The sequence below is a fragment of the Brevibacillus sp. NRS-1366 genome, from assembly GCF_050467985.1.
Window position 1 is genome coordinate 1 of record NZ_JBITPN010000066.1, and the last position, 56055, is coordinate 56055.

Here is a 56055-nt window from a genome sequence, read left to right on the forward strand (position 1 = left end):
GCTGGGTTTGACGCTTACCATTTAACTGCATTTCTACATCTTTAACCTCAATGAAATTTCTCGAAAATCTTGCTGGATCAACCGCCAGTACCTTTTTAATTAAACCTGTTTTTCCTGATTCAATTAGAGCCTTTAATCCTTCTCTGTCTGACTCTAGACCTGATGTACCATTATCAGAAAAGAATACAACTTCTTGACCGTTTATCAATGACAAGCACTTCTGTACTTGTTGAGCAATAGATTCATTGTTTTTTGCAGCACTTCTGGAGTAAATGGCAATCATTAATCATCATCCTTTCAAATCTTCATTTTATTCCAATTCCTCATAGATTACTGTCTGACTTTTTAGACCAGCATCGTACATTCTTTCGAATAGACCAGACCAACTACATGCACTACATATGAACAGTTTAAACTTTGCAAGAAAATAATTAGGGAGCGTATCCTCGGGATCTCGTGTCTTAAGTTCAACTTCCTCCTGCGTGAACTCCATTTCATTGCAGATCGGGCAAACTAAATACCTGTCCTTTTTTACTAGCTTTACCCTTCCCATGTTTGAATCTCCCTTTCTGTTTTAAAACCATCTTTTATGGTAAACACTTGCTACATCTCTGCATCTTATGAAATTTATCTAGCGCTTCAAAATAATCTTCTACAAAATAATACTTGCCATTTTTTCGTCCACTTTCTATGACCTTTTTATGAAAATGCTTCACTGACACATCTCCACATAAAACTTCATGGACTCGATTAACTGGTAAAATATGATCCGTTATGGCGATATATCCGATGCCTTTTTGTTTTATTTCATTGAAGTGTTCAACAGACAGAATTTCTTCCATCGCTCAATTCCCTCTTTCGTTGAAAATCTTCTTTTATCGGATTACTTGTATTCCATGAAACTTGATTGCTTCAATGTTATTGACTTCATTAATTTCAAGAAATTCATCTAGTTCTTCCTCGGTTTCGAACCAAGCAAATGTTCCATGGGGGTGCTTCTCGTCATGGTAAGTCAATAGGATTGTTTTATTCATTTATTCTCTTCACCTTTCCGAATGAATATCTGCTTATATTCAGCGATTTCGTATTTTGCTTCTTACTTAAGACGATCTATTACTTGCTTTCTATACACCTTCAGTTCATCCTCAATTTTTTCATAAGTCAGCTTATTTTCAATTGTAGGTAGCTCCATAATTTTCATGAATGCATCGTGAGATTTATCCATCAAATCTTTCTCAACTGGATCTGTAATTATTCTCTGAGGTCGATAGATATTAAAAAGTTCCTCACCATTATCGATATCGTCGTCTCTCATTGAAATTCTCCTTTTATCGTCTTTCGACAAACGTAACATTCTTTACTCTTGTGAATGGCTTACCTAGTACACTTGCTTTCCCGATTATCGTCATACGTACTAACCACTTCTGTCCATTTCGTACTTGTTCTGGATCAACTGTAGTGTTCCATTCATACTCATTTCCGTCATCATCTTCGAAGTCAAATCTCCATCCGACATTCGGTTTGATGTCAGAAGGTTCTCTGTCACGTATGACTGTAACAACCTTCTCAATTCTCATTAATGACACTCCTCAATTCCAATCAAATATTGATTTTAACTAAAAACCTTGTCTCAGAAACTTGATCTTTAGAATCTTCCCTTCAATCATTGCTGAAAAGTATCCTTCATTTTCATTAGAGTGTTGATATTTGACCAATTCTTCAGCAATTTCTTCAGTGACGATGCCTTTAAAATACGGGATGTTTATTTCTTCACCAATAATTAAATCAGCATCTTTTCTGTTGATGTCCACTCGTTCAAGGATTGTTTTTACCGGATCACTCAACTTTCCCCATTCAGTTTCTTTGATTTGTTTTTCCATTACATCTATTCTCCTTTCCCCATAAAATTAGACTTTGATTGCATGTAGCAAATTCTTACAAGTCATCTTCTGTTGCATCTAGAAACTCCTCATCAAATACTTCGTTACATTTTAAGCACTTCCATTTACCAAGGCTAGATTCAATCAAAGTATCTTCTTCACATATTGGGCATTCTCTATCTCCCACAATTACTCGCTCCTTTTTATACTGAATTGTTAGCTACTTACTGTTATGCTCCTCAATCATCTTCTGAATCTCAGCTAGCAATTTTGGATCATCTGGCAACTCAATCTTATGTAACTTCTTAATTACAATTTCCTTATCCCCATTTACTTCAACTGATAATGTATCCCCATACTCCGCGCCAATCAGCTTTAACTGTTCAGTGATGGATACTCCTAAGCTTGTTCCAATCTTGATGACTTTTCTTTGCAATTGGTTCACCTCACCTTACGCTTCCTTATATATCCATTATAGCGACTACTATATAATAGCGCAATACTAAACTTTGTTTTATTTTATATTTTTATTTTCAACATAAGACAAAAACCCACCAACTGGCAGGCTCTTCTTATACCATTTCTACAATACATTCAGGTAAGTCATTCTTAACATTACCAACCAATGCAGGAACAGGATAAGCCATCATTTGATCCTTATCATATGAACTTAATAATGATTCGAGTAAGTCGCCATCTTGAACGTTTCTATCTAACCAAACTGATTCATCTTCTCTTTTAAGTATCGCTGGCATTCTATCATGAATTTCAGCCACTAATTCATTTGGTTTTGTTGTAATAATAGTGCACGTATGTACTTTATCGCCTACAGGATTAATCCATGTATCATAGAGACCAGCAAATGAAAATATCTCACCTGACTTCATCATAATTCTCATGGGCTGCTTTCTATTGTCGAGCTTCATCCATTCGTAGAAACCATCAGCGGGTATCAAGCAACGTTTTCTTGTCAGAAGCCCTTTAAATGCTGGTTTTTCTCGCAATGTCTCCGATTTGGCGTTTATCATATTGAAGGCCATCTTTTCGTCTTTCGCCCAAGAGGGAATTAGTCCCCACTTTATCTTGCCAATCCGGTTTTTCCCGTTAACATTAATGATTGCACTTAGAAACTGACTTGGTGCAGCGTTGTATCTTGGAATAATATCAAATGGAATCCCATCGATGAGTTCAAAACGATCAATAAGGTCTTCAGGACTGGCTATCAAAGTGAATCTGCCACACATGGATTTCACCTCAACTAATTAGTGTACAGTTCTTTTTTGATAGGTCTTTATCTCTGATAATGGAATTAGATATCTAGCATCATTAGGATGAGCCTTATAAGGTACAATGACTCCAATTCGAACCAAGTCCTTAACTTCTTCTTTACTCATATTTAAGTGTTGGGCTGCTTCAGTTACAGTTAAATATATCTCAATATCTGAAGGATTCATAGCATTTAATCTCCCTCAATAAAGTCAATTCGAACATCGGATTCTTCTACCCAGTATGGCTCACCTGTCAAATCTTCAACCAGAATTTTAGTCCCATTTATTCTTTCTTCTTCTGGAATGTCCACGACTACTAAAACTTTTTCATAAGTTTTCAACCCATCATATGATTTTAACATAACTCCAAATGTAGGTTTAGCTTCTTGCATACATTTCAGCTCCATTTCTCATAAAATCACATATTTATTCAGATTCAATAATTGTACTAATCTTTTTCAACTGTTCGAGGGTTAACGTGTTAATCTTCTTTTCAATATCCCATTTCAATTTTTGAGTTTCTGCTTCATCTAAAATATCTTGCTTATTAAAATATAATTTCCAGTCTGCTGCATAATCAGTAACTTCGTTATACTCTTTTAGGTCGAACTTAATTACCCATCGCTCATTACTACCATCCCATACTTCGAAATATTTCCTTCCGATCTTTTTAATTAACATCTCTTTAATATCCTCAGTATGTCTAGCCATATTTCCATCTGGTTTAAGGTATACTTTCATCCCAACTTCTAGTTTATTCATAATGCCATTCCTTTCCCAATCATATAAGTCTTTGATTCAAAATTCTCTTATGACCTATACTTGTCATATTTGCTGTCTTCCCAATCCGATTGTGGTACTTGCAATTCCATAATCCAGCCATTACGATATGGGCAATTTTTAAAAACACGTATATAATTTCCCCAAGTCAGTATTTTCTTATCATCTGTGCATGTAATAATCATTAACATTCTCTCCTTTTTTCCTATAAAATCAAAGTTTGATCTGAATGTTCACTACGTATACAATTCTTTGCGTTAGTATGTAATCCTTCTGTCATTTACTTAGATTAATATACTGTTTAATGAGAATATCTTTTACGATTCCAGTAATTCCTTCTCGCTCTAGTTTCTGCTCAAATGCTCTCAATTTCACCTTAGTCACCCTTGTTTAATGTTTTTTTGTATTTCAAAATCAATAATAAAAATTATAATTTCGACTTTAAATAGCTACACAACTAACTTTTTTTACTTGAAATTTGTTATTTTTAATCGTTAAAAAATCGTTTGGGCTAATCATTCCTAAGCTTACTTGCAAAGCCAAATTAACATTTTCCATTGTGTCCCTATCCAATGTTCCTACTTTTTCAGATAAGCGCTGTTTGTCAATAGTCCTGATCTGTTCGCACAATATTACGCTGTCTTTTTCAATATCATACTCCAATGAACTAATCCCAATATGCGTTGGTAATTTTGCCTTCGAAATCTTGGACGTTATAGCAGCAACAATCACTGTTGGGCCAAATTTATTACCGATGTCATTCTGAATTACCAAGACAGGACGAAATCCTCCTTGCTCACTACCCACTACTGGAGACAAATCAGCCAAGTAAATCTCCCCTCGATATACTGGTTTCAAATTATCCCCTCCCTTTTCCTAGATTATAGTTTATGATATGATTACGTTTTATTTTTATGTCTTAATCTTACCATGACGAAATACCTAAAGCAAGCAAAAATAACCAATATCATAACAAAAAACCCGTCAAATTACGACAGGTTAAATGTCTTATTAAAGTCTTTTAACATTAATCTATATCTTGCTGAGGTATTTTCTTTTGAAGCAGCCTTGTTGCTTGCAAATTCTCTATATGACTCATCTTTGTACCTTTCAACCAAGAAGGATATCAGCCAATTCGCAAAGTCTTCTGGTGCAATTGTTGCTTGAGCATGTTTTGCTACCATACAAAGCATAGGAATATGCGTCTTCTTAAATGTTTCTTTGTAGTGTTTATTGTCAATATGATCTACAACTAAATTAAGATACTGCACAGATTCAGCAAAAGCCCTTTTTGCTTCAGTGGGCACACCTGTATCTATAACCCATTTTGTATAATCCGCAGATCCTATTCCTGTTTCCCCATCTTTATCAATGAAAAGCATTGATTGTACAATAACCTCACGATCACCTTTCCTATTTCTTAGGTTACCAGATATACTCACGTTTTGTATTAATGGATTGTTAGTCATCGTGGATAGGTAATCAATAGTTGCATTGTCCATGTGAGCTTCCAGTTTTTCAATGGCATTAAGGGACTCGTTGTTATTTAAGCGCTGGAAGACTAAATTCTTAATCTCATCATCCATTTCAAGTAACTCAAATACTAAAGTAAGACCAAGTATTCGGTTCTGGAACTCTTCAGGCAATGCAGTAAACATATGATTTGCAATTGGATATTCGTGAACATTGCCTTCCTCATCCGTTATTGTCACTGGAGGAGTATCTTTATGAAGTGGCATTTTGTTTTCTACAAACTTTATAGTTTTTGTTAGTCTCTGTTTACCATCAATAACGTTATATTTGCCGTTTACAAGCTGCACATAGATGTTAGGTACTGGAATGCCCATGATATACGAATGCATCAACATTGACCCTTTTAAATCGTCCCATGCGTCTGCATTTCGTTGAACTGGATCATTATATATAAATCGATCCTGTTGTCTCATAAATTCTTTAATGTTCATTTCCTGTTTCAACTTGTTAATGCCGAAATCTTTGATCTTTATACCCTGTAATGTCTTCAGGAAAATTAGTTTATTTGATTCTTGCTCATTAAATTGCAATGCATTAGAACCTAGAGTCTTCTTTCTGCCCATTTTACCCACTCCTTTTATTAGATCATTGTAGGCAAACTAAATGGTATTTATCCCTGATAAATCTTATGTATAAAAACAGAAAAAAGACCCTGTAATCAAGGTCTTTTGAAGGTTACTTTGTCACGCTAACTAGGCTTTCTATCTTGATCCACTCTGAATTCCAGTCGCTGACTAATTTGAATTGCTTACGGTTTACGTCTATTTCCTTCACGACTCCCCAAGTCTCTTCCAGTGTACCAAGATTCCCTTTTACAGACTGAAGCCACTTTACATTGATTGCATAGTCATATTGCGTACTATCATAAATCCTGAAACACATCTCTCCGAAATCGTCTTCATCTACGTCTGGTTTTTTCTCTAGTCTGCTTTCTTCACCATGGCTAATTATTGCTGACCTATGTTCTGGAAGTAATATACGCATGCTACCAAACAGATCATTGATTTTCTTCGACATTCCATTCCACCCCTACACAAGAACATTTGTTCGTATCTATATTATGCTCCGAGTTACACTCTTATGCAAGTACAAAAAAAGACTTTGCTTATGGCAAAGCCTCCCAAGAATTGATTATTAATTTGTCTTAGCCGTTAACTCATTAGGGTGATACCATTTGTTATTAAGGCTGTCAACATAAGCTACTGTGGATACAAACTCATCTGGCTGCATTTCAATTAACTTCGAGACGGCAGATTCTTTCTTGGTTACTTTCTTACCTACAATAAATACAGCATTGTCTTTTCTATTTTGTACTGCTTCAACTTTAATCTGTTTTCGATCCAAGTTAATGATATCTCCAGCAACTAGATATTTAGCCATAATATCCAGCGTAACTTTTTTCATAATTCACACTCCTTTAATTCAAGATATCATAATATACAAAATACAAACAATTAAAATGCGTATTTTATAAGGAATCCCATAAATCAATTGCTGCTGTAGATTCTTTTTCTCTTTGAATCTTATTTATATCTGATTGAATTCTTTTCGCATTGTTAATATAGTCCTTATATTCAGAAACATAATTTATGATATCAGGTGTACACTCTAATCTGTTTGGATAACTTGGTCGCCCATTGTGTTTATGACTTCGAGTGTACTCATCTCGTTCAATCCATACATCATAGTCGTTTTGCCCAGTAGGTTTTATTTTGATAAGATCGTATTTTGAAAACAACTCTCCGAACTTTCCAATTACAAGTCGAAGAGCTTTATTTAGATGATCTGGTAAATATTTGCCACTACAAAAATAAAGGTGCTCATTCTCTTTCAAGTCCCACCACAACTGTTCTTCATCAAAAAATTCGTTAATAATATCGGGTGCATTTGCAGATAAAATAGCCAATTCATCTTTTAACTCTTTTAATTTTTCTATCCCCAACTCTTTCACTAATTCAGGGTTACGCTTAATTACTTTTTCTGCTTCGGTCTTGAATTGTTGCTGAACAAATGGGATGAGTGCAGCTTTGAATTGATTTCTCGTGTTACTCAATTGATGTTTAACTTCTTCAAATTCATTTCTTTTTGCTTCTATCTCCTGATCGAAATTTCGCATTAGTTCTTCCTCCTTTGTTTATTTTTACCATAAATTGTACCATAAATTTCAATCAATTGTCTCTTTTATTGAAAGTACTCATCGAATAACACATGAAACTCACTTGGTAATTCGATATCAGACACGATCCTTGCCTCTACTTCATCAACCACGAACGCCACTCTCCCGTTCTCGTAATGCTTTTGCTTTATAATACCAATGGGAGTTACCTCAAGTATTTCAATTGCTGAGACACCACCTTCATCGAGTATTTCTTTCACCCAAATGAAGAGTTCTTCCAATGTCGAACAAATATATATACCTTCAAGAAATTCTTTATCTTCTCTGCCTCTTGTACAACTAAGTTCTTTATGATGGATTGGCTGATTTAGGTTGATCTTTTCAATGTACACTTCGGCGTTTTCTTCTCCAATATCCCAAGTTATGTACTTATATCCTTTAGTTATCATTGAAAGACCCCCTTCTTTTTCCATTATATCACTCTGGATAAAGGAACGAATTTATCGGGTTTTATTTTTGTTGTTTTCACAGTAACAACAGTCGCGTATATTCGCAAACTTGTAGCCGTCAATATCACTTTTATAAACAAACTCTTCCCCAAATCTTTCTGTATCTCTTTCAAAACACCTGATTACCATATCGAATGTTCCACATTGTTTACAATCCTTCATTTTACAGACCTCCTGACCCATTGAATTCAAACTTTGATTAAATTATCTGTTGTACCATACAACTTGCAAGTCACCTACCATACCTTGGAGCTTCAACAAATCTTTTTTGTACTTATTGAGCAATTCTGAAGGATAGATTGTCTGGATGCAGATGACTTTTTTGTTCAATAAAACTTCTGATACATATCCATCGTAATCAATAAATGATTCATCTTCACAGAAATGAATAAACTCATTTAGTGACATAACATCTCCAAAATTATTATTAAAAACCTCTTGGCTATTTACATTGAATTGTAATGCCATGTTAATCTCTCCTTTTCAATCAAACTATGCTTTTATTCAATTTATTTTTAAATGCTTATACTTGCCATTCCCTAACCTCATCACTTCGAACGTCAATTGATCAATGTTATACCTATATCTCCCTTTACCATCTACCCTACACATACCTTCTGCAAGTTGAGAAATGTAGTATATGTTTTGTGATACACATACCTCATCCCAGTTATATACCATGTCATCAACTACAGGAATGTATTTATAAAGTTTGTACATGGCAACTCCTTATTAGAGGTCTTCTTGAAAATGCGCCATTAGGAAATTATGATACCGTTCCTTAACGGGTTCAAATTGCTGCTCCAGATGAACAAAAGATAAGGCACAATGTTCTACATAAAAACCTATCGCCTCTTCTATCATTTTATAATCTTGCTTAATTGATTTTGGCGTAATTTCCACTATTCCTTCATCATGCAAACTCATCGTTGATTTCAAGGATTCAATTCTTCTTGATATTCCTGTATATAAACAGATTGACACACCTAAAGGAACAATCATCATGCAATCACTCTCCATTTTTATTTTATTTCACAAAGTTGCTTTGATATTGTGTATTTCTTAATTGATAGGTACCTTGATGATTCGTGCTTAATGACCTGCGATCCACCATCATTTTATGCAATATATCTTTGTCATTCACAGCACTTGGAGGTTTTGCATCTATTGTAATTTGACGAACTGACCCCACTCGGTTATAAATCACAGTATATTCAACTCATTTCTAATCAAATTTTACATTCATTTAGTTTCGCTTATTCGCCTTGTTTCTCTCTTCAATCCTTCGTGCTTCTGCTGCCAATTGTAATGCTTTTGATCTGAGTCTCCCTGCCCTGCCATAATCACCTTTTAAAGCAGCTTGCTTTGATCTTGTCTCCCAAAGTCCTGCCCTGTTCAGTAGTCTTTCTACTTCCTTACCCACCTTTTGTCCTCCATATTCATAATAAAGTTCCACATTTATTGGGTTATTTATCATCTTCATTTCTAATTCCACAATATTGTTTAGCTTCTTTAATTAGACTTCCGATAGACATTGAAAAAATATCTGGTAACTCCTTATAGTCCCAAATTGGCGCTTGGACTGGATAGCATTGTTCATCAACTATCAGTTTGTCATCGAGCATAATTCCAACTTCCCATTTAGCTTCTTCTACTCTTTGAAAACGAACCATCTTAATTGTGTACATGATCTATACTCCTCCTTGTTATCTTTCAATCAAATCTCAATTTGATTTAGTCTTCAACAGTTGCTTGCAATTTACAATACGGGCATACAGTTTGAAATGCAGAGAATAATGCCTTACATTCCACATTGGCACATCTTTGGACTAAATAACTTTCACTCTCATACTGAACTCGTTTAGCCATTATAATCATCTCCCATTCCTTCTAGTAATTCCACAATTTCCGATGTCTATCTTTCATTTCTGCCTGATCACGTTCCACCTTTTCAGTCAAATCGGCAATTTTCTTATCTAGCAACTGTTTATAGTTTTCAATTGCTTGTTCTCTGGTTGTTCCAATTGCAGAATCTCCCTTGCTATCTTGAACAATCCAACCTGTCTTGTGCTGCCATATGTAGTATTTGATTTCGTCCCTTTTGGGATTAAGTAAATCGGCAATATTACCAAAGAACAATATCAATCAACTCCTTTTTAGAAATAGTTACTCATTTACAATTTCAAAGTAATAACTAAACCATTTATCCCTATTCCAGTTCTCGTTACTGTCAAACGCGATTGCTTCATAACCGATAGGATATGGCTGCTTCTTTTCTGTTTGCGCTGATAAGATTCCTTTATATACTGATGTTGGATATGTGCAGCCACTTTTAAAAAGAACCTCACCATATCCATAAACATCACTAAGGCATTTTACCTCCATACACATTCCCCATTTCTAATCAAAGAATCCTTTTATCGATTTACTTACACTATTTTCTGTAATATCGCTTATTAATAATTCCCACACAAATACTTATCAAAAATACAACAAATAGAATTATAAAGTGATCCGTAGTTAGAAAGTTAAACAACTCCTTTATATGCTGAAATATTCATTTCATTATTTTCTCTATCCTTGTTTCCGATCGATCATTTTACTGTAGCAGTATGTAATTACGCATGTAGATTCTTCATCATCACCTTGACACACATATTCTCTGCCGAATTTATAATGAACTTCATTTTTAGTGTCGATCTTCCTTTCACAAACCACACATTTTGCCATTGTTATCAACTCCTGATATTAGGATCATTTAATTGGAAACTTGCTATACAATAACTCTCTAAATTCATCATTTTCAATTAGAAAAAACTCCTCTTCTACGCTTTCCCCTTCGTGATCAAAGATAAGCACTTTCCAATCATTCATTATTATTACTATTCTTCCGTCAAACTTTTTCAGTGTTTTGAGAGTAAAAGTTCCTTCACTATATTGGGTGCCATTTTCCATTACATCTAAGAAACAGAATTCGAGCACTTCAATGCCAAAAAGAGATAGAGTTTCGTATTCCATGTTTTCTCCCCTTTATGTGGAAATACATTTTATTTACCGAGTCCAGCTCCAAAGACATACTTTACACATGTGCTGCCAAAAACCCACGCTTCCTGTCCTTCAGTGTCCTCAGTGAAGTAATAAGCCTGTTTCCCAGTTAATCTTTCACCACATCGGTCACAATGTTGATTTAAACCCTTGTCGATGTGAGTAAATATCAACGAGACATACTGGTTTGCACCATTACTGTTATTAAAATATCCAAAGTTACACATCAGATATTTTTCAAATTTCTTTCCCATAAACGACAACTCCCAAAAGGATTATCTGTGTGATCTAATCTCTCACATAAAACAACATATTTTCCAGCTGCTGAATTTCTGCTTCAAGTTTTGCTATTGCGGTTGCATATCTAACCGATACGGTAGAAATGTTTTCAAAATCTGTTGAATTAAAAGCTCTATTGATGTTACTTCCTAACGACTTTTTGTATTCAGTCAACTTCTCTTCTAATCGGACTTTCTTCTCATTAATCATTGAGTTTATGTTATCTCTGTTCATTTTCTAATCCTTTCTTGTCTGAAATTGAAATTATGTATATTCCAACACTAAACATCGTTTATATTTATTATTTTAACTTATAAAAATCCTATTTGCAATCATTTTTTACTTCTTATTCAAATATGAAGAGCAATGAATATTAGAACAACCAAAGCCGCTGGCATAACTCGCTCGCCCATTATAAAGTTCACTCGGTCTTGACTAATCATAAGATCTCCCTCCTTTTGATTCTAGTCTATTAATGGTCATCCTTATCTATTCCTACTCCTTCTACTTTCTCGACCATCACAAGGCCATCCACAACGTTCTTAGGATCAAAGTATGCTATCACAACATCATCAACATTGATTTCCTCGCCTTGCGGGATAAACTCTTGAGTAAAATACACTCTACTTTCGTCATAAACTCCAGTTCCCCAGTATTCTCCGTTTTCAGCCTTTGTCACTTTATAGATGAACACTGTATACTCTCCGCATGCGAAAGCACTTGCTGCGTTAAACGTGATGACACATACTAAAACCAACATCATAATCAGCTTCACTGTCATTTTAATCATCATATACACTCCTTAATTTTATTTACTTAATCTTCTACAATGTCACCTGTAATTGGGTCATAGATATTAATTGTTCCACTTTCTTTGTGTTCATATATCTCAAAGCCGCTTCCTGTTTGTCCCTTGTAATACCATTTCACTGGACTGAAGAATGTAAAATCAGCTTCTTGCATTAAGACTCCCCCTTGTAATGTTCTATGCGTCTTACATATCCTTTCTTAATCCACGCTTGATAAGGGTAATACTCACCGTATCCCTCAAACAAGAAACCTGTAGGAACAGTTTCACCAGCTTTTCGATCTGGCTTTTTACTTTCTGCTAATTCCGTCCAAACCCATGGATTGAGTTTCTCATTGTCTCTTGTGTTTATCATCAATTGCACCCCGCTTTCAGAAGCATAAAATTTACTTTATGTTTTTCTCTGAGTTCTTCGGTTAAATCTGTTTTTGGGTTCCATACAGGATAAAGATCCAGAAAATCATTTGGTGTTTCTTTCATACCCATTTCTTTTGCTCTAAATAAAAACTCTTTCGGCTTCTCATAACCCATTTTGTATGTATTATTTAGAAATTGAGTAAATACGAGTTTTTTACCATTGATGATTTCAACATTAAACCCCTTGAATTCTCCTGTTTCAAGGTTAACGACTCTTACCTCAGTCCATCCTTGTTGCCGTTCCTTAGTGAATGTTTTAATCATTTGCACACTCCCCTTTCCTGTAAGATGTTGTATTCATAGACCATTGTCGTTCCCGAATATCCATCAACCTGTACAAGTAAAGAGTCTTCCATGGCAAGCAAAACAGTTGCTTTTACATTTGATTGTCCATGCATTCTTTTTAAAGTTATTCGCTGTTCCTTTGTATAAGTGTTTAGTAAGTTAATCAAATTAGCCACTCTCCTTTTTATATTTCAACTAATTTTATTTATAATTTTTATTTGCAAATCCATTCATAAGATGTATACGTTGGGTATTTAACTTCTACACACTCCATCATGTGATCAAGTGCTGATTTTGCTTCTTGATAGTAAGGAACTTTATCATAATCAATTCCCCAGATTTTACAAAAGAACATATCCAACGTTTTATAACTTGCTGCTTCAAGTTGGTTAGAAAGTTCAATGATATCTGTAGCACTCAAGATGGATTGTTTCATTATTGATCCGCTCCTTAATATGTATTCTTTAACTGTCTTTATTTTATCATTTATTTTTAGTTAATACAATACCCTTCTCTCATATATTTTAGTTATTTTCTTATGAAATGCAGATTTAATTACAAAAAAAAGAGGCTTTTACCAAAAGTCTCTAGGGTTTGAATCATATTCTATTTTCAAAGGTTTACACCATCCATACAAGAATTTACGTGTCTTCAAAACAGTCTGCGCAGCATCCTCTGATGGCATATCTGCATATAAAGTATACTCTCCGTTTGAGCCAACTGGTATCAAATCAAGAGTTGCATTGTAATCTTTAAGACCTTCAACCATTCTAGACATTTGTTGACTAGATAATTCTCTGACAACCATTAAAAATTTTCTGCTCAAATAAAACACCTCGCTTATTTTTATTTTATTATAACATAGTATATTGCATTATGTATGAAAACATTCTTTCAATGGGAAAAGAAAAACCAGCAGTATGATTCTGACTGCTGGTTTAAGGTCTTGGGCCATTCTCTCGGTTTCTTGGTCTAGGCCCATTATCTCTACCTTTATCCTGAACTGGTCTTGTTCCATTGTCTCTCATGGTCGATCACCACTGTCGTACAATAAAACAGATCTGTCATAAAAATCTATGAACATACTTCCACCACTTTCCATTTGTGAGCTCATATCACAGTATAAATCACGCTTTCTTTTTGTTCAATATCCAGTAAACCAATAAAAAACCGATTTTATCAAAATATAAAGAGCAAGTTTCCCAGTTAGTTTAGGGTATTGAATTTTCGAGGTGAAAACAGTGGGGTTAGCCACTAAGATTCGCTATCTAAAATTTAAAGAAGTTTGGTTAAATATCGAAATGTACGTTAAGTTCTTTCTAAAATTCCTTCGACTTCGGTAGCAAAATCAAGTCCGTCAATTTCACCATTGTACACACGTTGTTGCACTGCATTAATTTGCTCCAATGCTGTAGCCATACGGATTAAATAGCTAAAGTCCATTCGAGAAATAACAACATTATCTTTATCATCCAATAATTTAGCACTCATGTAAATTTCATTTACTTTAGCCATTTTTAGTCTCCCTTTCTTATTACGTAATATTTGTCTTTTCTTCACCTTGAAAGTTCAAGAAGGCTATATATTCATACTCTATCAATAGAGACATATTTCACCCTGAAATTTGCATATCCCTAGTTTATTCATCCTTGACAATCTTGATTTTCAATCCAAGACCATGAAGGATATTCAATAACGTGTCCATGTTGTAGTTGTCTCCTCTTGTCACCCTGACAATTTGAGGATGTTTTACGCCAATTTTTTCACCTAAAGATCGAGTTGAAACCCCCTGCTCTCTCATTGCTGCTTTTATCGCTTCAATGATTTCAGTTTTTGTTATGTAAGTTTCATCAATCTTATGGCTCATAAATACTCTTCACCCTTATCTCAGATAGTAAGTACATCTTAACTTTTTGGGCATTGTAATATCAAGATTGATTTATTATTTTCTGTGTTTATCACACAAACTAAAAATAATATCATCGGTCTTATTAGTACATTTATCATAAGCACAAGGAAATTCTTGCTTCTCATTGTCTACTATCCACAAAACGTCATTAGCAATTTTACTTGCAGGTGGTTCATGTTTGCTCCCGATTACTTCTAAGGCTTTTTTGTATTTTTGGATGACAGATTTCATTGTTTCAATTTCAGATCTTAATTTTGCGTTCTCTTGTCTTTCCATTTTCACATTAACAACTAGTTCAGCTATTACTTCCCTTTTTTCATGTAATTGTTTATCTACTTGTGTCTGAAGTCGATTGATTCCATTATTCAAACTTTCAAGTTCACAACCTACACATTGATTATATATTTTAATTGGAGTATGTAAATGTTTATCGCATACATTACTATTAATCGAATCTGCCATTTGCTTTCTGGTGTTCATACAATATCTTCATTCCTCTCTATTGGCTCATGAAACCATGTTTTCCACTTGTCACAATACTTTTGAAGGCTTTCTAGTTCCTCAAGTAAATCAGACACATCGGCATAATAATACTCCTGTATTGCTGCTTGCTCTCGTATGATTTTATCCGCTTGTGCATTCCCTGCTGTCATTAATGCGTCTTCTAATTCTTGTAACTGTTCTATACGTTTTTTAATTTCTTCTATTCGACTCATTGGTTATCATCTCCAATTTCGATGAGTAAAACATTTTGGAATCCATCTAGCCTAGTAATTTCTAGTGTGTGTCCATTGTTGTGATCGTACACGGAAACAGTCTGATCACCGTGCATTTCCATGTAATTTTGCAAATTCTTTATCAATGTTGATACTTTCATTATTGCACCTCTCTTTCTTTATCTAAAATAATCGTGATCAATTGTTCTAAATCAATTTCAAAAAAATTGGTTCTTGAAAAATGTTTGCACGTAGGGAATACAATTATTTTATTATTTTTCACCCTGAAGCTAAGCAATGTTTCTCCATTCAGTTGTACATGACTATAATTTTTAATTACATTATTTTTATCTACTTTTGCATTTGTGTCGTATTCAATTTGTTCAATTACATCTTCTGTAGTCATTTCGATTTCAGTTGAGTAAGTGAATGACTTCCCATCAAAATAATCTTCAATATCCATTTCAACTTCAAACTTCTCACCTGCAATAGATCCAGTTAGAGTAACTTTGTCTTCTGTTGTAACTTCTTGGCAATCTTCTGCATAAATGAAGTTTGTTGTTGTCCAATCACTGAACATTTGAAAGTCGTCTTCTTTTACCATTTCGTTTGTTACTGGATGAATGAGCATTTTACCAATGTAATCGGTAGTGATTTGCATATGTATCATCTCCGTTTCGTTTATTTTATATCTTTATTATACAGATTTTCTTTATTGTTGTCAAAGTTTTTCATTATTTTTATTTTATATAATCGGATAAAACTGCAATTTGATCAAAAGAAAAAACATCTTATGTACTTAGTAAATCAGACAACCAACTTTCTTGTCAAAAAGCAAAAAGTCCAGAGTCACTGGACTTTTCTAACACCTAGTTCAATCAATAAAAGGTTCCTTTACCGGAAGTGTAAAATTCTATATATGCGTTATAGGGGAAATATGACATAATACCATTACCGTTTTTAACACCAATCAAAGCACTAGCACTTACAGCCAATGTCCTATTGTTATCCAATTTTTCGTATTCATGGTATACATTTCCAGCCGAAGAATCACTATCTAGACCATACATATGAAAGCCATGGATAGTTCCAAATCTATCATTTACCTTATCATAGTCAACATATGCACCTATATAAGCATAAAATTTCGTATCACCCCATTTTATTCTCGTAGATGCGGTACTGGTCGCCAAAGCAAAAGGAGATATCTGGTTTTCATCTATATTCTCTATATTTTCTGTCTCGTTGTTAGACTCTGCTAATGCCGCCTCCCACAATTCCTGGGCTTTTTTATTGTGAGTATCAAGCTCTGCCAAGAATTCATTTAACTCTTCCTCTGAGTTAACTTCCACTGTGAAAAGAACATCTTTTTCACTTACTACTTGTTTCTCGGTAGACACTGATGCTGCATTAGCAGCAAAAGGTATTACCAAGCAAAAAGTGAGAGCCAAGACACTTGAAACAACTTTTTTTAACGCCTTTTTCATTCGTAGAACCTCCTATTTATCTTTTTTATTATTGGTTATTGCTTGATAACCAATAATAAGTGAAACCACATTAATAGAAATGACACATGATAATAGTGCAGTTTCTGCACTCCCATAAGGGGGCAAAACATAAAAATACAGAAAACGCAATAATACTGCCAGTGGGAAAGACAATAAGCTCAAAAGTATGCTTGGCAATATTGTTTTCATAATTTTTCCACCTCCTTACTAAAATTACCATTATATATTAATCCTGTCAATGTTAATTCTGAAAATTTGTAATAGAATACACAACCATACCAATACATAGCCTTTAGAAATAGCAAAAATGACCAGCTAAAATAACTGGTCATTAAGGTATAAACTCTTCATTCTCAAATGAAAGACCGCTTTTATAGACAATCCGCATATTTTTTCTCAGATAGATTCTCCTTAAAATCAGATAATGCCTTACCACCTGTTAATAATTCATTGAACACCTTTTTTGTTTCTTCTTCTGACTTGAAATTAAATGAAAATCTATAACTTTGATTTCCCTTTGGTGCACATGTTCCTTCATGACTTACTTTTGATTTTGGATAACTTGCAATTGTGCTTCCGTATGGCATAAAGCTATAGTTTTCGCTCCATTCTTCAATCTGGATTGACGTTCCATTTGGCATAATTCCTTTTTCTAATACTCTCATTTTCGATTCCTCCATTATTTTAGTTTGAATAAAATAGTCATTTGATTAGGATACATTCAACTTCACAATCAAATTTCCGTTGATGCTGTTAATAGCATCCTGTATGAATTGTTTATCAAAAGATCTGTATTTCGATTGTTTCACTATTACATGTTGATCTTGTCTAACTATGGTGCTGGTAAGGCTATCAGTGTTGATATCTAACCAACCCTCATATACCAACATGGACTCTTTGGGTAGAATTCTATTGCTGAACAATGAGCGTTTACGTTTTGGCTTATGTATGATCTTCAATGATTCCCTATGCTGTGCATATGGCTCCACTACTACCCTATCAATAACTGTATTGATTACTACAGGAAATCCAAAATCGGAGAATTTAACAATGGTCACTTTGCGGCCTTCTGTAAGTTGTTCAGAGGCTTTTTGGAATTCTCCCTGAGTGTAGTATTTGTATTCTCTGAGCATAGAGGGCATAGGAGACTGGATGAATGCTTTCTCGGCTGCGTCAATCATTTCGTTAGTGACTTCGATTTGATTAGACTTCAGTTCAGAGAAAAAAGTATCTTTCACTTGTGTTTTTTGTTCATCGGTCATATTTTGATAACTAACACAATCAACTACTGTAAAGCAAGCTTCCCCTAACATGTCAGACAGTTTGTCAATTTGCTGAATGAGATTCATTTCTTCAAAAGCAATTGTGTTGATCATAAGTATACAGTCCTTTTTATATATTATTTTTATTTACTTAATTTTTGATGTCACAGCCACTGCTAGATCCTTGAGAGCCAACAACCTTTGCATTTTTGACTTTGCAATTACTAATTGTGATTGAGACATTGTTCATTACCCCGTTTCATTTGTTTTGTTACTTATAGTATAAGCGATGGCAACTAAATTATCAACTGTTATTTCGTATTTTTAGTTATTATTTTTTATTGAATTCAGATATTCCATTCCCTTTAGATATTGTTCATACGTGATGAGATTTAATGAGTAATCAGAGTATAAACGTTGCATTGGATAGGTGAGTTGCATTGTGTGGCCTTCTACGCTACACATTATGCCGATTCCTCTTCACATAGCATTAATACGTATCGTTTAGCAGTTTCAAGCGTGTCTTTGGTTTTTAATGTTGTATTGATCTCTTTTCCATTCTTGAAGATCCTAAACATTCCCCACGACTTAGCAATTGAATACCCCTTGTAGTTATAAGTTCTAACTGTCTCTGTATACCCTGCAACTGTGACAGGTTTCTTCGCAATTGTGAATACATCTTTTAAGTCAGTACTACTAAGGCTTGTTTTAACTTTCTCTTTCCATTTCTTCTGTTTCATATCTTGAATTGTCCTTTTGAAGGATTGTATTTTACAATTGTATTCTTTTGTCAGCGTAACAGATTCCCCTAGATATTTATCATATCGTTCTTGCATCTTATTATATCTTCTTGCGTTCAGGCCACCTCGACCAGTGACCACCCAAGACGGATTGTTGGCCTTATGATTTAGGATTTTTATGTATTGCTTATAGTATCGTTTCTTGAATGACTGCAAGTATTTCTTAATGTGGTAAGTCATTCGTGGATCATCTGTAATAGATAACACTTCTATTGCTTCATTTTGGAACTGTTGAAATGTTAATGTGCAATCATTCTTATAATCCACTTCGAACATAGATGAAGAGTGCAAACGTCTTTGTAGCTCCTCTGATACTGTGTATTGGTCTAGGTCATCAATATCGATTTCTGGGTATTCAAAGGCTTGATGTGTGCTTTCAATTTGATCTGTTGGCGTTGTATTTCCTGTTAGGGATTGAGCAAAAGACAAAGTTTTCTCTGATTGTTTGGCATACCAAAAACCACGCTTCGACCAACGAAAGCCATTCGCGCTTAGATTCTCAATTACTTCTTGTGCTGGCTTATCTGTGAATCGGATCTCAATTCCGTTCAAATCATCGTTGAGTTTGACAGCTACAGAACCAACTTTTTGAGTTTCTTGATCATCAACAGTTACTACCACCTCTTGTTGTTCCTCTGTTGCATTATCTTGTGAAGCACTCGCTTTTTCTTCTGGTTGTTTGGTATCTGTTTCTTTTCGTGTCTGTTGCGCCTGATCAACAATCACTATATATCCTTCCACAAGTAATTTTTCAATCGTTTTAGCAGAAAAGCTAATGATATTAAAAGTTCCAGAGTTACCGCTCAAAACTTGACCTTTCTTACCAATGCGCTTTAATACATATTTATTAGCGCTTTGACCTTCACAAGCAGATATAGTGTAAATTGTCTCAGGCTGTATTGCATAAATGCTGTTCATTGTACGGATAGGTTTTACCACTTTGATAAAGTCGCCTTTTTGCAGTTCTTTTCTTTCTGATTCCTGATACATATAAACCGTTTCATTTTCTTTAGTTATTTTCAGTGATTTGTTGACTTCAGATACAGCAGAAGATAATTCTTCTTTGGATATGATTGTGCCGTACTTATCCATATGTGATAGTTTGAAAATATTCAAGCTGTTCTTTACTCCTTTTACTCTTTCCCCGTTCTTTTTGAGTTTGTATACAAATGCAGAATTGTTAGGATTGTCATTGCTGTCCCAGAGACGGTCAATCTCAAATACACCATTTTCCTTTTTAATTGGGCAACCTTCCATTTTTACAAATACTCCTGATTGGTATTTCATATGTATTACCTCCCGTTTCTTAACTCTTAAATATAGTATAACACGGATTGGGATATTTGTATATTTTATTTATTATTTTTATTTAATAAAATGAAAAAAGACCAGTTTATTGTACTGGTCAAAAGGAAAAGATATATTTCGGAAGAATAACGCCTTAGCGTTATGCGGACGGTCGAGGAATACCGCGTTCTTTGCGGTATGGGCTGACAAGCCTTGTTTTTGGGTTTAAAAGTTGTCACTTTGGTGCTCCGTATGGAGACTCAAAAGTTGAACAAGATTGATATCTCCATTATTATATCTATTTATAAATACGGATATTTCAATTATGTTCAACTTTGTTATTTTTATGTTTATTGCGCTTTATGTCATCAATAATGTTCTTATGCTGCATGCCAATGAATGTATCGATTAATGACATGTTGTCTTCCAGATACTTATCACTTGTTCGCATTTTAGTGTATTGATTATAAACACCATTTACTAGTTCTTGAATTGCCTTTTCGCTTCTCTTAATTGTATTAGATATGATTTGTCCTTGTACATCATTATTTAAACAAATCATTTCAATTGCATATTCTATCTCGTCTTTTATCCATCCTTCTAGATTGTTTGCAACTTCTCTTGAAAGCCTTTCTTCATTTTTAATTATTTTATATGAATCATAGTAGTACAGTATATTAGCCCTTTTGGTCAACGTATCATTGACTGTATTAATAAACTCTTTCCATTTTCTTTTTTGTACTACCTCTTGCTTGCTTATACATTTTAATTCGTCTAACACTTCCCCTTCTACCTTTAGTATCAGTTCTATTTCTTCTTTGTTTGCTGCTCTAAAGCTGATACTAGTTCGTTCTTCAGCAGATACTTTTAGTGTTTCATTATCGTACTGATCTACTACTTTATTAACTTTTGCCTTTAATTGTCCTAGTTCATTTTGGGATATATGTATATTGGCAATGCAAACAGTAATAATTTTACTCCAGAAAATTAGTGATTTATTCCTCAATCTGTCTAACATAGATTCAATATTATTCTTAAATGTTCGTCTAGAGTAGTCGAAAAACTCTTCGACAGTTGCCTCTTCTATTTTTAGATATTTACTGACCTTCTTAATATGACGTTTACCAAAGTTGTAATTTTGGTTAATCATATTCATTTCTTTGAGTAAGGAACTGATAGGAAGAAAGATTTCTCCTTTGTTTTCTATAAGGTTTAATTGGTACATTAAAATTCGATCCATTCTAACTGCATGAGGTAATAACTTGCGTACTCCTCCATTGCTATTACGTTCATCTTGTCTCTGCAATGGTTCAGTATAAACATCGACAATAACAAACTTGTTTCCGTCTTTATAGAACGAAAAGTATCTTTCCCATTCCTTCAATTGGGCTTTCTTTGAGTTACCTGCCAATACTGGTTCATATAGCAAGTTGCACATTTCCTTGTAATTCTTGACTATCTGGCCTTTTGATATATTGGATAGATCCATGTAATTTCTCCTCTTTTCTAATTATGATACTATTCCCTTTTCCCGTGTCTAAAGAATCCTATAACAGAAATGATAATGGTCAGGATACTGATTAATATTACTGCTTTGATAAACAGACCAGTTAGCGTGATTAAGTTAATGAGGATTAATGAAGCTACAATGATGAGGAAAAGATAGGTAAGTTTAGCGCCCATGTAACATTCTCCTTTCTAACTCATATCATGATTCTTTCTTATATTGTAATACCTGTTTAATAATGCTTAGTACAGCTCCGACAATAAATGCTGTATCACTAATCCATATCCATGATGGTGTTGTTTCAGCAGAGAAGCGAACAAGAATGTAAATAATAGTTAATGTGTTGAACGTTGCATCTAAATTGAATCGCATTATATACACCTCTTTTCATTAAATGAATAATATGTTATGTTCTATGATATACTTTATAAAAGAAGGGAAGGCTTTACCACCTTCCCTATGTAATTAGTGGACTTAGGAGCGTTTACCTGTCGTGGTGGGCTGTTTACGCTTCTGAGTCTTTTTGTTGTTCTTCTCTTCCTCCTTTCGTTTCTTTCTCTCATGTAGCAGTTTTTCAATCTCCAGCACTGTCTTGTACCCTATTAGGATAACTGAGATTGTGCTGATGATATAGAAAGTTTGTGCGTCCATTGGTCACCTCCTTTCTATATGAATATTATACCATATCACAATTGTGTTGTGTTAATTATTTTTAGTTATTATGGGAATTGATTGTAGATGATACTTGCGTTAATGTTGGATGGAAGTGTTGATAGTGAGAGGATTAGCGAGGATACGAAGGTAATAGTAAACTGACCAGTTGTATATGATTATCTGAATGAGTAGAGTATAAAGATAATAAGTGTTAGGTGTAGTGTTGTACATATGTGTTCAATGTAGGGTGATGATGAGTGGAATGATTGAACATAAGTGTTCAAGCCAATTCTGCATGTTACCCCAACGATTGTTAGGACGCTAACTACTTGTGTTCACAGCAGCTCACCAGTTGAAAAATTTTTAATGAACAATGGATCATGATAATGTTGACTCTATTATGCTAGTCTTAGTATGTGTAGAATATAAAGATATATGAGTGAGAAGGTGAAATTGCTTATAACCTATCTTATAGGCAAGTCAAAAAGCCTTATGTGGCAAGGGGTGGGGGGGATATTTTACATTAATTTAGTGGCCTGTTGGTATGAAAATTGCTGTAGCACATCCATCCACACACTGAGGTTATTTTTGATTTTCACCCTATTACTCTACTCTTTTCATTCACCTCCAACTCATCTATTATTTTAAATATAACTAAAATTTAATTTCACTATCACTATACAAACAATCGTAATCTCAATCGTGGAAGCCTTATGTATCAACACTTTTTCACTCCTCTAATTTTCAACTTTTCTCCTCTTTTGCCTCAAATTCACCTTCTCTACTCCTAAAATCCTTGATATGTCTATCTTTTTACGATACACGATTAAATTCTGATCATAGAGGGGGTGCATTTTACATCATATAACCCGTAAATCCCTTGTCTCACATGGAATCTATCGATATTCGATTAATCGCTCACGATGAGTGCTTATCGTGCAGACATTTATCTCCCCATAATTACCTATTGTTTTTTCGCCCCATACATTTTATGGTAATACATAGAGTTTCTTTTTACATTTTGGAATAATGGACATTAAGGGGAATCAGCAATTGGAAAAGGGTAAATTGTACCTTATTGGTGGTATTTTTGGATTATGTTTGTCAGCAATATTAAGTGTTATTTCAAGTTTTGTCTTAACTTTCGTGCTTGGAGGATGGGACCCCAGAATATCTATTTGGTTTTTTCTCACTTCTTTTATACCATTCACTGTTATCTACAGTATTTTAGCTGTCAGAATTACAGCTTTAAACACAAAGAAGCGTTCGATTATTGCAGCTATTACTGCACTTTTGATACTTCTCTATTCAGGATCTATAGGTGCTTCATTAGTAGCATCTTATACATTTGGTTACCAAAACGTTAATATTATGGGATATTTTCAATATGCACCAATCTATGCTTTCAGTTTACTTCCTGTTACTTGGCCTATAACATATTTCTCCTTCATAATATTGGAAAGTGTTGTGGAGTGGAAAACTCAACCAAAAGTTTAGTTCATTTATTAACAATTTGACAATAAACACAAAAGAAGCCCCAATCTCCATTTTTTGCAAACCATATCCATAATCGTATGAACGCAAAGAAGAAGCTGAGGTGTGTAATCCCTTTACCTCAGCTTCTCACATTTGTTTGGGTCAGTTAAACATCCCCACTAACTTTCTTATTCAATTTTCTCTTTTCGTTTCTTATTCTAATTCGTTCTTCTTCTTTCTCTTGAGCAAACAGATAGTACCTTCCTTGGCCCTGATCAAACTTTTTTCTATCTGAATTATAATATACATCATTCTCATAATAAAACAGAATCCCTATATTACACATATTGTTGACTACCTTCTCAGCAGTTGTATCCCCCTTACTCAGTAATACTCCCCAATTCTTCTTGTTCCTAAAGAATGGTTTAGCATATTCTCCTTTCTCACACATCTTGGCAACATTATGTATAGCTATCAATACATATAGCTCATCTGGATCATCCGTTCTATCCAAGATAAATTCAGGAACTGGTTGAAAGCTCGTTCTGTCATCACTCTCCACATATTTCACTGGTTCAATGGAGACTGTAATTGGTTCGTTGGAGTCTTTTGGTTCATCATATTCAATAATTCCTTTAGCCCTTAAATTCAGCATCATTTCTTTTGCAACAGCAGCATTCTTTTTCTTCTCTGATACATTGGTAAACGGAAGCAGATGTCCCATCAGATTATATGTAGTGATAATCACGCCTTTAAACTGAGAGGTAAACATCTTCAAGATAATCAACGTATGTAATTCTTTTGGTGTTAACTGTTGAGGATCGTTCTCTGTGTAGTACTTGTTATTGAACAAAATGAATTTCCCATCATGATATGTATCATTACCAGTATTATACTCAGACATTTCTCACCACCTCATGAAGTAATCTTCCCAAAAGGAGCGCATTGCGCGACTAAATAGATATGGTCATTATTTATTATTTAATTTATATTAATTACTTAATTATTATGTTGTCCAACTTTGAACCCCTTTCGGGTAGTGTTTTTTATTAACTTGTAAATTTACTACCCGTTTCGGGTACCATTTTTTCAAAATCACTACCCGTTTGGGGTAGTAAATTGTAGATCAGGCATTTTGAGATATTAATAAGTCTTTCAAAAACGTATTCCGTTGCATGTTTGCGACCTTCTTAATTGCTCTATTTATCACATTAGCCTGACATAGCATAAAAACATGCTCTCTTGCTCGTGTGATTGCCGTATAGATCAAGTTGGCATTTAACTGATAAGTATGCGACTTATCAAACACTACTACAACTGCTTTAGCAGCACTACCTTGACTCTTATGGATCGTAATACAATATGAGTGTAGAATGGTGTCTAAATCATTGAATCCAACTGGTACCTTTGCGAATCCATAATCAATAACCATTTTCTTATTTTCTGTATCTATTTCAATAATTTTACCTAAATCACCATTTACCACAGTTGTTTTCTCTTCATCGACAGTCTCAGTATCGTATAGATTCTTAGTGTTAATGATACTATCCCCTACTCGATAGAAAATCCCTGTTCCGTATTCATGCTCACTCTTGCTATCTGCTTTTGGATTTACTATCTCCTGTAGAACGTTGTTAATGGATATTGTCCCAAGACTACCCTTCTTTGTAGATGACAACACCATTACATCATCGGGACTATATCTCTCCAATTGCTTATTGAAACCATACTTATACCCTCCAATCATCTTTTCTTGTGGAACTGAGTAAAAATCTAAATCAGATCCAAACAATACATGACCAGCAAAGTCATTTTCAATGAACTGCTTACCTTCACGTATCTTAGTTGCGATATCCAAGATACCTCCCTCTTCTTGACGGAAGACCTGATTCAATTCAGTTACAGGTATCTGATTGCTGCTAATGATGTCATGCAATAGGCATCCTGCATCAACGCTCGGCAACTGAAAAGGATCGCCTACAAATAAAATTCTAAGATTAGTGTGTTTGCAATTTCGCAATAGTCGGCTTGCCAATACAACTCCTAACATACTTGCCTCATCAACAATTACAAACTGCTCTTCAATAGTACCCTTCATATCGAATCCAATAGCCCTATGGATCGTTGTAGCCTCTTCACCAACATAACTACTCAGTATCTTAGCAGCTTTACCTGTAGGAGATAGGAATCGGTATGTGATTTTTAACTCTCTAAGTAAATTGATTAGCAACTTCTGCATTTGTGACTTGCCAGTTCCCGCATAGCCAATAAGCAAGTTAACATTGTTTTTCTTGATGTTATGTATGAAACTCATTTGTTTATCGGTTAATTTTATCTTTAAATGTTCTTCCTGACCTCTGATAAACTGATCAACATCAAATTCAAGTTCCTTTGACCTACAATTCAGTTCAAATAGCCTAGTGCTCACATACTTTTCTGCATCATACGTCCGTTTCAAAGCAATCTTATTATCAATTATCATAAGGTTTTCATGTTGTTTAACCTGTTCAATAATCAGATCTTGTGATAAGTTAAGTAGTTCCACAGTTGTTTCAATGAGTTGTGATGCCACTATGTATGTATGACCATTGAATTGCTCTTGTTCGATGACATATTCGATACCTGCTCGAATTCTAAATGGACTATTCCTGTCAAAATTCATGCTTTGAGCAATAGAATCGGCCTTTAAGAATCCAATTCCAGAGACATCTGTTAACGAATAAGGATTCTCCTCAACCTTTTGAATAGCCAGTTCAGCAGATTCAAAATGACGAATTAACTTAAGTATCATGTTATAGGTGATATTGTACCGACTTAACCTTGAAAGGGCCTTCTGGATGTTCAGATTCTCTAATACCCGTTCACGTATATTCTTATATGTAGCTTCACCAATACCTTTTACCTTTTTGTAATCAAAAGTGTTCTCTTGAAACAGTTTAATGACATCTTCATTTGAATAAACCTCATAGATGGCTCTTACTTGGTTATCCGTCAAGATCGTTTCAAGATAAGCCTTCTGTTCGCTAACACTTGATGGCAGCAGTTGCATGATGGACTTTACTTCGTATGATACCCCATATCTTGGGTGTAGTTTCTTCTGTAGTTCTGCTTTGTAATTTGCATTTATGTTTAGACGAGGCATGTTTCCGACTATTGTGAACCTGCTCTTGTAGTCAAATTCAAGCAACTCCCAATTTGAACTCATACAAGAATACACTCCGAAGTTGTTCTTGTCGTTGTAAAACTTTTGGACATCTGGCGTTAATTCGACTTCAAATACTTCATTACTCAAATAATCACTCTCCTCTTTTGTATATTTCGAATTAATCTTACTATATATTTTTATTTATTACAAGAAGAGAAGCCAACAAACTTATTTCAACTTGTTGGCTATCTCTACTTTTGTGTTCGTGCTGCATGTATGAATCAAAGCGATAATTTCTTCTTTAGTCATATTTTCAAGTCTAGATAAGTCAATCCCCTGCCCCATTGTATAGGAAGCCATTTCGCTGTAATTCTTAACCATAGGTAGGTAGGTCTTCATTGTTACACTTGGATCAGCATGATTAGCCTGTTGCTGTGCAACTTTGATGTCATAGTTACTCTCAATGTATGCTTGTGCTACTCCAGCTTTCTTCAATGAGTGGAATGAGATATTTCGTTCCTTTGGAATCCCCATCTCTTTGCAGAGTTTGATTATCGCCCCATCCAAGGTTCTTAAAGATTCAATTGTAAAGACCCTATCTTCATTTGAGGTCTCTTCAGATTTCAATGTGAGTATTTCATTGTAAAGTTGTTCAGGGATAGCCTTTTCGTCCAAAACATTTCCTTTGTCATATACAGATAATACTGGTACTCCGTCAATCATTTTGAAATTATTCCATGTTACATGAAGAATGGCATCTTTACGAATAGATGTTTGAGCTGCCAAACGAATCAATAGTGACTTCTCCATCCCCTTTTTGTGAGCCTTTACTCGCTCACCCATCTCGTTAACTTCTTCCCAAGTGAGAAATCCAATTGAATTCACTCTCTCAGGTAATGGACGTACATTAAATGCGACTGGATCTACGTCATATTCATAAGAAGGCAATTCACTATACAGGGATTTCAATACAGCAATTTTTCTGTTGATGGATGTATTCGAGTATTTAGGCGTCTCCCCATCAGTTTGCTTAAGTCTTTGCAAGTGATTTCTAAAATCTATTACCTGTGGACGAGTTACATGAATATCATCTGGTGTCAGTTGGTTAATTTGTTTTCCCTTTCTTATGTAGAAGAAGAATTGTTCAATATCATATTTATAGCTTATTTTTGTTTTATCACTTGAACTACCTACGTCATCTAAAAAAGCTAAGATTGCATTGTATACGTTGCTTACATTGATACTCGTAACATTGCTGATGGCTTTGTTCATTTTATTTCCTCCTCTTTCCAATTGCTTATAATTCATTATAGGCAATTTCATCCAGTAAAGTCAACATTGAACCTAAAAATAAATAGTGATTGACGTATTGTAAATAAAAATATACAATAAAAACAAGACGGGAGGTGAATAAATGAACGAAGTTAAACCAAACAACATTGACAGTATCCTAAGTAAACTTTATGGACGTTCTTCAGGTAAATCCTATTATGAATATGATGGTGATGCTGAATATGAAGACTTTAATGATTATGTTGAATACATATATGATAAACGGAATTAATACATAAAATAATTAAATAAACAAACTACAAATAAATCATAAAAACCAAGGAGGTGTCATCTGCTATGTTTTATTGTGGTTTTGATAGCAGCAATCAATATGAACAAGAAAGTGAATATCGTACAGGGTAAGCGATTGTCAGAATTCAATAGCATTGATGAGTATCTTACGTATGCATATGGAGTAAAGAAATTGGAACAGTCTAAAGTAAACAGTGACCCTACGTTCCTTGATGTGATTGGTTACACTCTAGATGAATGTGGATTCGAGACTGTTGAGGAAAAAACATACGATCTTGAGGAAATCGAAGCTATGATGATTAATATTGAAGAAGATGAAGATAAGAAAGATCTGGGGGAAATATAGATGACTAAAAATGAAATTAGAAAAGATATCAAGAATCGTATTAATAGATTGGGCGTAAAGAATGCATATTTAGAGATTGTTGTCACCAATGCAAGAGTGATTCAACCCCAACTTTCTCTTTATAAGACGAGTGATATGCAATACTTGGTGCAAATGGCACATTCTATTTCAGTAAACTCCATAAAGAGTGCTGGTATGATTGATTCATTTAAAAAATTGTTTTACTCAGATAATGTCATCCATGATTACGTTTATGATGAATCTATTGATTTGATAATTAACTCAATTGAAAAATAACTGGAGGGGTAAAGATATTGAGTAATGGCTCTGATAAACTAGTCTACATTTACAGCGTAGACACTTCATCATTTTACAATGATAAGGAATACGAATTAGATCAAAAATTAATCATTCTAAGACAGTACAAGTCTAATCTAAACGAAATTATCAGTCCTTTAATCAAGTTCAAAAATGAATCAAACAAAATACTGAAATCAAAAGAATGCACTACTGAAAAAGGTGCAGCAAAGTTAAATAAACTAGAAGATGATTTGACTAAATTCTATAGTCGCTACTCTATCCTCCAAGATAAAATAGATGAATACCTGTTTTATGATGAAGAAACCAATCTTTATAAAGTGAATGCTAATTCAACATTGTATCTTTCAGAGCATCATTTGAACTATGGGATACGTGAATTAAAAAAACTGTTAGATCTTGAAGCAATAAATCATACGGGGATACGAAAACTCAGGAATGTATCATTAAAGAAATCAAACATCATTTCCTTGTTTGAGTCTGCGCTTACTAGAAATTTAGGTATACAGGAAGATGAGCAGTCAACAGATATCATAGTAATAAGAGCTTATAGATATGCTATCTTTGAGAATTTAGTTAAAAACGGATTTTTATTAAATGGGGATAAATATGAGTACTTTGCCTCCTCTGCTGGACAAATACGGAATAAAAAATCATGTTTCATTAGGACTAGTGCATTGAATGCTAATAATCATGAAGTGAGAAATAAACTGATGTGTGGCTTGTCTAAAAACAAAATTAACAGAAAAGGTGGTATTAATCAAAACAAGTTTCAAGCATATTTAAGTTTAGCAAATTCCGCTTCTACTCCATGGATGAACTTTGACATTAACAGATGCATTGTAGTGGATGACATGGAATTAACTGTTTCTGGCATCGTAGATTTCATTGACTACGAAACTTACAAGATCAAGCGCTGTGAAAAGAGTGTCTCCATCAATTTCACAGATGGTGCAGGCATCATGCTACCATCTGTAAGCGAGAAAAGTTTTCAGTTTAGGATGCCGTTTTTTAAAGGCCTTTTAGTCCCTTTTGATTTTTTGGACTTTATAAGTCATTATCCCAATGCTAAATTTGTTGTCAAAGATATTAATGGAATTGAACGTGATATTGTCAGTGAAAATATTCAAATCATCTTTACGAAGTCTCAATTTAAACTCCACTCTTACTATGAGAGTTGGGATGAATACAAGCATTTCTTCTTGAAGTATAAATGTGAGGCTTCTATTTGCAGGACAGATGAGGATGAATTCGAGGAGAAGCCCATCAATTATCAGATGATTCAAAGCCTGTCCTTTTCGGATGATGAACTTGAGATATTGTCCAAAAGAACTTCAGATGACATTCTAAGAATTGGTGAAGATAAGAATACCATGCTGAGGCTTCTTGGTGCAGATAGTATGAACACCAAAAAAAACTACTTCCAACAGGCATTGTCTATCTACCCTGAATTATTAAATGATCAACATAGCAAGCAATCAATAAAAGACAGAAAAAAGAGTCTAGTTAAAGAAGCTAAGTCTGGTAAAATTCTACTAGAAGGAACAAAAAGATCATACATCTCCCCTGACTTATACGCTTTTGCAGAGTGGTTGTTTGGAGGAGTAAAACAACCAACCGGATTATTAAAAAATGGCGAAGTTAGCTGTAGATTGTATGGAAATAAAAAGCTAGACATTTTGAGAAGCCCTCATTTATTTAGAGAGCATTGTGTAAGACAGAATGTTGTAAATGAAACAACAGAGAAATGGTACATCAGTAACTGTGTGTACACTAGTGTTAGTGATATGATTTCAAAACAATTGATGTTTGACGTGGATGGCGACGACGCTCTAATCGTGAGTGATGACTTATTTGTAAGTCGAGCTGAAAGGCAAATGAAAAAAACAGTACCATTAGAGTACACTCTAGCCACTTCAAAGAAGTCTCGGATCACCAATGAAAATCAAGTCAACAGTCTCAAAGCTGCCTACTCCAAAAATATTGGAGAGATTAGTAACCTGATCACTAAAATATGGAACTCAGGAAAGATACTTAGGAAGGGCGATATTGACTTAATCAAGATACTTTGTATGGAGAATAATGCAGTTATTGATTTTGCAAAGACACTCTGGATGCCAACCAGACCAGAGGCTATTGAAGAACAAATTAAGAAGTACTCAAAAATGAAAGTCCCCCATTTCTTTCTATTTGCCAAAGACAAAGACAAGAATAACGTTGAAAAAATAAATAAAAGTACACTAAATAGGCTGACTGAATTGATTCCTGATAGGCGCATCCACTTTACAAGTGTTGCAGGAAAACTTGAATATAAAAATTTAATGAAAAATAAAAGACAAAAAATAGATGATGACTTAGGCAGAGAAATTATCGAAAAATACATAGAGCTAGATCGAAGTAAATCAAAAGAAGTTAGAAAACAGGCTGAAGAAAGTGATAAGGTCAACAGCAAGGTTGAATTAAAAGTTTACAAAGATATTAGGAAGAGTCTGCTCATGATATGCAATAACCCAGTCTACATTAGTGATGTATTGGTTAAGTATCTATTTGAACAAAAAAAGAGCGAATACAAAGATACGCTTTGGAATTCTTTTGGTAAGGAGATTGTCAGAAATCTAGAATATAACATTTTAGGAATCAAACGCTGCTTGCTTTGCCCCACAGAGATTGAAAAGTCAAATTCAAAGAGATATTGTGACCCATGTGCAAAAGAAAAAGAACGAAGAAGAAAACGGGATTTATGGAATAAAATTAATGGATAAATTATCGAACTAGCGAAAACGAACATGGTCATTTTGTATGGCTATTCAGCAAACATTGATATATCAACATTTATTCCTTGTGCATTCAAATAAAGATAATCGTCTTTAAGGGAAGAAGTGAAAACTAACGGCTCTTTAAAAGTAAGTAACTCCTCTCCCACTATCAAAAAATACACAAACTATAATCTGGGAGGATTAAATAAATGAACAAGACAGAATTGATCAATGCAGTAGCTGAGAAAACAGAAATGACAAAGAAAGATGCAACAAAGGCTGTAGACGCAGTACTGGATGCTATCACTGACACACTTAAACAAGGGCATCCTGTTAGGTTGATCGGTTTCGGTAACTACGAGGTACGTGAACGCGCAGCTCGTAAAGGTCGCAACCCACAAACAGGAGAAGAAATTGAAATTGCAGCTACTAAGGTTCCTGCATTTAAACCAAGCAAACAGTTGAAGGAAACAGTGAAAAATACATAGATGTTTGCGAATGCTCTATTGAGCATTATTTGATTGAGAATATAGTATGTGAGTGCTACCACATGGGTCTTCGCACCCTGCACAACTGAGTGCATCGTAGCGTATGGGGATTGGTGCACTTACCTCTCCCCTCTTCTTTTCTATGAGAGGAACTATTATTAATGTCTAATGCGAATATAAGCAACGATGTTTCTGAAAATGCCACAATTAAGTATTGTATTGATTCTAATGGAGTTGTGCAAACTTCTTGGGAACGAGAAATGAATAAAAAAATGGGTTAAAAAATCTACCTTGAAAGGTATGAGTCCAATGCCACTTCCAAAACATAACATGCTTTTTGGTTTTGCTGATAAGTTAACAGATGAACAGCGTAAATTTGTGGACTCGATTTTTGATAAACGATTAACAATCGTTAATGCACGTAGTGGAACAGGTAAAACAACTCTTGCAGTCGCTTGTGCCTCAATACTACAGAAACCTCTTATTTATATCTTTTCGCTAGTCATGGAAGGTTCCATGGGATTCAGACCAGGAACACAAGAAGAAAAAGAAGCAGAGTACATAGTTCCTCTGATTGATGCTCTCAAGAAGATTAATGAAGATCCAAGAACATGCATGTACAAGGAAAGTAATCCTGATTTCATCAATAAGAGCGCTTGGGTGTTTCCTCGATCACACATCTTTGCTAGAGGTATTAATATTGAGGATTGTACTGTCATTATAGACGAGTGTCAGAATTTCACAAAGCAGGAACTTCGCAAAGTACTAACTCGCATTCATGACAGTTGCAAAATTATTATGATCGGTCATACAGGACAAATTGATCTCAAAAATCCGAAAGATAGTGGGTTTAAGCCATACATAGATCATTTTAGGAATAAGGAATATGCGGATATTTGTGAGTTGAATTGGAATTTCCGTGGGACACTTGCAAATGATGCTGATGAAATTGAGTAAGTTTAATTAATAAAAAGAAGATTTCATTCAATTCTGGGAGGGATTTGTAATGGCAAAATACGATTCGAAATTTGGGGTAACTGGTGTTCTTGAACTTGATATGATGCGAATCACAGAAGAAACTAAGGATGCAATTAAAGTATATGATCTGCGTAAAATCTTAGGTAAGTATGATGGAAACAATGTAAAATTCTCCATTTCTTTTGATAGTGATGATTCTGAGTTTCTTGTGACCGACGAAGACTCAGTTGAATCGGATAATGAGTAAGGGGTGAATTGATGACTACACTCTCCCCCACTCTAAAGCAAATTGATGAGACGCTGAATCAGTACAAGGATCGACTTGTGCTAAACAAAGAAACGTTAGGCCTTTCTTGGCATGATATTTCTCAATTATGGTACGACCATACTGGTGAACACAAAAGCGATGACTATTTCAGGAAATACCGAAAACGTATTCCAAATCTCAACAATGTACAGGTAAAACCAGTAAAAAAGTCTGAGCCAGAGTCCAATGACATTCAAGATAAAATTATTCAATTCGAAAAGACTAAATATCAAGTGCAAGACCAAAAGCGAGAGTTTAGGAACCTTATCAGGAATGATGCACGTTTTGATCACTTGAAAGATGAACTTTTTAAAGCCGTTAAAGAAGTTGCTCTTCTTAAACCACTTAATTGGAGACGACCTTATCAGTCTAATGGTAACAAGGAAGCATTGGTACTCTTCTCTGATTGGCACTATGGAATTGAATCCGACAACTTTTTCAATAAATTTAACCCAGATATCTTTCATGATCGCGTTAAGGAATTAGTACATAAAACGATTGAATATGGAAAATTACATGGAGTAAAGAAACTCCATGTTTTTAATTTGGGCGATATTGTGAGTGGCATTCTTCATGTGTCAGTTCGAGTTCAAAACTCTGAAGATATCATTTCACAAGTTAAAGTTGTTTCAGAAGTTATGAGTGAGGTTCTTGCTAAGTTTGCATCTGAGTTTGAGGAAGTAAAATTCTATAGTGTGCGTGGGAATCATGATCGTGTTACATCAAATAAACATGATGCTATTTCCAAAGAAAGCTTTGCTGATATAGTACCGTGGTTTGTCCAAGCACGTACAAATCAAATCCCCAACTTGGAAGTAATGAACAATACATATGATGATGAAATGATTGTTGCGGAAGTTTCAGGCCATACAGTCATAGGAACACATGGGCACAAAGATAAGGTCTCTGAGGTTGCTCAGAATCTCACTGTCATGCTCAAACTATTCCCCGTTGCCGTTTGTATGGGTCATTATCACCATAACTGGGAAAAGGAATTCAATGGCATTGATGTTATTGTAAACCCTTCTCTATCTGGTACAGATGAGTATGCAAGAGATATTCGTAAGATCAGCAAACCAGCACAAAAGATGCTCATCTTTGATGAAACAGGTCAGATTTGTACCTATAAAATCTTATTGTAATCGGAGGATATTTTCATGAATCAATTTAATGGATTTAACTTTAGCAATAGTCGTTTTCAACAAGAAAATCATACAGATATTGGAGAGGAAAATATCCAAATCAATTTACAAGATGCAGAAGATATTGTTGCTGAATTCTTCGGTGTAATCAAAAATGCCAAATCAGAAGAAGAGTTATACACCCTCTTGTTGGAATTTTATGATGAAGTAGCAGACAATGAAATCAAGCATTACATTCATGAAGATATTACACGAAAAATGGGTGATTTACACCAAATTGAATATCCAGATGATACCCCTGAATGTGATTGTGGTCACTGTAACTATGAATAAACAAATCAAATATTAATTTTATTCAGACCCGTTCGGGCATAGCCATAAGGCATTTTCCCCTCTTAAGAACTGTCTATCGCTGTTTGAGCAATCCTCTGCTCGAATGGCGTATAGGCAGCTTTTATTTTTGGCTGTCAAAGTGAGGATAAGATTTATTTCTGAAAAGAGAAGCCCTCCCCTTCTCCTGCCTCACTATTTTTTAAAAAAGTAGGGAAGAGGAAGATGGGTAATTATGAACTCAAGTTATATCCACAAATGCCCCCTCATGTGCAGCAGTGGATGTTCATATTGCTTTCTAGCCTAAGTGAATGTGTTGATCGAAAGTTCAATGCATGATGAACTACGTTAGTGGGACTAGGTAAAGACGCACCTTCGGATGTATCTTCAGTCTGTTGCTCTGCGAATATTTAAGAAAGAAATTTGCCTAGAGGGTGGCAAACAAACGTCTTAAATGTGAGTACTGCCCATTGACATTGGCGAGAAGAATTAATCTCCGAGAGGATGGCTGGTCAGAAATGACTAAAGAATATGCATTTGTGTTGGATATGACAGGAAGGAAATTGAGTCCAACGCAAACTAATAATGCTTGGTATCTAATTCGAAAAAACAAGGCAAAATTAATTCAAAAATACCCTATGGTTATACAGTTATTGAGATGTGTAAATGAAGATTCTACCGATGACTCAATATTTGTATTGGGCATAGACGACGGTTCTAAGCATGTTGGGTTAGCGATTGTTCAAAACTGCGCAACTAGGAATAAGCCCATTTTCAAAGGAAGCTTAGAATTAAGACAAGATGTTAAGCGTTTGATGCAAGTTAGAAAAGGCTATCGAAAAAATCGGAAATATCAAAAGAAATATCGAAAAAAACGTTTTGACAATCGCTCTTCGTCAATGAAAATTGGAAGAATCTCTCCAACAATAAAGAATAAAAAAGATAGTATTTTGAGGGTTGTTAGAAGAATTGCACAATTGCTGAGTATCAATAAGATCGTATTAGAAGATGTAATGATTGATACACGATGTTTATTAGAGGGAAAGAAATTATATTCTTGGCAATACCTAAAAAGCAATAGGCTTGATCAAAATTTAAGAAGAGCCACCATAATAAGAGATAAGTATGAATGTCAAGAATGTGGCAAGGTTAATGTTGCATTTGAAGTTCATCACATAATTCCTAAGCGCTTAAATGGTAGTGATTCAATAAAAAATTTAATTACACTTTGTCGTGAATGTCACCATAAGACTATTAACGTAGAAGATTTATTTAAAAATAAATACCTAAGTATTATAAATGGTAAAACTGTTGATATTCACTATGCTATGCATGTAATGCAGGGTAAAAATTATTTAAGAACTGCACTTCGAAAAATCACTAAGTTGGAACTGACAACTGGTGGAGATACAGCAAATAAAAGAATCGATTGGGACATTTCCAAGTCTCACAGCAATGATGCAATTGTTATAACAGGTTTAAAAGTGAACGAAAGAGATTGTAAGCTAAAAGAATTTCAAATAAAGACAATGAGAAAAAGAAGTCAATGTACCACCCCCAGTGTGAATGGTTTTAATCAAAGAGATTTAATCTCATATACAAAAAAGAATGGTGAAAAGTACGTTGGCTTCATCACTGCCCTATACCCCAACTCAAGAGAATTTAATATGAAAACCTTGGATGGAAGAGTTCTGAAGAGATATGGGTTAAAATCTTGCAAATTAATTTGGAGATTCAAAAACATATCGTGGACTTAACTGTCCCTATTCTCTTTTTTGGAGGTGTGCAAATGACTATTAAACAAAAAAACACAAAAATTTCATGCCTTAAATGTAAAACCCAAAAGGCACCATCTAGTTTTTATGTAAATACTCACCCTCTCTTTGCAGAAGACATGCTGCAAATACCAGTATGCAAAAACTGCATTCAAAAGTTCATCAACGAGAGTGAAGACGAGAAAGAGTATTTTAACAGAGTAGTCTTAGTGCTTTCATTTTTAAATAAGCCTTTCTTATCTAATGAGTGGACTAATGTGAAGCAACTATGGGAGAAATACATCCCACCCATCTCTTCGCTTCCCCAACACAAAAAGAGTCAGTTCAAAGATAGCACTTTTCTTCAGTTAACTGAATCAAGTGCCGCAATAGAAGATGTTGAAGATGAACACATGGAATTTGACATGGATGTCGATATTCAAGAGTTGCATCAGTATTGGGGCAGATCCTACAGCAAAGAGGATTATGAGTTTCTTGAAGAAGAAAAAATGAAATTAATGTCTAGTTTTGAGTGTCCTGATTATGGGATGGAAATGATTATGCGCGACATTTGCTTCATTAATTTAGATATTGAAAAGATTCGTGGGGAGCAACGAGCAAATGGAAGCACAGAAATAAGTAAGCTCATTAAGATTCGAAGTGATCTGATGAACGATGCCAAGATGAAACCTATTCAAGCCACTGGAGCGGAAGCAAACGATCAATTGTCGTTTGGTGTATTAATCAAGAAATGGGAAAACGATAAGCCAGTTCCCAAAGCTCTTGATGATGAGATGAAAACGTATATTGATACATATATGGTTGGACATTTAGCTAAGATGGAAGGTTTGAATAATGAATTAACAGACAAATATGATAAGGCTTTATCAGACTTCACTATTAACTTCAAAGATATAAATAAAGATGACGACTATGAGGACGATTGACAATGGCAGGACATAAGAACTTCTCGGTAAAGAGAAATAAGCAAAAAAATGCCATTGGTGTGTTTGATAAGACAAATAATTACAATAAAGGCTCAGATAATGTAACCAAGTCTCAAAGGTTGATGAATGGTATTGCAGAATGGGCCTCTTTTTATCGGTCTCGTCCAGATATATTTGCCGAAGAGTACTTGGGGTTGTCCCTAAAGCCTTTTCAAAAGATATTACTTTACTGCATGATTATTTACAACTACACTGCTTTCTTTGCAAGTCGAGGCTTGGGTAAGAGTTATCTAACAGCACTCTACTGTGTCGTAAAGTGTATTTTGTTTCCGGGCACAAAAATTGTAATTGCTGCTGGGCAAAAATCACAAGGTATGAAGATTGTCACTGAAAAGATACCCGAACTAATTAACCAATCAAAGACTGGGATGTTAAAGCGGGAAATTAAAGGTTCAATTCGTACGTCAATGAATACCGATGATCCTAACATTGAGTTTCTAAATGGATCATGGATCAAAGTAGTCGCAGCAACTCAGGGTGCTAGATCTGCTCGTGCGAATTTGCTGGTATTAGATGAGTTTCGCATGATTGACCCTTTGATTTATAAAAATGTACTCAGACGCTTCTTGGCGGCATCACGTCAGCCGGGATTTTTAGAGAAACCAGAGTATAAAAATAAGCAAGAGTATTTAGAAAGAAACCAAGAGATCTTTCTAACTTCTTGCTACTATAAGTTCAATTGGTCTTATGAACGATTCAAGGTTTTCATTAAAGCAATGCTTGATGGAAAGAAATACTTTGTTTGTGGACTTCCCTACCAAATTGCCATCAAAGAAAATTTAGTAAACAGAGATCAATTGCTGGATGAGCTATCTGAAGATGATATAGATGAAGTTGGATGGCACATGGAAATGGACTCTTTGTTTTTTGGAGAAAGTGAAAAAGCATACTATAAGACAGAAGAAATCAAAGAGATTAAAACAATTCAATTTCCACTATATAAAAAAGATGTACAAGATCTTATTAAAAACAAAAATATGCTTCAAAAAAAACAAGAAGGTGAGATTCGCATTCTCACATGTGATATTGCATTGTTAGGTGGAGACGCTAATGACTCCTCCGTTTATACCCTTATATCTGCAAAGAAAAATAAGTCTGGAACCAAATATAAACGTGAAGTATTGAATATTGAAGCATATCAAGGTTTACATCCTGAAACACAATCATTTATTATTAGAAGACTTTTCGATGATTTTGAATGTGATTATATAGTGCTAGACAGGCAAGGTAATGGGATTAGTGTTTATGGATATCTATGTAGAAGACAATATGATGAGGAACGAAAAAAAGAATACCCTCCCCTATTCTCAATAAATGAGAAAGATGATCCAAAATTATCAGCATTTCATATTGATGACGACTATGAAGAAAAAATCTACACTATATCAGCATCTGAAGAGTTCAATCATGACATTGCATTAGATCTAAAGGATAAAATTATTAATAAACGCATTAGCTTTTTGGTTTCAAAAAATGATATTAGAGAGTACTTCATTAATGAGCCATGGTTCAATAAATTAAGTACTGAAGAGCAAATTGAATTATTGAACCCCTACCTACAAACTGTGTTACTTGAAAATGAAATGGTATTACTAGAGAGATTGGAACATCCAAAATTCGTTAAACTGAAAGAGCAGTCTGGAAAGCGTAAAGATAGATATTCTAGCCTCGCCTACGGCAATTATTTCATCAGCATTAAAGAAAAAGAACTACAAGTAAAAAGAGAAGAAGTAGATTTAACCTTAATTCCTACCCAAGTTTCATCCTTAACTATTAGGCTGTAGTTTTTTGAGAAAGCGAGGTGACGACATTTGACCTCAAAAGACTTAGTGACCCAATTAGATGAAAATACATTCATTGTTACTTCACAAGAACAAGAAAAGAAATTTCTTGAGCAAGCAATTTACGACTATAACAATAAGTCAAATTTTCGCTCTACATACTTCAATGAAAGTTCCAACCTGATTAATTTTAAGATAGACGACATAGATCGTCTTGCACTAAACGCTCAAACTACATTGAACAATGTCATTCAAATTAACAACATCGTTAGATATTTTGTAAACAAAAATGATATTCTAGGCAAGGTTTATGAAGCAATCGAGACTAATGTGAATTCGGAATGGTCATTAAGTTATCCTAATTATACAGACAAGGAAAAAGAGACGTATGATCAGGCTGACACTTTGATTAGAGAGTTCAACGAAAAAATCGGCTTAAGTAAACTTATAACTGAATCCATCCCTATGACCTACCTTGAAGGAAATTATGCCATCTACCTGAGAAAAGATATAAATAACGGCAATTACCAAGTTGATTATTACCCTCTTGGAATATGCGAAGTTGCAGATTATGAAGTCGCTGGGGAACCATACATCTTGATCAATATTAAAGAACTTGAGTCCAGACTAAGGAAAATATACAAAAAAAACAGGAAGAGTAAAGCCTTGTTTTACAGCAATATGGACGATGAGATTCGAGATACGTATCCAGAAGAAGTATATAAAGCCTATGAGAATAAAGAGCAATATGCAATATTGGATATACAAAACTCAGGTCTCATACGAGTTAATAACTTGAAAAGAAAATATGGCCTCTCCCCTATCTTCAAAGCGTTAAAGTCTGTAATTCGCCTAGAGAACATTGAATTGTCTGACGATAAGAACACATTAGTGCGTGGAAAGAAGATTATATTTCAAAAACTGATTAAAGAATTAGTCACTCAATCCAAGGATTTACCTAATATCACTTGGAGTTCAGCTCAAGCTAAAGCACATGTGGATCTAATGGCAGCTCTCAACAGTCAAGGTACCAGCGTCTTCACTGGAACCCCTTGGACAGAAAAAATCGAGTATATTGAACCAAAGCTTGAACAAACAAATGTTCAAGTAAAAAACCAATATAGACAAGAGATAATGACAAGTGTTGGGATTGCCTATCTAAGTACTTCCGATAAAGGTTATGGAAGTTCCAAGATTAGCATTGAAGAACTTATGAAGATGATTAATAAAATTGGAGAACAACTTGAAGGAATCCTTGTTAAGTGGTATAAGGGTGTGCTAATTGATAACGGCATTGATCCCAAATACTGTCCAAAAGTAAAAGTAATTGATTCTGAAAAACTAAGTGTTGAATTGTCTATGCAACTAGCACGCTCTCTTAACACAGAGCTAAATGCCTCTTTAGAAACAGTTTATTCTGTTCTTGGGCTTGATGTGAAAACAGAGGCAAAGAAAAGACAGCAAGAAAAAGAATCTGGATATGATGAAATATTTGCACCTCGAATGACAGCTTATACTAACAACGGTAAAAGTAATGACGATGCTGGTCGCCCATCTGACTCAGACGATTTAGATAAGCAGGATTACGATACTGATTACAACGACAATGTGGGAAGGTGACTTTATGAAGTCTATTACTAGGATGATGTGTCCATGTTGCTCAGAGACATTGTTGGTTTCTATGGGCAGTAACAACACCCTCGTACTAGGTGCTGAAAGTAAGCAATCTGAGGTTGAAGTTTCTGAAGCACTGAAACTGCTGAATATTGAGCTTGGGTAGTCTGATAGTAAAGCTCAGAAAGGTGGTGATTAAACAAAGTTATGGAAAATGAAATTATTAAATTACACAGTAATCATACTGTTTTGTTAAGTGAAGATGACAATGGTGACTCTATAGATGCGAAGTTCATAATATGCGACTTCTCCCCTAACGCCAATGATGTTTCTTTAAATCGTGACAATATAGATGATTGGATAGATACTCTATTAAATAAGCCAGTCGTTGGAAAAGTAATCAAAAAAGTTGATGGTAAACTAGACTTCTCTGGACACAATGCAAAAGTTGTAGAAGAAATCGACGAGAATGGAAATAAAGTTAAGACAGTTGAATTTGATACTGAGGCATTTGGCTCATTCTATGAGGTTAGCATAGAGGCCATTGATGATATTGATTATATAGTTGCACGGGCAAAAATTTGGAAGAGGTTTAAACGTGCTTACAAAGTTTTCAAAGAACGAGTTTCCAGTAAAAAAGGTTTAAAAACATCATGGGAAATTAGCGTGAATGAATCCCATATGGAGAAAATAAAAAATAAAAATATCAAGGTTATTGATTCGGGAATATTCATTGGTCATGCAGTATTAGGTGCAGATGTACAACCCGCTTATAAAAACAGTGGTGTGATTGATGTAGCATCCTTTGAGCAAGATACGGAATTAGCTGAAGCACTTTCTCAAGATATATTAGCTTTATCCGAAGACTTATCTAGTACAGAAGATAAAGACGAAACAAACCCATATGATGAATTAACAATTAGCGAAGGAGGCAATAAATCTGTGGATGATAACAACAAATTAGACACCTCCGCTCTTACTGAGAGCGATGTTTACCGTAAAGTGAGAAAAGCCATTAACAGTATCAATCAAGATAAGTATTACTATATGTCAATGATCTATCCATATGAGTTTAAAGCTATTGCATATGATTGGAATCGAGATAAGGATTCAGACTTCATTGAATTTACATATAGTGTGAACTCTGATGACACTGTTAGTGTCACTGGACAAAAAGAAGTTGAGATGGTCTTTATGCCTAAGTCTGATGTTGACTCTCAAATTTCCGAACTTCAAGAAAAACTTAATGAGGCAGAGAAACAAATTGCTGAAGCTGGAAAGTCTTTGACTGAACTATCAAAAGAAAAAGAACAACTTGACGTAACGATTTCTGAACTCACCCACTACAAGGAAAAAGTTGAGGAAATGGAACAGGCTGAAAAAGCAAAAGAGCTGGCTGAAAAGAAAAATGAATTAAAAACACTAACATTAGAAGATGATCTGATTACTTCCGAGGAGTTAGAACAAGATGAACAATTGTCTACCATCTTCTCTGAGTTGACTCTTGAGAACTTTGAAGCCAGTCAAGAGAAGATTGATGTGATTAAAGGTCGAAAAGCTATTGAGAAATTTAAGCTAAGCAAAAAAGAAAATACTGAAACTACGACCTTAGAAACAAGTAGCAAAAATGATTATAAGACAGTTAAATCTGCTTTGAATAATGGTGATGGAGATGCAATGTTCTCTGCAACTGACATCATCAAGTCTATTTTAACCAAAAATATTTAAACATCACTATTAGGAGGAATAAATAAATGCTTAGAAACGTTATTACTGGGCCTAAAACCGTTGAAATCTATAAAGTCGCCTCTGACATGAGTCGTGGCGCGATTGTCACCAAAAACTTTACTACTAAAGTAGCTGATAAAGCAAGTGATGTTGCTGTTGAAACCTACTTGGTGGACTATGACTCTCAACCTATGGGTCATCTTAGTGATGTTGAGATTTCTGCTTATGAAACTACTATGGATACAGTAAAAGCAAACTCTTATGCTGTACTAATTAAACCGTCAGTGGGATCACAATGGGCTATTGATCAAATTGTATCAGCAGGCTTAAAAGAAGGCGATTACTTGGTTGCAGGAACAGCAGCGAATGCTGGTAAATTGGTTAAAGCTACTGCTGGAAAAGTTTCAACATACAAGTATGTTGGTCCTTATATCGATGGTGATAAAACGTTACACCAATTTGAAGTTGTTTATCCATACACATTGGCTTAAGCAAAATTAAAATCAAGGAGGATAATTCCCTATGTCTAAACTATTCACAACTGAAATTGCATCTGCAATGCAAGAAAAGAACATTATCGAAGTTTCTGAGAGAGCTAAAAATAATACACTTGATTCAAGTGATAAAGAAATGATTGAAGTGCTTGATGTATTTGCCAAAGAGGTTGGTACATCTGGCAAAAGCTCAGATAACAATTTCTTGGTTTCCGAATTGATCAAACGTACAGTAGAACCACTTGTATTTCAACCAGAAACTAGCATCTTATCTGACATCTTTAACATGGGTTCCATTGGTGAGTTTGATGAAGCAATGTATACTGGTTTGCCCAGAAACACCATCACAGTACATGATGCAACTCGTGGTGGCAATGTTCCTAAAAGCTACGTTGATCCGGGCGTATTTCTGCCTGTAAAACATGCATTGCAAGTTGAAACTGAATTGAATTATTCTGATCTACGCCGCAACGGTTGGAAGTCTATTGCTAAGATGACAGAACTGACTCGTGAAGCTTTTGAGCAAGAAATGTTTTATCGCTTGTTTGCGGGTGTAGATGCTGCACTTGACAATGTTAGTGACGTACAAAACATTGACTCCGGTTCTGCCCTAACCCAAGCGAATGCCGAAGTGCTTGCTCGTTATCTTCGTGACATGTCCGAAGGGAATCCATTCATGGTCGGTCTATCTAAATATGTAGACCCTATTGCTCGTCTGAATGGCTATGAAACTTATCTCAGTGATGAGCTTAAAAATGAACTCAACCGTGTAGGTCGCCTTGCAATGTTTGATGGAGTACGCCTATCCTCTATTCCAACTGCTAAGAAGACTGCAAAAGGTAATACACTTGTACCAGACAAACGTATTTTTGGTATTGCAGGTATTATTGGTGACGCTCAAATGCGTGGTGAAATGCGCTACTACGAAACATACGACAATAACGCTGAAAAGGTAGACCTTAAATTTACAGGCTATGATTTTGAATATGTAATTTACTATCTTGATAAAATTGCTCGTATTACATTCTCTTAATAGATAATAAATAATGGACACTTATCACACAATGATGAGTGTCCCAAATTTTTGGGAGGGTTTGAAATGTCACTAGATATTTTGAATGGTAAAATTAGAGTCTATAATTACGAAAAATCTCCTGTTGGCTTTCCGAGTCAATATAATCAAATTGGAGTTTTCATTCGAGGACGAGAAGAAGATGAAGAATTCGTTGTAGAACGTGTCGCATTTGACGATGTTGAAGTTGAAAATAGCAAATCTGATCTTTTTAAGATTGGGAGACTCCGCTTTCATCCTGCCGAGGAAGATGAGATTTATTTAAAACTTGGCATTGAGGATCGGGAAAACATCTTTAATGATAAGCAATTACAGAAATTGCTCTTGACTGATTCAATTGAAACTATAAAGAGGATTAGTTCAATTAAGTCTATCACCCTCATTACCAGAATGAAATCAATGCTATTTACAATGGAGAGATCTGGTAAGACGCCTCCTCATAACTGTACTGCTGTGGTTACTGAGCGATTAAATGAGTTAAAAACTGGTGGCAAGAGGAATCCTGACAGTGAGATCAACAGGATCTTGGAAAAGGACAAGAAAGCCAACGATGATGCAAAACTAACAGAAACAGTAAATGAATTGATCAAAAAGGTAGAGCAACTTCAAAAGGATAATGAACAAAAAGACGAAACTATTGCTAAGTCTCAATCAGCTATTGAGATATTATTAGCTAAAGTTGAGAACCTTGCGATTAGCCCTCAAGATACTATTCCAAATGAAAAAACTACTAAGCAGGCAGGCAGACCACCTAAAGACAAGTAGGTGAATTAATATGGCTACATCATACGAATTGTTGTTTGAAAAGTTCATCGGAAAGATAAAAAATGATGATGAATTTTTCAACTACAGCAATCTATCTGAAACGGAGATTGAAGAGATGATCAACAGTCATCTTACTTCATTAATTGATCGATCTGTTGGCTTCATTTACAAATTTGGAAATCCTGACATCGATCTTTATGACAAAGATGATGAGTTGCAGCAATTCAACGTAGATCTTGTAAATCAGGAAGTAGATCTGCTGACAGATATCATGTACTTCACTTACATTGAAGAGCAAAGAAATAAAATTAAGACGTTTAGCCTGACCTTTAGAAGTAATGAATTGAATGTTTTCTCCCCTGCTAATGAAAGGCGAACCACTCTCGCTATGATTGAGAAGGTCGAGGTTTCCACAATAAACTCAGTACAAAATTACCTCGCTAGAGACAGATTAACTTGGAAATATAAAAGTATATATTCAGGGAATAATTCACCATGAAGATTGATGAAATAATCAAGTTAAAGAAGTTTGTCGAAGGTGGCACCTTTCAAAATGGCAGAATAGAAAAATTATCAGATCGATACTCTCAGCAAAATGCCAATGCCATTTCTTCATTTGACATCATCATTGCTTCTAATCGAGCTAATGTGGTCTATAGAAATGGGCTCTCATACAAGTGCGTTATTGACTATGGTAAACTCCCCTCAAAATCCAATCTTAAGAGCGCTCAGCAGAATTTCAATCGTGAACTATGGACAAGACGAACAGACATCTTTAAGACTGGTGACATTGTAGAATTTACTCACGACCCTTTAGAGAAAATGCAAACTTTTATCCTTTTGAATTCCATAAATACTAGGGATGAATATGATCTCAGTATAATGCAAGCGACACAAGGTACACTGAAATGGCTAGATCCTTTCGGTTTTATTAAAGAAACACCATTTACTCAAAAATCTAGTTCTTCTGCCTATCCCCTTCAAGACGATAAAATTATGATTTTATCGAAAGAGAGACGAGTTATTCTTGTCCAAGCAAATGATGATACAAAACAAATTAAGAAGGATAGGCGTTTCATCTTTGATGAGCGTTGCTGGAAAGTAATTGGATATAATGGCCTAGTTGAAGGGTTGCTTGAGTTAACACTTGAGGAAGATCAATTCCATGACACTCTTGATAATATTGAATTACGGATTGCTGACTATTATGGAAAAGTTGCTAACTACAAGGTGAGCATCCTAAATGGTAGTAGCGGCAGTCTTTCTCTCGATGACAGTCTACAGTTGAATGTTCGTGTTACAAATAATGAATCTGTTGTTGACTCCCCTCCCCTGCTCTTCACTTCTACAGATGAATCAATTGCCACGGTTGACGTGAATGGATTAATCACCCCGATATCTGTTGGTGAAGTGGTTATCAATGTTGAGTGCAATGGGGCTATCTCAAATATCACTCTACAAGTAACCGAAAAAAGAATATATAACTACACACTTGATATCTTAGGCAGTTCAGAGATCAAGATAAATCAACCTCAAGAATATCATGTCATTTTTTATAGCAACGGGACTCCAATACATGACAAGGCCACTTTTACATTAACATCATTAGATGGTACCCCTACTACGCTTGCCTCAATTAAAACAACTACAGATACTTCCTGTGTTGTTACGGCTGGTAAAACGACTGGTAAGCTTCTTCTACATGCAGCAAATCAAAATGGTCTTATTACAGGAAGTAAAGAAATTAAAATTAAATCACTAATATAGGAGTGTTGAATGTGGGTCAGGCAATCATCTCCTTGGGTAAGCTCTCTGTCGAGAGTTTCATTTCAAGTGGAACAAACAACAACTATCTAATTTTCAAACCACTCCCCTACTCTCGTCAAAACAGCAGTGGGATTGATGGTCACCTGCAATTCAATGGTATTACAGCTACAGAAATTGTTGATGCAGATCTTGACGTGGCACTAACAGGTTCGGATTATTCGTTTGCTGTTGGAACGGATAATAAAATTAAACTCGCTTTTAGTAAGACCCTTCATATTACTAAATCTGAGGCAATGAGTGCGCTAAAACATGTTGATGTCACTTATGAACTGGGGAACCTTAAGTTAGATGGAGATAACTACACTTTAATTGCTCGTGACAGTACAAATGATGAGGTTCACTGCACCACCCCTGTAACACTTGATCAAGCCATGAAAATTATTAACACTCTAGACATGAGTCGTGATACTAATTCAGATGGCTTTATTCGCTATGAGTTGGTTCATGACTTTGTTGTTAGTTAGCAGGTGACTCTTTAGTGGCTAACTTTGAATTTTTAAGTGGCAACTTGAACAATGTTTTACTAGAATTGATAGATTCTCAGGAACTATGCAAACTATTACACTATCCTTCGTATGACCCGTTATCTGAGCCAGATATTAAAGATACTTCTGAACTTCTATTTGATAAAATCCACCCCTATCCACGAGTACCAGAGGTAACTGCGACTACCACTAGCAACCTCAATGTAATTTTTGATTCATTTGCACTTGGAGATGCAAGCAGTATTAAGGAAGGTCTATTAAAGTTCACCATTCTAGTTCATAACGAACTCTGGAGAACGGAAGGTGCATTAAGACCGTTTCTCATCATGTCTAAAATAGACAACATATTTAATGATAAACGGATTATCGGTCTTAAAAAATTGCAATTTGAAAGAGCAAATTTCATTTGGGCCAATGAGAAGTTCTCTGGGTATCAGGTTAGCTACAGAATGGTTAATGCAAATTAGGTGAAGTCGATGTCTTTGAATAATATCCTAGCCAAACCACAATATGTAGACGGTGTTGGAGATATCCATCCAATAAAGTTGGTTGATTATGACCACTTCCAGAAGTGTTCTTATCCATTGTACTATTCAATAGCTCATTTTAAAGGTTATGAACAATATCCCTTACTTGATCTCATTCTTGAAGGAACTGGAGACAGGAACATAATCTTAAATTTAGAGTCTCTCTTTTCTTTAGCATTGAGAAGAGATGTGTCATTTGTCTCAAACGATTCGCAGTATGGCTTTTTGATTGATGAAGATCACGCTATATCGAACTTAAACTACGATCAGGTTCGATTAATCATAATGAAACAAAATATCGTGTTTGAGCAAAAGGTGTACGACAATCCCCTAGTTCAGCAGTGGGCAGAAAAGGTCATGAAGGCTAAATCAAAGAACGCTGCGAAAATTGGTGTTGAGGAAATGCTTTCGACAGTTTCAGTTTTTAAAGGCGTCTCATACGATATTCTGGCTGAACAAACATATTATCAACTGTATGCTGACTTTCAGCGAATTAATAAATTCAAATCTTATGATACTTCCATCCAGATGGCTTGTGCGGGAGCAAAGGACATAAACATCGAGAACTTTGCTGAAGAAGTCAACATGTATGAGAACCCGTATGATAATTTATTCGTTAGCTCAGGAAAGTTAAATGATTTGAATAAGGCAATGCAATAAGAGCAGAAATGCTCTTATTTTTTATACTACAAGGAGGAATATATTAATGGCTTTCGTAGCAGACGTTTTCGATGCTATTTTAATTGACGTTGATACAGGAGATACAATCGCTACAACCACTCTACAATCAGGCAATCTTGAGGTTTCTGTTTCTGAAAATGAAATTCGAGGCGGTAAAGGTAATGCTCTATTGGGATTATTGCACGTTTCTCGGGACATTAATGTGTCATTGACAGATGCAGAATTTAAGTTTGAGTGGATGGCTAAACAACTTGGTCAAACTGTAATTACTGGTGCTGGAACCGCCTATGCTATGCCTGAATGGTATACAGTCATGGATAATGCTGGCACAAAGGAAATTACATTGAAAGAGGAACCAACAAGCATCGATAGTGTTGTTCTCTATGACAAGAATGGTGTAAAACTTACTAAAACAACTGATTTCACATTGGACGAGAAAGTAATTACCATTACGAAAACTGGAGTCAACGCTACCGATAAAGTGGAAGTCCGTACCTTCACATATGCAACTGCTGCAACTACTCAGACGATCAATATCGATAGCTCTGTTTTTGCTAAAGGGGTTAAATTGATCCTTGAAACAATTGAGATTTCAGGTGATGAAAAACCACTTAATAAAATCCAATATCAGTTCCCTTCTGCTGTTCCTGCTGGTAACTTCTCTATTCAGACATCCTCTGAAAGAAGTGCTCAGGCTCAACAATTTGATCTTAAGATTCTTAAGCCATCTGACAGTACAATCGTTGGTCAAATCGTTCGAATTCCAATTGCAGCTTAATATACATAAAATTTATGGGTGGTCAGGAGCAACACTCCTCCACCCTATTCAAATAAAATACAGGTTTCATTCAAATTAGGGAGGAATAATTGAATGGCTAGTAAGAAACATAAAATTACTTCCAAGTTTCTTGATCAACTTGACAAAGAATTAGAGAAAAAACGCGTCATTCACATTGAAACAGTTAAAGGAACTGCTGAAATTACAATTGATGAGTATTTTGGTGAACTAAAGATTAAGAAAATCATCTCCGATTTAATGGAGGCTATGAAACCTCTTCTTGAATCAGAGGATATTACTCCTGATGATTTGGTTACACCTGCTGCCCTACTTCCAGTCTTTATTATGCGTGAATTTACTGATCTACCTATCCCACAAGAAAATGATTTAGCTATTCTTTCTGCTGTAAGTGAGCGCCTAGATAATCATGGTTTTGTTAGACAGGTATTTACTCAACTTAACCAAGTTGAAATTGATAAATTGAATAAAATTGTTGGGGATTCATTTAAAAATCTTCCGCAAATTCAACGTATGATCCAAGAGTTGTATGCAAAGTTTTATCTCCAACAGATGACCAAGGAAGAAGTTGAGGAAGTTGGTGACATTCAAGAATCTGAATGAGTTAAGTAAGTATGCAAACACTCTAATAAAGAATTCGCTAAAAAATGATGTTGCTCCAATGGTAAAAGATAAGATGCAAAATCATGTTCAGAAAGATGTTTATGACGTATATAAACCAAAAATTTATGAACGCACTGGCGAATTGAAGAAAGATATAGTGATCCGAGAATTAGTTGATGGTGTCGTAATCGTTCCAACAAGGACAGATGAGGAAACAGGACGATATATCCCAGAAGTCATTGAGTCGGGCAATGGCTACTCGTATAACTACGGTTATGGTTATGAGCAGCCAAGACCATTTGTTGAGAACACTCGTAAGGAATTACGTGATACTGGTGCACATGTTGAAAAACTGAAACAAGGTTTGAAAGCCAGAGGCTTAGATGTAAAGTAGGTGAAAAGATTGAAAGTATTAAACGAAAATATGTATCGAGAAAGAGCTGACAGACTTGCCAAAATTACAGAAGATCAATGGAAGCAAATAAACAAATTCAACAAGGAAAAAGTTGAGGAGTACCTATTGGAGTCCACTCACCTCTCTAAGCAAAGTCAGACTCAATACAAGTCAGCACTTCGCCAATTCTATTATTGGGTTCATGAGACATACGGAGAAAAGAAACGTATTCATGAATTGAAGAAAAAGGACTTTATGAGGTTTCAGAATATGCTTCTTAGACGAGGTATGTCGTCAAACGCAATCAAGCTCAAGAGAAGTTGTGTTTCTGCTCTCAATAAATATCTTATCAACTTCTATGAGGATGAAGACGAGTTTTCAACTTTTAGAAACTTTGTTGATGGTGTTCCAAATCCCACTCCTAATAAAGTGTATAAGAAAATACCTTTATCACATGAGGAATTTGAATTGATTCTACAGGTACTTGAGGAAGATGAACAGTGGCAAATCATTGCAGCGCTCCACCTCTTGTACGCTTCAGCTTGTCGTAGATCTGAACTAATTCAATTACATAAAGAAATTGTTGGCTATCCATATGTTAAAGATAAGGATGGAAAAGATACGAGTTATTACAAAACTCATGAAGTTAGGGCAAAAGGAAGAGGCATTGACGGAAAGCCGAGATCTCTCCTCTTTGACGATAAAGCCCGAAATGCAGTTTTGAAGTGGTTAGAGTTTCGTGGAGATGACAACTGTCCGTACATCTTCGTATCAAAACAAAATGGTGAAGTTAAACAAATCAATGTTACAACCGTCAACTATTGGTGCAAAGAAGTCATGTCTGACATTATTGGTCGACGAGTCAATCCCCACTTGATTCGTGGCACACGTAGCACCCACATCCTTGAAGAAGGCATTAATATTAAGCAAGCGCAAAAACTACTGGGTCATGAAGATCCCTCTACTACTGATAAGTTTTATGACTTACGCGAGAACAAAGATGAGTTTAACGATATTTTCTAATACGTCTTCAACAGTATCAGTAGGTATACTCCCCTGCTGATAGTCTTGGATACGTATCTCAGTCTAATCAATTTCTAGTTTTATCAGACTTACGTTTAGGTAAAAAGTTCTAAATATTAACAGGATTTCCCTCACTTTCTGTCGAATTTAGCACGATGCGTAGAAGGGAGGGGTCGTTATATTGGATATTGATAAAAAAGTTAATAGCCTATTATCTAGTATCTACAAATTTCAAAAACTTGATTTTGTTGATAAAGACAAATACATCCAAAAAACAAAAGAATGGCTTGTCAGTATTGTTGATAGAAATTATAAAATCAAGACTAGACCAAATAATGAAAAGAAATCAAGAGGTAGACAGAACGTTTACTGTTTAGATTTTGGTGTGAATATTGGATCTGAATTTAACTATTTTCATTTCTGTGTTGTAGTCAAGGAGTTCGATAGAACTGCAATAGTGGTTCCATTATCCACTGAAAAAGAGAATGATGCCGATTGGAAAAGTGCAGGAAATTTGGTTATTCCAATTGGTGAAATTGAAGATATGCCGTATGATAAAAAACCTTGTTATGCTATGGTTAATCAAATTAAATCAATTAGCAAACAACGTTTGACTGATTACTACGATAAAAAACAGTCAAAGCACATTAAAATGACTCTAAATCAAAATCAAATGAAATTGATTTTTGATGCAATTACCACTATTGGTGAGCAAGAAGTAAAAAGCAAATCCCCTGAAAAAGAAAAAGTTGACAATTTATCAGCTTCTGTTTTATAATGATATCAATAACTTAGGCTTAATTGCCGACTCGATTTTATTTAAAAGGCTTAATTGCCAACTACCTACAAAAAGAAGCCCATTTTTTGATAAATAGGTTTCTTTTTGATTTTACTAATATTACTAGTTGGTTTCACATTTAAACCACTATCCAAGTATAGTGGTTTTTTTGTTTTACTCTCCCCTACTCCACTTCATCCGATTAAGATAAACTGTTTAAATGTTTTGCTCTTTTGGAATGTGTTGTGGTTGGATTACTCTATATAAACTAAAAATAATCGATTTACATACACTTATCTTCATGTTATTATAAGTACATACAGAAAAGGGAGTCGTTAGACTCCCCCCATTTAAATCAAAACATAACCATAATCAAAATTCATTTCACCAAATTCATCAGCATATTCTCTTTCAATCCAATTGCATAACCCTTCTTTAACTGATAAAATACCATTGAATGTTTTGCCAGTGGCTGCTACCCAATCAAGCAAGTCCGTAATACTTGCAAGTTGGAACTTTGAATCAATAGACGCAGCATAAATCCTATCACCAGTCAAAAGCCACTGGCACTCTGATTCAGTGAAGTTATAATGGCAAATGTAGATTGCTCTATAAGGTGTATTCACTATAAACACCTGCTTTGACTGTTTCTTTGATTCCCTGAATGTAGAGCAGCTCTCCTTTCTTGCTATTTACCAATTTTGCAATGAACTCAACTCCTTTCGATGTTGCAAGTGTTTGCTGTGAAATTCCTATGCCAGTTGACGATCTCACTGGTACATCAATGACTTTAAAGTAGTCCTTATCAATGTATTGCTGATGAGGAAGGTTTCTTTTGTAGGGACAATTAGAGTCGATTAATATATTTTCATCTCTAAGAAATGCATATAGTCGATTCCTCCCCCACTCTAAAGACTTAGCAACTTGACTCATGTTTTGACAACCTTCTGCATTCATTAGAGTGTCATACATTTCAACCTTTGGTTGCTGTTCTGATATTGTTTGGTGAAGTTGTTCATTCTCTTCAACTTTAGCAACAAGTTCAATTAGAGCCTCTTTATATGTCGCAGGTAACGTGAATTGCTGAGACTGACTTGGGAGTATGTATTGTCCTGTTTTTCGAATTGATGGAAGAACCTCGTGTGTAATCCATCGTTTAAATACTTTTGCTTCTGGCTTACGTGATGTGAGGATTAGTGAATAGAGACCTGCTTCGTTGATTAGCCATGTTTCTCTATTTTGACCTGACAGGAATATTGTTCCGATCAGCTTCTCGTCATCATCTAATCGGTTAACTGCTTTTCGAGAATCTGAATGCTCAAGTAAATCACAAACGTCTTTTGCAAGAAAGTAAGTTTGATCATTAATGAAGAACACCCTTAGTTCTGTTTCATGGTAATAGAAAATCTGTTGATGCTGATTCATTATAAACATCTCCTTTATTGTAAATGTGTTCATATTGAACACTTCTTGATTTTGATTATAAGTATTCATCATGAACACTGTCAAGGAGAATTATTATGATAAATTCCCTATTTGCTGAAAGAGTGGCGAAATTGAGAACCGAGAATAATATGACGCTAGAGACTTTCGGAGAATTAATCGGTCTGACAAAAAGTTCTGTAGGTAATATAGAGAAAATGAGAAAGCCTGCAAGTTTAGATGTAGTTTATAAAATTGCTGAACAATTCAATGTCTCAATAGATTATCTTCTCGGCAGAACAGATAACCCAGAAATTAATAAGTAAAGACCATTACTCCTTGTATTTGGGCAATGGTCTTTTTTTATTGAAATTACATTTTTCTATACTTATCTACGTTTTAACATGGATTACTTTTCCTTTTCATTGTATAATGCTGGTATCATTGATGAGGGGATGTGCTCATATGACACAAAACCAAGAAAAGAAAAGCAGAAAATCCTCAATAATTGGCCTAATTCTTATTGGTGTGGTTGCCGCAATTATATTTTCTAGTTGCAATAGTGACAAAAGCAAAATTTCTAAAGCAGCATACGGGAAATTTGCCAATGACATAGTACTTAATGGTGGTGATCCACAGTTTAATATAGATTTTATCAATATCAATGGGAATAGTGCGGAAGTCGGATATAGATTGCTTGGAGGAAGTTATAAAACCACTGCTACAAAGTTAAATGGTGAATGGATTATTAAATAGTACAGTACTTTAAGAAGTAGGGTTCTCCCCTACTTCCTTTTTTATTTTTTTAAAGGAGTGGGAATATGACTAAAAATAATGAAATGCTAAAGATTTTAATCCTTGGTAATTTAGATATTAAATCCACTGCCTATGAGATTAATAATCAACTAAAGCAACTAAAATTAACCAATCTAAATCTAAAAGTGAATATAGATTTAGGTGACGCAAGTAAAAAGACATCCTCTCTAAAAAACGATGCTCTCTCCTATCAAAAATGGTGGGAACAAGTTCTACAAAGACAAGAACTAGAAAGAGAACGCGTTCTTCAATCCGAGCATAGAACACGTTCTGCTCTTGAAAGAAAAGCTGCTCAAGAGCGCGAAAGTGCATTACGTGAAGAACAAAGAATTAGAAAAGCGCTAGAAGATCAACGAATAAAAGAGGAACAAAGAGTATCAAAAGAAAGAGAAAAAGCACTACAAGAAGAGCAAAAACTACGTAGAAAAATTGACCAAGAGCAATCTAAGCAACAGAAAACTCAACAGCAAAATCAATCAGCGGTCAACCTTTTCCAAGATAAGGCAAAATACAATGCTGATAGATTATTGCAGAATTTGGGCAAAAGTGTTGATAAAAGAGCTTTACAAGAATGGCTAAATGAAGTTGATAAGCTAACTAGCAAAACTCCCAAACTACAACAAGAAATTGCAAGATTAAATGAGCGATTTAGGCAGATTAGCACAAGCGCTTCCGATGCTGGGAGAAGAACTTTTGATCTGGGCCAACAGATGGAACATGCATTTAAGAAAATCGCACTTTGGACTGCTGCTGGTGGGATATTTTTTGGTGCACAAACTGCTCTTCGAAGCCTCTTGTCAGTTATTGTTGAAGTAGATACAAAATTAACTGAACTTAGTAAAGTTATGAGTAATGACACTGATTTTTCGAAGTTAATGAGCAATACAATGGAATTAGCAAATACATACGGTCGCTCCTTAACTGAAGCTCAAGATAGCCTCATAGAATTTGGAAAGGCTGGCTATGAAGCTGAGGAAGCTTTGAAGCTGACAAATGCCACCCTTCTTGGCGCAAATGTAACTGGTCTAAAAACTGGTCAAATGGCTGAATACCTC

At 35.0% G+C, this 56055-nt stretch carries 80 protein-coding genes and 1 pseudogene (1 of these 81 only partly in view); 31 read left to right on the forward strand and 50 right to left on the reverse strand.

All coding sequences use genetic code 11. The features are described from left to right. From ACIFQN_RS34640 to ACIFQN_RS34860, 45 genes and pseudogenes are all read right to left on the reverse strand, one after another. On the reverse strand, positions 1–283 hold a 283-nt coding region (locus tag ACIFQN_RS34640; RefSeq protein ID WP_429837599.1), incomplete at its 3' end, for a recombinase family protein. 304 nt (positions 284–587) lie between these two features. Continuing rightward, a complete protein-coding gene (locus ACIFQN_RS34645) occupies positions 588–842 on the reverse strand; it encodes a hypothetical protein (RefSeq protein WP_429837600.1) in 255 nt (84 codons plus the stop codon). Between the two features lie 33 nt (positions 843–875). Further along, a complete protein-coding gene (locus tag ACIFQN_RS34650) occupies positions 876–1034 on the reverse strand; it encodes a hypothetical protein (protein ID WP_429837601.1) in 159 nt (52 codons plus the stop codon). A 62-nt stretch (positions 1035–1096) separates the two neighbouring features. Then, positions 1097–1315, reverse strand: a complete 219-nt coding sequence (locus tag ACIFQN_RS34655; RefSeq protein WP_429837602.1) for a hypothetical protein — start codon at positions 1313–1315, stop codon at positions 1097–1099. A gap of 13 nt (positions 1316–1328) precedes the next feature. Beyond that, the gene (locus ACIFQN_RS34660) at positions 1329–1577 is read right to left on the reverse strand and encodes a hypothetical protein (RefSeq protein WP_429837603.1); all 249 of its coding nucleotides are present in this window, start codon (positions 1575–1577) and stop codon (positions 1329–1331) included. A gap of 39 nt (positions 1578–1616) precedes the next feature. Beyond that, positions 1617–1880, reverse strand: a complete 264-nt coding sequence (locus tag ACIFQN_RS34665; RefSeq protein ID WP_429837604.1) for a hypothetical protein — start codon at positions 1878–1880, stop codon at positions 1617–1619. 55 nt (positions 1881–1935) lie between these two features. Then, complete coding sequence (locus ACIFQN_RS34670; protein WP_429837605.1) at positions 1936–2067, reverse strand: hypothetical protein; 132 nt, start codon at positions 2065–2067, stop codon at positions 1936–1938. 33 nt (positions 2068–2100) lie between these two features. Then, positions 2101–2325, reverse strand: coding sequence for an AbrB family transcriptional regulator (locus ACIFQN_RS34675; protein WP_429837606.1), 225 nt, complete (start codon positions 2323–2325; stop codon positions 2101–2103). A gap of 127 nt (positions 2326–2452) precedes the next feature. Continuing rightward, positions 2453–3124 (reverse strand): SOS response-associated peptidase, encoded by a 672-nt coding sequence (locus ACIFQN_RS34680; protein WP_429837607.1) that lies wholly within the window; start codon positions 3122–3124, stop codon positions 2453–2455. An 18-nt stretch (positions 3125–3142) separates the two neighbouring features. After that, positions 3143–3334, reverse strand: coding sequence for a helix-turn-helix domain-containing protein (locus ACIFQN_RS34685; protein WP_429837608.1), 192 nt, complete (start codon positions 3332–3334; stop codon positions 3143–3145). A gap of 5 nt (positions 3335–3339) precedes the next feature. Next, a complete protein-coding gene (locus ACIFQN_RS34690) occupies positions 3340–3540 on the reverse strand; it encodes a hypothetical protein (RefSeq protein ID WP_429837609.1) in 201 nt (66 codons plus the stop codon). Positions 3541–3574: 34 nt separating this feature from the next. Beyond that, positions 3575–3910 carry a hypothetical protein gene (locus ACIFQN_RS34695; RefSeq protein ID WP_429837610.1) on the reverse strand — a complete coding sequence of 112 codons (336 nt, stop codon included), beginning with the start codon at positions 3908–3910 and terminating at the stop codon, positions 3575–3577. Between the two features lie 531 nt (positions 3911–4441). After that, positions 4442–4786, reverse strand: a pseudogene (locus ACIFQN_RS34700) (type II toxin-antitoxin system PemK/MazF family toxin); the annotation flags it as partial. 131 nt (positions 4787–4917) lie between these two features. Continuing rightward, on the reverse strand, positions 4918–6024 hold the full coding sequence (locus tag ACIFQN_RS34705) for a DUF262 domain-containing protein (protein ID WP_429837611.1): 1107 nt from the start codon (positions 6022–6024) through the stop codon (positions 4918–4920). A 112-nt stretch (positions 6025–6136) separates the two neighbouring features. Then, positions 6137–6478: a YolD-like family protein gene (locus ACIFQN_RS34710; RefSeq protein WP_429837612.1), complete on the reverse strand. Its 342-nt coding sequence runs from the start codon at positions 6476–6478 to the stop codon at positions 6137–6139. Positions 6479–6595: 117 nt separating this feature from the next. Next, positions 6596–6865: a hypothetical protein gene (locus ACIFQN_RS34715; protein ID WP_429837613.1), complete on the reverse strand. Its 270-nt coding sequence runs from the start codon at positions 6863–6865 to the stop codon at positions 6596–6598. A gap of 64 nt (positions 6866–6929) precedes the next feature. Next, positions 6930–7577, reverse strand: coding sequence for a hypothetical protein (locus ACIFQN_RS34720; protein WP_429837614.1), 648 nt, complete (start codon positions 7575–7577; stop codon positions 6930–6932). Between the two features lie 65 nt (positions 7578–7642). After that, entirely contained in the window at positions 7643–8026 is a 384-nt protein-coding gene (locus ACIFQN_RS34725; protein ID WP_429837615.1) for a hypothetical protein, read from the reverse strand. Between the two features lie 264 nt (positions 8027–8290). Beyond that, on the reverse strand, positions 8291–8554 hold the full coding sequence (locus tag ACIFQN_RS34730) for a hypothetical protein (protein WP_429837616.1): 264 nt from the start codon (positions 8552–8554) through the stop codon (positions 8291–8293). Positions 8555–8818: 264 nt separating this feature from the next. After that, on the reverse strand, positions 8819–9091 hold the full coding sequence (locus ACIFQN_RS34735; protein ID WP_429837617.1) for a hypothetical protein: 273 nt from the start codon (positions 9089–9091) through the stop codon (positions 8819–8821). A 241-nt stretch (positions 9092–9332) separates the two neighbouring features. Continuing rightward, positions 9333–9581 (reverse strand): hypothetical protein, encoded by a 249-nt coding sequence (locus ACIFQN_RS34740; RefSeq protein WP_429837618.1) that lies wholly within the window; start codon positions 9579–9581, stop codon positions 9333–9335. Then, a complete protein-coding gene (locus tag ACIFQN_RS34745; RefSeq protein ID WP_429837619.1) occupies positions 9553–9774 on the reverse strand; it encodes a hypothetical protein in 222 nt (73 codons plus the stop codon). The genes ACIFQN_RS34740 and ACIFQN_RS34745 overlap by 29 nt, the downstream gene beginning before the upstream one ends. Positions 9775–9976: 202 nt before the next feature. Then, positions 9977–10225 (reverse strand): hypothetical protein, encoded by a 249-nt coding sequence (locus ACIFQN_RS34750; RefSeq protein WP_429837620.1) that lies wholly within the window; start codon positions 10223–10225, stop codon positions 9977–9979. Between the two features lie 27 nt (positions 10226–10252). Continuing rightward, the gene (locus ACIFQN_RS34755; RefSeq protein WP_429837621.1) at positions 10253–10471 is read right to left on the reverse strand and encodes a hypothetical protein; all 219 of its coding nucleotides are present in this window, start codon (positions 10469–10471) and stop codon (positions 10253–10255) included. Between the two features lie 369 nt (positions 10472–10840). Continuing rightward, positions 10841–11104 carry a hypothetical protein gene (locus tag ACIFQN_RS34760; RefSeq protein ID WP_429837622.1) on the reverse strand — a complete coding sequence of 88 codons (264 nt, stop codon included), beginning with the start codon at positions 11102–11104 and terminating at the stop codon, positions 10841–10843. A 29-nt stretch (positions 11105–11133) separates the two neighbouring features. Further along, on the reverse strand, positions 11134–11385 hold the full coding sequence (locus tag ACIFQN_RS34765; protein WP_429837623.1) for a hypothetical protein: 252 nt from the start codon (positions 11383–11385) through the stop codon (positions 11134–11136). Positions 11386–11419: 34 nt separating this feature from the next. Next, on the reverse strand, positions 11420–11644 hold the full coding sequence (locus ACIFQN_RS34770) for a hypothetical protein (RefSeq protein WP_429837624.1): 225 nt from the start codon (positions 11642–11644) through the stop codon (positions 11420–11422). 238 nt (positions 11645–11882) lie between these two features. After that, positions 11883–12203 carry a hypothetical protein gene (locus tag ACIFQN_RS34775; RefSeq protein ID WP_429837625.1) on the reverse strand — a complete coding sequence of 107 codons (321 nt, stop codon included), beginning with the start codon at positions 12201–12203 and terminating at the stop codon, positions 11883–11885. 23 nt (positions 12204–12226) lie between these two features. Continuing rightward, positions 12227–12373 (reverse strand): hypothetical protein, encoded by a 147-nt coding sequence (locus tag ACIFQN_RS34780; RefSeq protein ID WP_429837626.1) that lies wholly within the window; start codon positions 12371–12373, stop codon positions 12227–12229. A 199-nt stretch (positions 12374–12572) separates the two neighbouring features. Continuing rightward, positions 12573–12899, reverse strand: a complete 327-nt coding sequence (locus ACIFQN_RS34785) for a hypothetical protein (RefSeq protein WP_429837627.1) — start codon at positions 12897–12899, stop codon at positions 12573–12575. Further along, positions 12896–13087, reverse strand: a complete 192-nt coding sequence (locus ACIFQN_RS34790) for a hypothetical protein (protein WP_429837628.1) — start codon at positions 13085–13087, stop codon at positions 12896–12898. The genes ACIFQN_RS34785 and ACIFQN_RS34790 overlap by 4 nt, the downstream gene beginning before the upstream one ends. Positions 13088–13134: 47 nt before the next feature. Then, positions 13135–13356: a hypothetical protein gene (locus ACIFQN_RS34795; RefSeq protein WP_429837629.1), complete on the reverse strand. Its 222-nt coding sequence runs from the start codon at positions 13354–13356 to the stop codon at positions 13135–13137. A gap of 138 nt (positions 13357–13494) precedes the next feature. Next, positions 13495–13746, reverse strand: coding sequence for a hypothetical protein (locus tag ACIFQN_RS34800; protein WP_429837630.1), 252 nt, complete (start codon positions 13744–13746; stop codon positions 13495–13497). Between the two features lie 482 nt (positions 13747–14228). Further along, positions 14229–14435, reverse strand: coding sequence for a hypothetical protein (locus tag ACIFQN_RS34805; protein WP_429837631.1), 207 nt, complete (start codon positions 14433–14435; stop codon positions 14229–14231). 124 nt (positions 14436–14559) lie between these two features. Next, positions 14560–14787 (reverse strand): XRE family transcriptional regulator, encoded by a 228-nt coding sequence (locus ACIFQN_RS34810; protein ID WP_429837632.1) that lies wholly within the window; start codon positions 14785–14787, stop codon positions 14560–14562. Positions 14788–14862: 75 nt separating this feature from the next. Then, positions 14863–15309, reverse strand: a complete 447-nt coding sequence (locus ACIFQN_RS34815) for a hypothetical protein (RefSeq protein WP_429837633.1) — start codon at positions 15307–15309, stop codon at positions 14863–14865. After that, positions 15306–15545 carry a hypothetical protein gene (locus ACIFQN_RS34820; RefSeq protein WP_429837634.1) on the reverse strand — a complete coding sequence of 80 codons (240 nt, stop codon included), beginning with the start codon at positions 15543–15545 and terminating at the stop codon, positions 15306–15308. Before ACIFQN_RS34820 ends, ACIFQN_RS34815 begins: the two co-directional genes overlap by 4 nt. A 160-nt stretch (positions 15546–15705) precedes the next feature. Continuing rightward, positions 15706–16206, reverse strand: coding sequence for a hypothetical protein (locus tag ACIFQN_RS34825; RefSeq protein WP_429837635.1), 501 nt, complete (start codon positions 16204–16206; stop codon positions 15706–15708). A gap of 217 nt (positions 16207–16423) precedes the next feature. Beyond that, positions 16424–17032, reverse strand: a complete 609-nt coding sequence (locus ACIFQN_RS34830; protein ID WP_429837636.1) for a hypothetical protein — start codon at positions 17030–17032, stop codon at positions 16424–16426. A 12-nt stretch (positions 17033–17044) separates the two neighbouring features. After that, the gene (locus ACIFQN_RS34835) at positions 17045–17242 is read right to left on the reverse strand and encodes a hypothetical protein (protein ID WP_429837637.1); all 198 of its coding nucleotides are present in this window, start codon (positions 17240–17242) and stop codon (positions 17045–17047) included. A gap of 182 nt (positions 17243–17424) precedes the next feature. Continuing rightward, the gene (locus ACIFQN_RS34840) at positions 17425–17718 is read right to left on the reverse strand and encodes a hypothetical protein (protein WP_429837638.1); all 294 of its coding nucleotides are present in this window, start codon (positions 17716–17718) and stop codon (positions 17425–17427) included. A 45-nt stretch (positions 17719–17763) separates the two neighbouring features. Continuing rightward, the gene (locus tag ACIFQN_RS34845; protein WP_429837639.1) at positions 17764–18429 is read right to left on the reverse strand and encodes a hypothetical protein; all 666 of its coding nucleotides are present in this window, start codon (positions 18427–18429) and stop codon (positions 17764–17766) included. Positions 18430–18779: 350 nt separating this feature from the next. After that, positions 18780–20402 carry a hypothetical protein gene (locus ACIFQN_RS34850; protein ID WP_429837640.1) on the reverse strand — a complete coding sequence of 541 codons (1623 nt, stop codon included), beginning with the start codon at positions 20400–20402 and terminating at the stop codon, positions 18780–18782. 319 nt (positions 20403–20721) lie between these two features. After that, entirely contained in the window at positions 20722–21891 is a 1170-nt protein-coding gene (locus ACIFQN_RS34855; protein WP_429837641.1) for a hypothetical protein, read from the reverse strand. Positions 21892–22383: 492 nt separating this feature from the next. After that, on the reverse strand, positions 22384–22560 hold the full coding sequence (locus ACIFQN_RS34860; protein WP_429837642.1) for a hypothetical protein: 177 nt from the start codon (positions 22558–22560) through the stop codon (positions 22384–22386). Between the two features lie 1056 nt (positions 22561–23616). Between ACIFQN_RS34860 and ACIFQN_RS34865 the strand changes: the two genes are divergently transcribed. Next, positions 23617–24060, forward strand: a complete 444-nt coding sequence (locus tag ACIFQN_RS34865) for a hypothetical protein (protein WP_429837644.1) — start codon at positions 23617–23619, stop codon at positions 24058–24060. 145 nt (positions 24061–24205) lie between these two features. On the opposite strand, the gene ACIFQN_RS34870 is transcribed toward ACIFQN_RS34865, so the two are convergent. The 3 genes from ACIFQN_RS34870 to ACIFQN_RS34880 all read right to left on the reverse strand — a co-directional run bounded on the left by ACIFQN_RS34870 (position 24206) and on the right by ACIFQN_RS34880 (position 28456). Further along, positions 24206–24943, reverse strand: coding sequence for a hypothetical protein (locus tag ACIFQN_RS34870; protein ID WP_429837645.1), 738 nt, complete (start codon positions 24941–24943; stop codon positions 24206–24208). A 222-nt stretch (positions 24944–25165) separates the two neighbouring features. Then, the gene (recD2, locus tag ACIFQN_RS34875; protein ID WP_429837647.1) at positions 25166–27331 is read right to left on the reverse strand and encodes an SF1B family DNA helicase RecD2; all 2166 of its coding nucleotides are present in this window, start codon (positions 27329–27331) and stop codon (positions 25166–25168) included. A gap of 81 nt (positions 27332–27412) precedes the next feature. Next, positions 27413–28456, reverse strand: a complete 1044-nt coding sequence (locus tag ACIFQN_RS34880; RefSeq protein ID WP_429837648.1) for a tyrosine-type recombinase/integrase — start codon at positions 28454–28456, stop codon at positions 27413–27415. Between the two features lie 142 nt (positions 28457–28598). On the opposite strand from ACIFQN_RS34880, the gene ACIFQN_RS34885 reads away from it, so the two are divergent. The 27 genes from ACIFQN_RS34885 to ACIFQN_RS35015 all read left to right on the forward strand — a co-directional run bounded on the left by ACIFQN_RS34885 (position 28599) and on the right by ACIFQN_RS35015 (position 52762). After that, positions 28599–28748 (forward strand): hypothetical protein, encoded by a 150-nt coding sequence (locus ACIFQN_RS34885; protein ID WP_429837649.1) that lies wholly within the window; start codon positions 28599–28601, stop codon positions 28746–28748. A gap of 99 nt (positions 28749–28847) precedes the next feature. Further along, positions 28848–29114 (forward strand): hypothetical protein, encoded by a 267-nt coding sequence (locus ACIFQN_RS34890; RefSeq protein WP_429837650.1) that lies wholly within the window; start codon positions 28848–28850, stop codon positions 29112–29114. Beyond that, positions 29115–29411 (forward strand): hypothetical protein, encoded by a 297-nt coding sequence (locus tag ACIFQN_RS34895; RefSeq protein ID WP_429837651.1) that lies wholly within the window; start codon positions 29115–29117, stop codon positions 29409–29411. It begins immediately after the preceding gene. Between the two features lie 17 nt (positions 29412–29428). After that, positions 29429–32194, forward strand: coding sequence for an RNA dependent RNA polymerase (locus tag ACIFQN_RS34900; RefSeq protein WP_429837652.1), 2766 nt, complete (start codon positions 29429–29431; stop codon positions 32192–32194). Between the two features lie 203 nt (positions 32195–32397). Beyond that, on the forward strand, positions 32398–32676 hold the full coding sequence (locus tag ACIFQN_RS34905; RefSeq protein ID WP_429837653.1) for an HU family DNA-binding protein: 279 nt from the start codon (positions 32398–32400) through the stop codon (positions 32674–32676). Positions 32677–32985: 309 nt separating this feature from the next. Further along, positions 32986–33633: a PhoH family protein gene (locus ACIFQN_RS34910; RefSeq protein WP_429837654.1), complete on the forward strand. Its 648-nt coding sequence runs from the start codon at positions 32986–32988 to the stop codon at positions 33631–33633. 49 nt (positions 33634–33682) lie between these two features. Beyond that, entirely contained in the window at positions 33683–33901 is a 219-nt protein-coding gene (locus ACIFQN_RS34915) for a YonK family protein (RefSeq protein ID WP_429837655.1), read from the forward strand. A gap of 11 nt (positions 33902–33912) precedes the next feature. Then, positions 33913–35103 (forward strand): metallophosphoesterase, encoded by a 1191-nt coding sequence (locus ACIFQN_RS34920; protein WP_429837656.1) that lies wholly within the window; start codon positions 33913–33915, stop codon positions 35101–35103. A 15-nt stretch (positions 35104–35118) separates the two neighbouring features. After that, positions 35119–35436: a hypothetical protein gene (locus tag ACIFQN_RS34925; RefSeq protein ID WP_429837657.1), complete on the forward strand. Its 318-nt coding sequence runs from the start codon at positions 35119–35121 to the stop codon at positions 35434–35436. A 515-nt stretch (positions 35437–35951) separates the two neighbouring features. Then, positions 35952–37190: an RNA-guided endonuclease IscB gene (iscB, locus tag ACIFQN_RS34930; RefSeq protein WP_429837658.1), complete on the forward strand. Its 1239-nt coding sequence runs from the start codon at positions 35952–35954 to the stop codon at positions 37188–37190. Between the two features lie 32 nt (positions 37191–37222). Next, positions 37223–38134, forward strand: coding sequence for a hypothetical protein (locus ACIFQN_RS34935; protein ID WP_429837659.1), 912 nt, complete (start codon positions 37223–37225; stop codon positions 38132–38134). Positions 38135–38136: 2 nt separating this feature from the next. After that, complete coding sequence (locus ACIFQN_RS34940; protein WP_429837660.1) at positions 38137–39978, forward strand: terminase large subunit domain-containing protein; 1842 nt, start codon at positions 38137–38139, stop codon at positions 39976–39978. Between the two features lie 27 nt (positions 39979–40005). Next, the gene (locus ACIFQN_RS34945; RefSeq protein WP_429837661.1) at positions 40006–41595 is read left to right on the forward strand and encodes a hypothetical protein; all 1590 of its coding nucleotides are present in this window, start codon (positions 40006–40008) and stop codon (positions 41593–41595) included. Positions 41596–41796: 201 nt separating this feature from the next. Next, positions 41797–43317, forward strand: coding sequence for a hypothetical protein (locus ACIFQN_RS34950; RefSeq protein ID WP_429837662.1), 1521 nt, complete (start codon positions 41797–41799; stop codon positions 43315–43317). Between the two features lie 26 nt (positions 43318–43343). After that, entirely contained in the window at positions 43344–43808 is a 465-nt protein-coding gene (locus ACIFQN_RS34955) for a hypothetical protein (RefSeq protein ID WP_429837663.1), read from the forward strand. 31 nt (positions 43809–43839) lie between these two features. After that, positions 43840–44844, forward strand: coding sequence for a hypothetical protein (locus ACIFQN_RS34960; protein WP_429837664.1), 1005 nt, complete (start codon positions 43840–43842; stop codon positions 44842–44844). Positions 44845–44910: 66 nt separating this feature from the next. Continuing rightward, positions 44911–45648, forward strand: a complete 738-nt coding sequence (locus ACIFQN_RS34965; RefSeq protein ID WP_429837665.1) for a hypothetical protein — start codon at positions 44911–44913, stop codon at positions 45646–45648. A 10-nt stretch (positions 45649–45658) separates the two neighbouring features. Then, complete coding sequence (locus tag ACIFQN_RS34970; RefSeq protein ID WP_429837666.1) at positions 45659–46147, forward strand: hypothetical protein; 489 nt, start codon at positions 45659–45661, stop codon at positions 46145–46147. Continuing rightward, complete coding sequence (locus ACIFQN_RS34975; RefSeq protein WP_429837667.1) at positions 46144–47415, forward strand: hypothetical protein; 1272 nt, start codon at positions 46144–46146, stop codon at positions 47413–47415. Before ACIFQN_RS34970 ends, ACIFQN_RS34975 begins: the two co-directional genes overlap by 4 nt. An 11-nt stretch (positions 47416–47426) precedes the next feature. Next, entirely contained in the window at positions 47427–47939 is a 513-nt protein-coding gene (locus ACIFQN_RS34980; RefSeq protein ID WP_429837668.1) for a hypothetical protein, read from the forward strand. Positions 47940–47953: 14 nt separating this feature from the next. Beyond that, positions 47954–48427: a hypothetical protein gene (locus ACIFQN_RS34985; protein WP_429837669.1), complete on the forward strand. Its 474-nt coding sequence runs from the start codon at positions 47954–47956 to the stop codon at positions 48425–48427. A 9-nt stretch (positions 48428–48436) separates the two neighbouring features. Then, positions 48437–49147 carry a hypothetical protein gene (locus tag ACIFQN_RS34990; protein WP_429837670.1) on the forward strand — a complete coding sequence of 237 codons (711 nt, stop codon included), beginning with the start codon at positions 48437–48439 and terminating at the stop codon, positions 49145–49147. A 46-nt stretch (positions 49148–49193) separates the two neighbouring features. Next, positions 49194–49946 carry a hypothetical protein gene (locus ACIFQN_RS34995; RefSeq protein WP_429837671.1) on the forward strand — a complete coding sequence of 251 codons (753 nt, stop codon included), beginning with the start codon at positions 49194–49196 and terminating at the stop codon, positions 49944–49946. A gap of 93 nt (positions 49947–50039) precedes the next feature. Beyond that, positions 50040–50567 (forward strand): hypothetical protein, encoded by a 528-nt coding sequence (locus ACIFQN_RS35000; protein WP_429837672.1) that lies wholly within the window; start codon positions 50040–50042, stop codon positions 50565–50567. A 58-nt stretch (positions 50568–50625) separates the two neighbouring features. After that, the gene (locus tag ACIFQN_RS35005; protein ID WP_429837673.1) at positions 50626–50961 is read left to right on the forward strand and encodes a hypothetical protein; all 336 of its coding nucleotides are present in this window, start codon (positions 50626–50628) and stop codon (positions 50959–50961) included. A 9-nt stretch (positions 50962–50970) separates the two neighbouring features. Beyond that, positions 50971–51984 carry a tyrosine-type recombinase/integrase gene (locus ACIFQN_RS35010; RefSeq protein ID WP_429837674.1) on the forward strand — a complete coding sequence of 338 codons (1014 nt, stop codon included), beginning with the start codon at positions 50971–50973 and terminating at the stop codon, positions 51982–51984. A gap of 181 nt (positions 51985–52165) precedes the next feature. Beyond that, complete coding sequence (locus ACIFQN_RS35015) at positions 52166–52762, forward strand: type II toxin-antitoxin system PemK/MazF family toxin (protein WP_429837675.1); 597 nt, start codon at positions 52166–52168, stop codon at positions 52760–52762. A gap of 350 nt (positions 52763–53112) precedes the next feature. Here the strand turns inward: ACIFQN_RS35015 and ACIFQN_RS35020 are convergent, their stop codons facing one another. Beyond that, on the reverse strand, positions 53113–53388 hold the full coding sequence (locus tag ACIFQN_RS35020; RefSeq protein ID WP_429837676.1) for a hypothetical protein: 276 nt from the start codon (positions 53386–53388) through the stop codon (positions 53113–53115). Next, on the reverse strand, positions 53372–54187 hold the full coding sequence (locus ACIFQN_RS35025; RefSeq protein WP_429837677.1) for a phage antirepressor KilAC domain-containing protein: 816 nt from the start codon (positions 54185–54187) through the stop codon (positions 53372–53374). Before ACIFQN_RS35025 ends, ACIFQN_RS35020 begins: the two co-directional genes overlap by 17 nt. Positions 54188–54282: 95 nt before the next feature. Here ACIFQN_RS35025 and ACIFQN_RS35030 point away from each other — a divergent pair, with 95 nt between their 5' ends. From ACIFQN_RS35030 to ACIFQN_RS35040, 3 genes are all read left to right on the forward strand, one after another. Beyond that, the gene (locus ACIFQN_RS35030) at positions 54283–54510 is read left to right on the forward strand and encodes a helix-turn-helix domain-containing protein (RefSeq protein ID WP_429837678.1); all 228 of its coding nucleotides are present in this window, start codon (positions 54283–54285) and stop codon (positions 54508–54510) included. Between the two features lie 139 nt (positions 54511–54649). Continuing rightward, a complete protein-coding gene (locus tag ACIFQN_RS35035) occupies positions 54650–54940 on the forward strand; it encodes a hypothetical protein (protein WP_429837679.1) in 291 nt (96 codons plus the stop codon). A 65-nt stretch (positions 54941–55005) separates the two neighbouring features. Beyond that, positions 55006–56055 carry the 5' portion of a phage tail tape measure protein gene (locus ACIFQN_RS35040; RefSeq protein WP_429837680.1) on the forward strand. The gene runs 240 nt beyond the window's last position, so 1050 of the gene's 1290 nt are visible here — the first part of the coding sequence; its start codon is at positions 55006–55008; its stop codon lies beyond the right edge, outside the window.

Bases quoted from the DNA above. Each gene is read 5' to 3' on its own strand.
- ACIFQN_RS34955 (WP_429837663.1), top strand. From the start codon at position 43,344: ATGCTTAGAAACGTTATTACTGGGCCTAAAACCGTTGAAATCTATAAA.
- ACIFQN_RS34820 (WP_429837634.1), bottom strand. From the start codon at position 15,545: ATGAGTCGAATAGAAGAAATTAAAAAACGTATAGAACAGTTACAAGAA.
- ACIFQN_RS34665 (WP_429837604.1), bottom strand. From the start codon at position 1,880: ATGGAAAAACAAATCAAAGAAACTGAATGGGGAAAGTTGAGTGATCCG.
- ACIFQN_RS34950 (WP_429837662.1), top strand. From the start codon at position 41,797: ATGGAAAATGAAATTATTAAATTACACAGTAATCATACTGTTTTGTTA.
- ACIFQN_RS34830 (WP_429837636.1), bottom strand. From the start codon at position 17,032: ATGAAAAAGGCGTTAAAAAAAGTTGTTTCAAGTGTCTTGGCTCTCACT.
- ACIFQN_RS34885 (WP_429837649.1), top strand. From the start codon at position 28,599: ATGAACGAAGTTAAACCAAACAACATTGACAGTATCCTAAGTAAACTT.
- ACIFQN_RS34765 (WP_429837623.1), bottom strand. From the start codon at position 11,385: ATGGGAAAGAAATTTGAAAAATATCTGATGTGTAACTTTGGATATTTT.
- ACIFQN_RS34735 (WP_429837617.1), bottom strand. From the start codon at position 9,091: ATGATGATTGTTCCTTTAGGTGTGTCAATCTGTTTATATACAGGAATA.
- ACIFQN_RS34860 (WP_429837642.1), bottom strand. From the start codon at position 22,560: ATGGACGCACAAACTTTCTATATCATCAGCACAATCTCAGTTATCCTA.
- ACIFQN_RS34650 (WP_429837601.1), bottom strand. From the start codon at position 1,034: ATGAATAAAACAATCCTATTGACTTACCATGACGAGAAGCACCCCCAT.
- ACIFQN_RS34705 (WP_429837611.1), bottom strand. From the start codon at position 6,024: ATGGGCAGAAAGAAGACTCTAGGTTCTAATGCATTGCAATTTAATGAG.
- ACIFQN_RS34940 (WP_429837660.1), top strand. From the start codon at position 38,137: ATGGCAGGACATAAGAACTTCTCGGTAAAGAGAAATAAGCAAAAAAAT.
- ACIFQN_RS34990 (WP_429837670.1), top strand. From the start codon at position 48,437: ATGTCTTTGAATAATATCCTAGCCAAACCACAATATGTAGACGGTGTT.
- ACIFQN_RS34835 (WP_429837637.1), bottom strand. From the start codon at position 17,242: ATGAAAACAATATTGCCAAGCATACTTTTGAGCTTATTGTCTTTCCCA.
- ACIFQN_RS34855 (WP_429837641.1), bottom strand. From the start codon at position 21,891: ATGGATCTATCCAATATATCAAAAGGCCAGATAGTCAAGAATTACAAG.
- ACIFQN_RS34880 (WP_429837648.1), bottom strand. From the start codon at position 28,456: ATGAACAAAGCCATCAGCAATGTTACGAGTATCAATGTAAGCAACGTA.
- ACIFQN_RS34915 (WP_429837655.1), top strand. From the start codon at position 33,683: ATGGCAAAATACGATTCGAAATTTGGGGTAACTGGTGTTCTTGAACTT.
- ACIFQN_RS34795 (WP_429837629.1), bottom strand. From the start codon at position 13,356: ATGAAACAATCCATCTTGAGTGCTACAGATATCATTGAACTTTCTAAC.
- ACIFQN_RS34760 (WP_429837622.1), bottom strand. From the start codon at position 11,104: ATGGAATACGAAACTCTATCTCTTTTTGGCATTGAAGTGCTCGAATTC.
- ACIFQN_RS34745 (WP_429837619.1), bottom strand. From the start codon at position 9,774: ATGTACACAATTAAGATGGTTCGTTTTCAAAGAGTAGAAGAAGCTAAA.
- ACIFQN_RS34935 (WP_429837659.1), top strand. From the start codon at position 37,223: ATGACTATTAAACAAAAAAACACAAAAATTTCATGCCTTAAATGTAAA.
- ACIFQN_RS34710 (WP_429837612.1), bottom strand. From the start codon at position 6,478: ATGTCGAAGAAAATCAATGATCTGTTTGGTAGCATGCGTATATTACTT.
- ACIFQN_RS34695 (WP_429837610.1), bottom strand. From the start codon at position 3,910: ATGAATAAACTAGAAGTTGGGATGAAAGTATACCTTAAACCAGATGGA.
- ACIFQN_RS34920 (WP_429837656.1), top strand. From the start codon at position 33,913: ATGACTACACTCTCCCCCACTCTAAAGCAAATTGATGAGACGCTGAAT.
- ACIFQN_RS34725 (WP_429837615.1), bottom strand. From the start codon at position 8,026: ATGATAACTAAAGGATATAAGTACATAACTTGGGATATTGGAGAAGAA.
- ACIFQN_RS34995 (WP_429837671.1), top strand. From the start codon at position 49,194: ATGGCTTTCGTAGCAGACGTTTTCGATGCTATTTTAATTGACGTTGAT.
- ACIFQN_RS34870 (WP_429837645.1), bottom strand. From the start codon at position 24,943: ATGTCTGAGTATAATACTGGTAATGATACATATCATGATGGGAAATTC.
- ACIFQN_RS34845 (WP_429837639.1), bottom strand. From the start codon at position 18,429: ATGATCAACACAATTGCTTTTGAAGAAATGAATCTCATTCAGCAAATT.
- ACIFQN_RS34770 (WP_429837624.1), bottom strand. From the start codon at position 11,644: ATGAACAGAGATAACATAAACTCAATGATTAATGAGAAGAAAGTCCGA.
- ACIFQN_RS34660 (WP_429837603.1), bottom strand. From the start codon at position 1,577: ATGAGAATTGAGAAGGTTGTTACAGTCATACGTGACAGAGAACCTTCT.
- ACIFQN_RS35030 (WP_429837678.1), top strand. From the start codon at position 54,283: ATGATAAATTCCCTATTTGCTGAAAGAGTGGCGAAATTGAGAACCGAG.
- ACIFQN_RS34645 (WP_429837600.1), bottom strand. From the start codon at position 842: ATGGAAGAAATTCTGTCTGTTGAACACTTCAATGAAATAAAACAAAAA.
- ACIFQN_RS34780 (WP_429837626.1), bottom strand. From the start codon at position 12,373: ATGCAAGAAGCTGATTTTACATTCTTCAGTCCAGTGAAATGGTATTAC.
- ACIFQN_RS35025 (WP_429837677.1), bottom strand. From the start codon at position 54,187: ATGAATCAGCATCAACAGATTTTCTATTACCATGAAACAGAACTAAGG.
- ACIFQN_RS34680 (WP_429837607.1), bottom strand. From the start codon at position 3,124: ATGTGTGGCAGATTCACTTTGATAGCCAGTCCTGAAGACCTTATTGAT.
- ACIFQN_RS34925 (WP_429837657.1), top strand. From the start codon at position 35,119: ATGAATCAATTTAATGGATTTAACTTTAGCAATAGTCGTTTTCAACAA.
- ACIFQN_RS34895 (WP_429837651.1), top strand. From the start codon at position 29,115: ATGACTAAAAATGAAATTAGAAAAGATATCAAGAATCGTATTAATAGA.
- ACIFQN_RS35035 (WP_429837679.1), top strand. From the start codon at position 54,650: ATGACACAAAACCAAGAAAAGAAAAGCAGAAAATCCTCAATAATTGGC.
- ACIFQN_RS34970 (WP_429837666.1), top strand. From the start codon at position 45,659: ATGGCTACATCATACGAATTGTTGTTTGAAAAGTTCATCGGAAAGATA.
- ACIFQN_RS34730 (WP_429837616.1), bottom strand. From the start codon at position 8,554: ATGGCATTACAATTCAATGTAAATAGCCAAGAGGTTTTTAATAATAAT.
- ACIFQN_RS34690 (WP_429837609.1), bottom strand. From the start codon at position 3,540: ATGCAAGAAGCTAAACCTACATTTGGAGTTATGTTAAAATCATATGAT.
- ACIFQN_RS34720 (WP_429837614.1), bottom strand. From the start codon at position 7,577: ATGCGAAATTTCGATCAGGAGATAGAAGCAAAAAGAAATGAATTTGAA.
- ACIFQN_RS34960 (WP_429837664.1), top strand. From the start codon at position 43,840: ATGTCTAAACTATTCACAACTGAAATTGCATCTGCAATGCAAGAAAAG.
- ACIFQN_RS34825 (WP_429837635.1), bottom strand. From the start codon at position 16,206: ATGCAAATCACTACCGATTACATTGGTAAAATGCTCATTCATCCAGTA.
- ACIFQN_RS34890 (WP_429837650.1), top strand. From the start codon at position 28,848: ATGAACAAGAAAGTGAATATCGTACAGGGTAAGCGATTGTCAGAATTC.
- ACIFQN_RS34685 (WP_429837608.1), bottom strand. From the start codon at position 3,334: ATGAATCCTTCAGATATTGAGATATATTTAACTGTAACTGAAGCAGCC.
- ACIFQN_RS34775 (WP_429837625.1), bottom strand. From the start codon at position 12,203: ATGATGATTAAAATGACAGTGAAGCTGATTATGATGTTGGTTTTAGTA.
- ACIFQN_RS34810 (WP_429837632.1), bottom strand. From the start codon at position 14,787: ATGAGCCATAAGATTGATGAAACTTACATAACAAAAACTGAAATCATT.
- ACIFQN_RS34785 (WP_429837627.1), bottom strand. From the start codon at position 12,899: ATGATTAAAACATTCACTAAGGAACGGCAACAAGGATGGACTGAGGTA.
- ACIFQN_RS34850 (WP_429837640.1), bottom strand. From the start codon at position 20,402: ATGAAATACCAATCAGGAGTATTTGTAAAAATGGAAGGTTGCCCAATT.
- ACIFQN_RS34715 (WP_429837613.1), bottom strand. From the start codon at position 6,865: ATGAAAAAAGTTACGCTGGATATTATGGCTAAATATCTAGTTGCTGGA.
- ACIFQN_RS34805 (WP_429837631.1), bottom strand. From the start codon at position 14,435: ATGGCTAAAGTAAATGAAATTTACATGAGTGCTAAATTATTGGATGAT.
- ACIFQN_RS34815 (WP_429837633.1), bottom strand. From the start codon at position 15,309: ATGAACACCAGAAAGCAAATGGCAGATTCGATTAATAGTAATGTATGC.
- ACIFQN_RS34965 (WP_429837665.1), top strand. From the start codon at position 44,911: ATGTCACTAGATATTTTGAATGGTAAAATTAGAGTCTATAATTACGAA.
- ACIFQN_RS35005 (WP_429837673.1), top strand. From the start codon at position 50,626: ATGGTAAAAGATAAGATGCAAAATCATGTTCAGAAAGATGTTTATGAC.
- ACIFQN_RS34905 (WP_429837653.1), top strand. From the start codon at position 32,398: ATGAACAAGACAGAATTGATCAATGCAGTAGCTGAGAAAACAGAAATG.
- ACIFQN_RS34840 (WP_429837638.1), bottom strand. From the start codon at position 17,718: ATGAGAGTATTAGAAAAAGGAATTATGCCAAATGGAACGTCAATCCAG.
- ACIFQN_RS35000 (WP_429837672.1), top strand. From the start codon at position 50,040: ATGGCTAGTAAGAAACATAAAATTACTTCCAAGTTTCTTGATCAACTT.
- iscB (WP_429837658.1), top strand. From the start codon at position 35,952: ATGACTAAAGAATATGCATTTGTGTTGGATATGACAGGAAGGAAATTG.
- ACIFQN_RS34755 (WP_429837621.1), bottom strand. From the start codon at position 10,471: ATGGAGGTAAAATGCCTTAGTGATGTTTATGGATATGGTGAGGTTCTT.
- ACIFQN_RS34975 (WP_429837667.1), top strand. From the start codon at position 46,144: ATGAAGATTGATGAAATAATCAAGTTAAAGAAGTTTGTCGAAGGTGGC.
- ACIFQN_RS34910 (WP_429837654.1), top strand. From the start codon at position 32,986: ATGCCACTTCCAAAACATAACATGCTTTTTGGTTTTGCTGATAAGTTA.
- ACIFQN_RS34655 (WP_429837602.1), bottom strand. From the start codon at position 1,315: ATGAGAGACGACGATATCGATAATGGTGAGGAACTTTTTAATATCTAT.